The organism is Chryseomicrobium aureum, from assembly GCF_043182735.1.
Lineage (GTDB): Bacteria > Bacillota > Bacilli > Bacillales_A > Planococcaceae > Chryseomicrobium > Chryseomicrobium aureum.
The window spans coordinates 396,433-454,103 of record NZ_CP171117.1 but is presented as its reverse complement, the minus strand read 5'-3'; the positions used below and the strand labels follow the sequence as shown (position 1 = coordinate 454,103).

The 57,671-nt window shown below is 42.0% G+C and carries 60 protein-coding genes and 1 other annotated feature (2 of these 61 only partly in view); of the genes, 25 read left to right on the top strand and 35 right to left on the bottom strand.

Annotated elements, in window-relative coordinates; translation table 11 throughout:
* Together ACF3OH_RS02530 and ACF3OH_RS02525 are read left to right on the top strand one after the other, a co-directional pair.
* Positions 1-924 carry the 3' portion of an acetamidase/formamidase family protein gene (locus ACF3OH_RS02530; protein ID WP_392455659.1) on the top strand. Its footprint begins 378 nt before the window's first position, so the window shows 924 of its 1,302 coding nt (coding positions 379-1,302); the start codon falls outside the window, past its left edge; the stop codon is at positions 922-924.
* Positions 925-1,106: 182 nt separating this feature from the next.
* A complete protein-coding gene (locus tag ACF3OH_RS02525) occupies positions 1,107-2,231 on the top strand; it encodes an IS4 family transposase (RefSeq protein WP_392454494.1) in 1,125 nt (374 codons plus the stop codon).
* 94 nt (positions 2,232-2,325) lie between these two features.
* Here ACF3OH_RS02525 and ACF3OH_RS02520 read toward each other — a convergent pair whose 3' ends face one another.
* Both ACF3OH_RS02520 and ACF3OH_RS02515 read right to left on the bottom strand, forming a co-directional pair.
* Positions 2,326-2,631, bottom strand: coding sequence for a Txe/YoeB family addiction module toxin (locus tag ACF3OH_RS02520; protein ID WP_392455658.1), 306 nt, complete (start codon positions 2,629-2,631; stop codon positions 2,326-2,328).
* A complete protein-coding gene (locus ACF3OH_RS02515) occupies positions 2,628-2,921 on the bottom strand; it encodes a type II toxin-antitoxin system Phd/YefM family antitoxin (RefSeq protein WP_392455656.1) in 294 nt (97 codons plus the stop codon). Before ACF3OH_RS02515 ends, ACF3OH_RS02520 begins: the two co-directional genes overlap by 4 nt.
* A 503-nt stretch (positions 2,922-3,424) precedes the next feature.
* Between ACF3OH_RS02515 and ACF3OH_RS02510 the strand changes: the two genes are divergently transcribed.
* Positions 3,425-3,802 (top strand): hypothetical protein, encoded by a 378-nt coding sequence (locus tag ACF3OH_RS02510; protein ID WP_392455655.1) that lies wholly within the window; start codon positions 3,425-3,427, stop codon positions 3,800-3,802.
* Positions 3,803-3,942: 140 nt separating this feature from the next.
* On the opposite strand, the gene ACF3OH_RS02505 is transcribed toward ACF3OH_RS02510, so the two are convergent.
* From ACF3OH_RS02505 to ACF3OH_RS02480, 6 genes are all read right to left on the bottom strand, one after another.
* Positions 3,943-4,365, bottom strand: a complete 423-nt coding sequence (locus ACF3OH_RS02505; RefSeq protein WP_392455654.1) for a GNAT family N-acetyltransferase — start codon at positions 4,363-4,365, stop codon at positions 3,943-3,945.
* 12 nt (positions 4,366-4,377) lie between these two features.
* A complete protein-coding gene (locus ACF3OH_RS02500; protein ID WP_392455653.1) occupies positions 4,378-4,611 on the bottom strand; it encodes a hypothetical protein in 234 nt (77 codons plus the stop codon).
* Positions 4,612-5,091, bottom strand: coding sequence for a hypothetical protein (locus ACF3OH_RS02495; protein ID WP_392455652.1), 480 nt, complete (start codon positions 5,089-5,091; stop codon positions 4,612-4,614).
* Positions 5,088-5,474, bottom strand: coding sequence for a hypothetical protein (locus ACF3OH_RS02490; RefSeq protein WP_392455650.1), 387 nt, complete (start codon positions 5,472-5,474; stop codon positions 5,088-5,090). The genes ACF3OH_RS02495 and ACF3OH_RS02490 overlap by 4 nt, the downstream gene beginning before the upstream one ends.
* Before the next feature lie 103 nt (positions 5,475-5,577).
* Positions 5,578-6,546 carry a DUF1835 domain-containing protein gene (locus ACF3OH_RS02485; RefSeq protein WP_392455649.1) on the bottom strand — a complete coding sequence of 323 codons (969 nt, stop codon included), beginning with the start codon at positions 6,544-6,546 and terminating at the stop codon, positions 5,578-5,580.
* Between the two features lie 11 nt (positions 6,547-6,557).
* Positions 6,558-7,265: a DNA alkylation repair protein gene (locus ACF3OH_RS02480; protein ID WP_392455648.1), complete on the bottom strand. Its 708-nt coding sequence runs from the start codon at positions 7,263-7,265 to the stop codon at positions 6,558-6,560.
* Positions 7,266-7,424: 159 nt separating this feature from the next.
* Between ACF3OH_RS02480 and ACF3OH_RS02475 the strand changes: the two genes are divergently transcribed.
* Both ACF3OH_RS02475 and ACF3OH_RS02470 read left to right on the top strand, forming a co-directional pair.
* Positions 7,425-8,342, top strand: a complete 918-nt coding sequence (locus ACF3OH_RS02475; protein ID WP_392455647.1) for a carbon-nitrogen hydrolase family protein — start codon at positions 7,425-7,427, stop codon at positions 8,340-8,342.
* Between the two features lie 30 nt (positions 8,343-8,372).
* Positions 8,373-9,041, top strand: coding sequence for a GNAT family N-acetyltransferase (locus ACF3OH_RS02470; protein WP_392455646.1), 669 nt, complete (start codon positions 8,373-8,375; stop codon positions 9,039-9,041).
* Positions 9,042-9,440: 399 nt separating this feature from the next.
* Here ACF3OH_RS02470 and ACF3OH_RS02465 read toward each other — a convergent pair whose 3' ends face one another.
* Positions 9,441-10,046, bottom strand: coding sequence for a flavin reductase family protein (locus ACF3OH_RS02465; RefSeq protein WP_392455645.1), 606 nt, complete (start codon positions 10,044-10,046; stop codon positions 9,441-9,443).
* 20 nt (positions 10,047-10,066) lie between these two features.
* The gene (locus tag ACF3OH_RS02460; protein WP_392455643.1) at positions 10,067-10,999 is read right to left on the bottom strand and encodes a ring-cleaving dioxygenase; all 933 of its coding nucleotides are present in this window, start codon (positions 10,997-10,999) and stop codon (positions 10,067-10,069) included.
* A 142-nt stretch (positions 11,000-11,141) separates the two neighbouring features.
* Here ACF3OH_RS02460 and ACF3OH_RS02455 point away from each other — a divergent pair, with 142 nt between their 5' ends.
* A complete protein-coding gene (locus ACF3OH_RS02455; RefSeq protein WP_204590198.1) occupies positions 11,142-11,774 on the top strand; it encodes a pentapeptide repeat-containing protein in 633 nt (210 codons plus the stop codon).
* Positions 11,775-11,815: 41 nt separating this feature from the next.
* Here the strand turns inward: ACF3OH_RS02455 and ACF3OH_RS02450 are convergent, their stop codons facing one another.
* From ACF3OH_RS02450 to metG, 4 genes are all read right to left on the bottom strand, one after another.
* Positions 11,816-12,463, bottom strand: a complete 648-nt coding sequence (locus ACF3OH_RS02450) for an NAD(P)H-binding protein (protein WP_392455641.1) — start codon at positions 12,461-12,463, stop codon at positions 11,816-11,818.
* Between the two features lie 291 nt (positions 12,464-12,754).
* Positions 12,755-13,195, bottom strand: a complete 441-nt coding sequence (locus ACF3OH_RS02445; protein WP_392455640.1) for a disulfide oxidoreductase — start codon at positions 13,193-13,195, stop codon at positions 12,755-12,757.
* The gene (locus ACF3OH_RS02440) at positions 13,188-13,880 is read right to left on the bottom strand and encodes a DsbA family protein (RefSeq protein ID WP_392455638.1); all 693 of its coding nucleotides are present in this window, start codon (positions 13,878-13,880) and stop codon (positions 13,188-13,190) included. Before ACF3OH_RS02440 ends, ACF3OH_RS02445 begins: the two co-directional genes overlap by 8 nt.
* 353 nt (positions 13,881-14,233) lie before the next feature.
* Complete coding sequence (gene metG / locus ACF3OH_RS02435; protein ID WP_392455636.1) at positions 14,234-15,859, bottom strand: methionine--tRNA ligase; 1,626 nt, start codon at positions 15,857-15,859, stop codon at positions 14,234-14,236.
* A 47-nt stretch (positions 15,860-15,906) separates the two neighbouring features.
* Positions 15,907-16,144: a binding site (T-box leader), on the bottom strand.
* Positions 16,145-16,245: 101 nt separating this feature from the next.
* Between metG and ACF3OH_RS02430 the strand changes: the two genes are divergently transcribed.
* Entirely contained in the window at positions 16,246-16,731 is a 486-nt protein-coding gene (locus ACF3OH_RS02430; RefSeq protein WP_392455635.1) for a hypothetical protein, read from the top strand.
* 64 nt (positions 16,732-16,795) lie between these two features.
* Here the strand turns inward: ACF3OH_RS02430 and ACF3OH_RS02425 are convergent, their stop codons facing one another.
* The 8 genes from ACF3OH_RS02425 to ACF3OH_RS02390 form a co-directional block, all read right to left on the bottom strand.
* Positions 16,796-17,239 (bottom strand): hypothetical protein, encoded by a 444-nt coding sequence (locus ACF3OH_RS02425; RefSeq protein WP_392455634.1) that lies wholly within the window; start codon positions 17,237-17,239, stop codon positions 16,796-16,798.
* 24 nt (positions 17,240-17,263) lie between these two features.
* Positions 17,264-17,719 (bottom strand): GNAT family N-acetyltransferase, encoded by a 456-nt coding sequence (locus ACF3OH_RS02420; RefSeq protein ID WP_392455632.1) that lies wholly within the window; start codon positions 17,717-17,719, stop codon positions 17,264-17,266.
* The gene (locus ACF3OH_RS02415; RefSeq protein ID WP_204591913.1) at positions 17,703-18,572 is read right to left on the bottom strand and encodes a hypothetical protein; all 870 of its coding nucleotides are present in this window, start codon (positions 18,570-18,572) and stop codon (positions 17,703-17,705) included. The genes ACF3OH_RS02420 and ACF3OH_RS02415 overlap by 17 nt, the downstream gene beginning before the upstream one ends.
* Before the next feature lies 1 nt (position 18,573).
* Positions 18,574-18,810 (bottom strand): hypothetical protein, encoded by a 237-nt coding sequence (locus tag ACF3OH_RS02410; RefSeq protein ID WP_392455631.1) that lies wholly within the window; start codon positions 18,808-18,810, stop codon positions 18,574-18,576.
* 188 nt (positions 18,811-18,998) lie between these two features.
* A complete protein-coding gene (locus tag ACF3OH_RS02405; protein ID WP_392455629.1) occupies positions 18,999-19,139 on the bottom strand; it encodes a hypothetical protein in 141 nt (46 codons plus the stop codon).
* Positions 19,140-19,406: 267 nt separating this feature from the next.
* The gene (locus ACF3OH_RS02400) at positions 19,407-19,793 is read right to left on the bottom strand and encodes a DUF805 domain-containing protein (protein WP_392455628.1); all 387 of its coding nucleotides are present in this window, start codon (positions 19,791-19,793) and stop codon (positions 19,407-19,409) included.
* Positions 19,794-20,475: 682 nt separating this feature from the next.
* Positions 20,476-20,844, bottom strand: coding sequence for a type II toxin-antitoxin system PemK/MazF family toxin (locus tag ACF3OH_RS02395; RefSeq protein ID WP_204591923.1), 369 nt, complete (start codon positions 20,842-20,844; stop codon positions 20,476-20,478).
* A gap of 83 nt (positions 20,845-20,927) precedes the next feature.
* Complete coding sequence (locus ACF3OH_RS02390; protein ID WP_204591925.1) at positions 20,928-21,209, bottom strand: hypothetical protein; 282 nt, start codon at positions 21,207-21,209, stop codon at positions 20,928-20,930.
* Between the two features lie 346 nt (positions 21,210-21,555).
* Between ACF3OH_RS02390 and ACF3OH_RS02385 the strand changes: the two genes are divergently transcribed.
* On the top strand, positions 21,556-21,834 hold the full coding sequence (locus ACF3OH_RS02385) for a DUF1905 domain-containing protein (RefSeq protein WP_392455626.1): 279 nt from the start codon (positions 21,556-21,558) through the stop codon (positions 21,832-21,834).
* 549 nt (positions 21,835-22,383) lie between these two features.
* Positions 22,384-22,740 carry a hypothetical protein gene (locus ACF3OH_RS02380; protein ID WP_392455624.1) on the top strand — a complete coding sequence of 119 codons (357 nt, stop codon included), beginning with the start codon at positions 22,384-22,386 and terminating at the stop codon, positions 22,738-22,740.
* Between the two features lie 366 nt (positions 22,741-23,106).
* Here ACF3OH_RS02380 and ACF3OH_RS02375 read toward each other — a convergent pair whose 3' ends face one another.
* Together ACF3OH_RS02375 and copZ are read right to left on the bottom strand one after the other, a co-directional pair.
* Complete coding sequence (locus ACF3OH_RS02375) at positions 23,107-25,227, bottom strand: heavy metal translocating P-type ATPase (protein WP_392455622.1); 2,121 nt, start codon at positions 25,225-25,227, stop codon at positions 23,107-23,109.
* A 133-nt stretch (positions 25,228-25,360) separates the two neighbouring features.
* Positions 25,361-25,564, bottom strand: coding sequence for a copper chaperone CopZ (copZ, locus tag ACF3OH_RS02370; RefSeq protein ID WP_094942858.1), 204 nt, complete (start codon positions 25,562-25,564; stop codon positions 25,361-25,363).
* Between the two features lie 345 nt (positions 25,565-25,909).
* On the opposite strand from copZ, the gene ACF3OH_RS02365 reads away from it, so the two are divergent.
* Positions 25,910-26,242 (top strand): four-helix bundle copper-binding protein, encoded by a 333-nt coding sequence (locus ACF3OH_RS02365; protein ID WP_203331975.1) that lies wholly within the window; start codon positions 25,910-25,912, stop codon positions 26,240-26,242.
* A gap of 59 nt (positions 26,243-26,301) precedes the next feature.
* On the opposite strand, the gene ACF3OH_RS02360 is transcribed toward ACF3OH_RS02365, so the two are convergent.
* The 3 genes from ACF3OH_RS02360 to ACF3OH_RS02350 form a co-directional block, all read right to left on the bottom strand.
* Entirely contained in the window at positions 26,302-26,979 is a 678-nt protein-coding gene (locus ACF3OH_RS02360; protein ID WP_342526638.1) for a response regulator transcription factor, read from the bottom strand.
* Positions 26,957-28,360, bottom strand: coding sequence for an ATP-binding protein (locus tag ACF3OH_RS02355; RefSeq protein ID WP_392455620.1), 1,404 nt, complete (start codon positions 28,358-28,360; stop codon positions 26,957-26,959). The genes ACF3OH_RS02360 and ACF3OH_RS02355 overlap by 23 nt, the downstream gene beginning before the upstream one ends.
* Positions 28,361-28,459: 99 nt before the next feature.
* On the bottom strand, positions 28,460-29,368 hold the full coding sequence (locus ACF3OH_RS02350) for a F510_1955 family glycosylhydrolase (protein ID WP_392455618.1): 909 nt from the start codon (positions 29,366-29,368) through the stop codon (positions 28,460-28,462).
* Between the two features lie 471 nt (positions 29,369-29,839).
* Here ACF3OH_RS02350 and ACF3OH_RS02345 point away from each other — a divergent pair, with 471 nt between their 5' ends.
* The 9 genes from ACF3OH_RS02345 (at position 29,840) to tatC (ending at position 41,806) form a co-directional block, all read left to right on the top strand.
* On the top strand, positions 29,840-30,454 hold the full coding sequence (locus tag ACF3OH_RS02345) for a CadD family cadmium resistance transporter (RefSeq protein ID WP_154750252.1): 615 nt from the start codon (positions 29,840-29,842) through the stop codon (positions 30,452-30,454).
* A gap of 95 nt (positions 30,455-30,549) precedes the next feature.
* A complete protein-coding gene (locus ACF3OH_RS02340; RefSeq protein ID WP_029595499.1) occupies positions 30,550-30,915 on the top strand; it encodes a metalloregulator ArsR/SmtB family transcription factor in 366 nt (121 codons plus the stop codon).
* On the top strand, positions 30,908-33,322 hold the full coding sequence (locus ACF3OH_RS02335) for a heavy metal translocating P-type ATPase (RefSeq protein ID WP_392455616.1): 2,415 nt from the start codon (positions 30,908-30,910) through the stop codon (positions 33,320-33,322). The genes ACF3OH_RS02340 and ACF3OH_RS02335 overlap by 8 nt, the downstream gene beginning before the upstream one ends.
* 177 nt (positions 33,323-33,499) lie before the next feature.
* Positions 33,500-34,162: a class I SAM-dependent methyltransferase gene (locus tag ACF3OH_RS02330; protein ID WP_392455614.1), complete on the top strand. Its 663-nt coding sequence runs from the start codon at positions 33,500-33,502 to the stop codon at positions 34,160-34,162.
* Positions 34,163-34,797: 635 nt separating this feature from the next.
* A complete protein-coding gene (locus ACF3OH_RS02325) occupies positions 34,798-35,922 on the top strand; it encodes an IS4 family transposase (protein ID WP_392454494.1) in 1,125 nt (374 codons plus the stop codon).
* A 187-nt stretch (positions 35,923-36,109) separates the two neighbouring features.
* A complete protein-coding gene (locus ACF3OH_RS02320) occupies positions 36,110-38,689 on the top strand; it encodes a DEAD/DEAH box helicase family protein (protein ID WP_392455613.1) in 2,580 nt (859 codons plus the stop codon).
* A 583-nt stretch (positions 38,690-39,272) separates the two neighbouring features.
* Positions 39,273-40,706 carry an alkaline phosphatase PhoX gene (locus tag ACF3OH_RS02315; RefSeq protein ID WP_392455612.1) on the top strand — a complete coding sequence of 478 codons (1,434 nt, stop codon included), beginning with the start codon at positions 39,273-39,275 and terminating at the stop codon, positions 40,704-40,706.
* A 90-nt stretch (positions 40,707-40,796) separates the two neighbouring features.
* The gene (locus tag ACF3OH_RS02310; protein ID WP_392455611.1) at positions 40,797-40,997 is read left to right on the top strand and encodes a twin-arginine translocase TatA/TatE family subunit; all 201 of its coding nucleotides are present in this window, start codon (positions 40,797-40,799) and stop codon (positions 40,995-40,997) included.
* A 68-nt stretch (positions 40,998-41,065) separates the two neighbouring features.
* Complete coding sequence (gene tatC, locus ACF3OH_RS02305; RefSeq protein ID WP_392455609.1) at positions 41,066-41,806, top strand: twin-arginine translocase subunit TatC; 741 nt, start codon at positions 41,066-41,068, stop codon at positions 41,804-41,806.
* Between the two features lie 315 nt (positions 41,807-42,121).
* Here tatC and ACF3OH_RS02300 read toward each other — a convergent pair whose 3' ends face one another.
* The gene (locus ACF3OH_RS02300; protein ID WP_392455608.1) at positions 42,122-43,021 is read right to left on the bottom strand and encodes a hypothetical protein; all 900 of its coding nucleotides are present in this window, start codon (positions 43,019-43,021) and stop codon (positions 42,122-42,124) included.
* 302 nt (positions 43,022-43,323) lie between these two features.
* On the opposite strand from ACF3OH_RS02300, the gene ACF3OH_RS02295 reads away from it, so the two are divergent.
* From ACF3OH_RS02295 to ACF3OH_RS02275, 5 genes are all read left to right on the top strand, one after another.
* On the top strand, positions 43,324-43,917 hold the full coding sequence (locus tag ACF3OH_RS02295; protein WP_392455607.1) for a type IV toxin-antitoxin system AbiEi family antitoxin domain-containing protein: 594 nt from the start codon (positions 43,324-43,326) through the stop codon (positions 43,915-43,917).
* Complete coding sequence (locus ACF3OH_RS02290; RefSeq protein ID WP_392455605.1) at positions 43,914-44,750, top strand: nucleotidyl transferase AbiEii/AbiGii toxin family protein; 837 nt, start codon at positions 43,914-43,916, stop codon at positions 44,748-44,750. The genes ACF3OH_RS02295 and ACF3OH_RS02290 overlap by 4 nt, the downstream gene beginning before the upstream one ends.
* A gap of 108 nt (positions 44,751-44,858) precedes the next feature.
* Entirely contained in the window at positions 44,859-45,071 is a 213-nt protein-coding gene (relB, locus tag ACF3OH_RS02285) for a type II toxin-antitoxin system RelB family antitoxin (RefSeq protein WP_392455604.1), read from the top strand.
* Positions 45,072-45,125: 54 nt separating this feature from the next.
* The gene (locus tag ACF3OH_RS02280; RefSeq protein ID WP_392456675.1) at positions 45,126-45,341 is read left to right on the top strand and encodes a type II toxin-antitoxin system RelE/ParE family toxin; all 216 of its coding nucleotides are present in this window, start codon (positions 45,126-45,128) and stop codon (positions 45,339-45,341) included.
* A 213-nt stretch (positions 45,342-45,554) separates the two neighbouring features.
* Positions 45,555-45,833: an AbrB/MazE/SpoVT family DNA-binding domain-containing protein gene (locus tag ACF3OH_RS02275; RefSeq protein WP_392455603.1), complete on the top strand. Its 279-nt coding sequence runs from the start codon at positions 45,555-45,557 to the stop codon at positions 45,831-45,833.
* A gap of 204 nt (positions 45,834-46,037) precedes the next feature.
* On the opposite strand, the gene ACF3OH_RS02270 is transcribed toward ACF3OH_RS02275, so the two are convergent.
* Both ACF3OH_RS02270 and ACF3OH_RS02265 read right to left on the bottom strand, forming a co-directional pair.
* On the bottom strand, positions 46,038-46,289 hold the full coding sequence (locus ACF3OH_RS02270; protein ID WP_392455602.1) for an AbrB/MazE/SpoVT family DNA-binding domain-containing protein: 252 nt from the start codon (positions 46,287-46,289) through the stop codon (positions 46,038-46,040).
* Positions 46,290-46,772: 483 nt separating this feature from the next.
* The gene (locus ACF3OH_RS02265) at positions 46,773-48,518 is read right to left on the bottom strand and encodes a mechanosensitive ion channel (protein WP_392455600.1); all 1,746 of its coding nucleotides are present in this window, start codon (positions 48,516-48,518) and stop codon (positions 46,773-46,775) included.
* Positions 48,519-49,079: 561 nt separating this feature from the next.
* Here ACF3OH_RS02265 and ACF3OH_RS02260 point away from each other — a divergent pair.
* Positions 49,080-49,925 carry a DUF2382 domain-containing protein gene (locus ACF3OH_RS02260; RefSeq protein ID WP_342526654.1) on the top strand — a complete coding sequence of 282 codons (846 nt, stop codon included), beginning with the start codon at positions 49,080-49,082 and terminating at the stop codon, positions 49,923-49,925.
* 283 nt (positions 49,926-50,208) lie between these two features.
* On the opposite strand, the gene ACF3OH_RS02255 is transcribed toward ACF3OH_RS02260, so the two are convergent.
* The 5 genes from ACF3OH_RS02255 to ACF3OH_RS02235 all read right to left on the bottom strand — a co-directional run.
* Complete coding sequence (locus ACF3OH_RS02255) at positions 50,209-50,553, bottom strand: hypothetical protein (RefSeq protein WP_392455599.1); 345 nt, start codon at positions 50,551-50,553, stop codon at positions 50,209-50,211.
* Entirely contained in the window at positions 50,550-53,726 is a 3,177-nt protein-coding gene (locus ACF3OH_RS02250; RefSeq protein WP_392455598.1) for a type I restriction endonuclease subunit R, read from the bottom strand. The genes ACF3OH_RS02255 and ACF3OH_RS02250 overlap by 4 nt, the downstream gene beginning before the upstream one ends.
* A gap of 23 nt (positions 53,727-53,749) precedes the next feature.
* Positions 53,750-54,994 carry a restriction endonuclease subunit S gene (locus ACF3OH_RS02245; RefSeq protein WP_392455597.1) on the bottom strand — a complete coding sequence of 415 codons (1,245 nt, stop codon included), beginning with the start codon at positions 54,992-54,994 and terminating at the stop codon, positions 53,750-53,752.
* The gene (locus ACF3OH_RS02240) at positions 54,984-56,576 is read right to left on the bottom strand and encodes a type I restriction-modification system subunit M (protein WP_392455596.1); all 1,593 of its coding nucleotides are present in this window, start codon (positions 56,574-56,576) and stop codon (positions 54,984-54,986) included. Before ACF3OH_RS02240 ends, ACF3OH_RS02245 begins: the two co-directional genes overlap by 11 nt.
* Before the next feature lie 411 nt (positions 56,577-56,987).
* Positions 56,988-57,671, bottom strand: partial view of an SIR2 family protein gene (locus ACF3OH_RS02235; protein WP_392455595.1) — the 3' portion only. 669 nt of this gene lie beyond the right edge of the window; only the last 684 of its 1,353 coding nucleotides appear in the window; the start codon falls outside the window, past its right edge; the stop codon is at positions 56,988-56,990.

Here is a 57,671-nt window from a genome sequence, read left to right as displayed (position 1 = left end):
GCTATCCGTTGTGCGAATTGTGATGCAGATGTTACACCATTCGTCTTCACAAACGGGTATACAATCGGCTTCAGTGAACACGGGGACGTGGGTGTCACAGTATCAAAAGAAGCGGCGGAGACCATTGCGCACGATGGTCGTCACTACATGCAGACTCCGGAAAATTCTGTGCAGAATCCGATTGTCACATTCGCGCCTCACGATCTAGTGGGTGTCGTTGCGCGCATGCGTCCTTTCCTCGGACAGCTTGGAACTACTCCGTCTCGCCCTATGCCAGACTCTCATAATGCTGGTGACTTTGGGTCATTCCTAGTCGGTGCGCCACATGACTACAAGGTAACAGAAGATGAATTGAAAGAACATCGCACTGATGGACACATGGATATCAGTCGCGTTCGTGCGGGTGCCACATTGATCTGTCCGGTCAAGGTTCCCGGTGGCGGAATTTATCTTGGGGATATGCACGCGATGCAAGGAGACGGAGAGATTGCAGGACACACGGCAGACGTCTCAGGAATCGTTCACCTTCAAGTACATGTCATCAAAAACGCTAACTTGGACGGTCCAATCCTGCTTCCAAACGAAGAAGACCTTCCGTATACAGCTAAACCATTTACAGAACAGGAACGCAAGAATGCAGAAGCAATAGCTAAACAATGGAACATCGAGAAACTGGAAGAATCGCTTCCGATCTCAATAGTGGGGTCAGGTTCGAACCTAAACCTAGCGACTGAAAATGGTCTAGAGCGAGCTGCAGAATTATTCGGCGTGACAGTTCCAGAAATCATGAACCGCACGACCATCACAGGTTCAATCGAGATCGGGCGTCACCCAGGTGTTGTCACGATTACATTCTTAGCACCAATCGAGTACCTGAAAAAAGCCGGTCTGTTTGACGCAGTGTCCACACATTACCGCTATTAAAAGAAGCGCTGGGGGATTCCCCGGCGCTTTAATAATGATATTTCACTTCACTAGTGTCGCATTAAAATGAGTAGGTCTTGTCCGATAAGCGGAATTGTCTGTAAATTTATTTAAACGTAAAAAAATCCTCTATAATGGATTCGGGTAGTAAACCATCCAAATCCAAAATAAAGGACAATCGCATGGATAAGTTTACACGGAAAACATCATTTGAACAATGGCTCTCGCCAATTTCTTCTGGAAAAATTGAAGGACTGGTCGAGGCCCATCAGTTAAATCACTATACAAAGAAGCTACATTTCGAATCGTTTCTCAAACTGCTTGTATTCGCACAGCTCAATGAGACAGAGAGCCTCCGGGCTCTAAGCGACACGCTGTTCTCAGACGACCTTCAACGAGCAACGGCTCTAGAGTCGATCAGCTTCTCGCAACTAGGACGTCGATTGAGCGAGATTCCCACGCATGTGTTTCAGGTACTCTTCCTCGACTTGGTCACGAAAATCCATAAGATGAGTCATTTTGAAATTCGCCAAAAGGCGACGACGCCTCTAAAGATCATTGATTCGACCACATTGCCACTGAATCTGAATCGTCATCGATGGGCAGAGTTCAGAAAGACCAAGTCAGGCGTCAAGCTCCATCTGCGGCTGGTATTCTTAGAAAAAGGTTGTTCATATCCCGACAAGGCAGTGCTCACTAACGCAAAGGAGCACGACCGTGGCCAGTTAGAAGTCCTCGTCGATGATAGAGAATGCATGTACGTCTTTGATCGTGGTTATCTGGACTATGAACGGTTCGACCGCATGACAGATGAAGGGTTCTTCTTCGTATCACGTCTACGGAAGAACGCTGTCACACGTGTGATACAACCGTTAGAGTGTCTAGAGGCTTCCGAGGTCTTGTCTGATGAGATGATCTTGATCGGTACGGCGCAAAATCGAGCAGAGAATGTGTTTCGACGCATCAAAGTCTTGGATTCCAAGGGGAATCCATTGGAACTAATCACCAATCGCTTTGATATAGACGCAGACGAGCTAGCGGAACTCTATAGGTCACGGTGGGCCATCGAACTGTTCTTCAAGTGGATGAAACAGCACCTGAACATCAAAAAGTTCTACGGACAGAGCGAACAGGCTGTGCATAACCAGGTGTATATCGCCATGATCGTCTATTGCCTCCATGTTCTCGCACAGCTTGAGACGAACAGTCCAAGGAGTTACCTACAGATCAGTCGATGGCTACGAGCGGCACCTTGGAAATCCGCCTACATCTGGCTACGAAAGATCAAAGGGGGATCAATCCCGTAAGGGTGAATAGCTTCTAACTGCAAATGCCACAGTTTATAGTAAAAAAATGGATGTTAACTACCTTTTTCGGTATGTCTGTTCGTTTTTAATTTTTTCAACGAATAAAAGAAAACTGAATTTTCTCAACTAATTTATGCGACACTAGTGATTTCACTTGAATAATTTGAATTTTATCGTTCATCACGATATAAACAAGGCGATTGGTGTCATCAATTCTTCGTGACCAAGCTCCTGTCAGGTGAAACTTCAGTGGCTCTGGCTTCCCAATTCCATCAAAAGGGTCTCTCAGGATTGCATCAATGAGTTTATTGATTCGTTTCAGTGTCTTTTTATCTTCTGTTTGCCACGAAACATATTCTTCCCAAGCGTTAGATGTAAACTCCAGGTTAAACTTTTTCATCTCTCTTCTTCAAACTGCTGCTTCTGTTTTTCCCACTCTTCTGGCGTAAGAACTTTTGTGCTTTGATTTTTTGCTTGTTCTAAGGATTCGTGGAGTGCATTTCGGTTTGCATCTGATTCCAATAAATAGAGTGTTTCTTGCCATGAATTGTATTCAGCTTCTGAAATCATCACGACGTTACGTTTTTTAGGACGCGTGATAATCACTGTCTCATTGTAATCAATCACATCGTCCGTGATTGCTTTTAGATTTTCTCGAAAATCACTGACAGTATAAGCATGGATAGCCATTTCAATTCCTCCATTCCTTTTTCTTTAGTATATGCAGGAATTATTATTTTGTACAATTTTTTGTACGTTTTATCCTATTTATTTTCTTTACTATTGATACCTGTCCTCCAGCGACGAATGTTCCGATTTCAGCGACGAAAATTCATGATCCAGCGACGAAAATCATCATTCTAGCGACGAATAGCCCTCACCCGTGTCCTTCAGCGACGATTCCTCCGATTCTAGCGACGCAAATTCATGATCCAGCGACGCAAATCGCCATTTTAGCGACGAATAGTCCTCATCCCCGCGCCTTAGCGACGATTCCTCCGATTCTAGCGACGCAAATTCATGATCCAGCGACGAAAATCGCCAGTAGAGCGACGAATAGTCCTCATCCCCGCGCCTTAGCGACGATTCCACCGATTCTAGCGACGAAAATTCATGATCCAGCGACGCAAATCATCATCCTAGCGACGAATAGTCCTCACCCCCGCGCCTTAGCGACGATTGTTCCGATTCTAGTGACGAAAATTCATGATCCAGCGACGAAAATCACCATTCTAGCGACGAATAGTCCTCATCCCCACGCCTTAGCGACGATTCCACCGATTCTAGCGACGAAAATTCATGATCCAGCGACGAAAATCGCCATTTTAGCGACGAATAGCCCTCACCCGTGTCCTTTAGCGACGATTCCTCCGATTCTAGCGACGAAAACTCATAATCCAGCGACGCAAATCATCATTCTAGCGACGAATAGTCCTCATCCCAGCGCCTTAGCGACGATTGTTCCGATTCTAGCGACGAAAACTCATAATCTAGCGACGAAAATCGCCAGTAGAGCGACGAAGCAATTACCCACAAGCAAATCTCAGCACTTGATCTTTGAAATGCACTGAGCAAAAGTACAAAAAACCTTGGATTTGTTTTCTACACACAAAAAACACCCCAAAATGAGGTGTCAAACAAACTTGGCCATCAGCACATCATCGAGATAGGTGCCATCCGCCAACTTATATTCTTTTAGCTTCCTGCCTTCTTACACAAAACCGAGTTGCTTGTAGAGCGCAATTGCTCGGGTATTCGATGCGAAAGTAAATAGCAAAATCTTCTCAATCACTGGGTGAGCACGAGCCCAGTCAATCAGTCCCTGGACCAACTGCTTCCCATAACCTTGACCGCGAGCTTCTTGCTTGATCATTACACCAAACTTCCCAGTGTGCCTCACTTTTATTCGACCTTCCGTTTGAAAAACCAACCAACCGACAACTTCACCGTCTTCCTCCGCGACAAACAGCACTTCACTCGGATGCTCTTGTTTTGCTTGAATCCACTCGCGTTGCCCCTCAACCGTCTGGTGAAATTCATCTATAGTAGATACAAAATAAATCTCTTCTGTTAAAACTTCTTTTTGGATAGCTACCATAGCTTCCGCATCATCTGGGACTGCTAAACGTATCATTGAATTGACTCCTTATAGATAATTAAAAATTATATCACCTAGAACAATGAATGATGCAATTGCTAACAATGTATTAAGTGACATTAGGAATCTATTTCCTTTTTCCCACTCTTCCACAGCGGTTATTGTCCACAATAATGGCATAGCAATCATCAATGTTGTAAAAAAGAAATCATTTTTTGTTATGATGTATGCGACTCCACTCACTACACCCACTAACCCAAAAAGAAACGTAATCCCTCTCATTTATTCCACTCCACTTTCTTCAGCCACCCTCTGTATCTCCTCACTCTCTCCAGAATAAGGATCCACTTTAAACTGACCCCCTAATTTTGTATGTACAAGATAATAATTGATTCCGGAAGATTGTTCGATTTCTACTGTTACGAAATCTCCTTCGACATTGTGAACTTTCTCCACTATTTCTCTAACTTCCAAATGCGTATACTCCGGCTGAATAATCGGAAACACAAGAAGACTAGCCGCGACTCCGACGGAAATTGCAATGTAAACTGGTCGCATCCTATCAAAGTTGTCACTCATCCAAGCAATGAAGAATGCAAACAAAAGCATTACAGCAAGCGCAATAGGAAGCGTTTGAAAGTTTTGCACGGGTTCTAACAAACTGTGTCCGGCTAATGCACTGTCAAAGAAGACACCTACTGATGCAAGCAATCCAATAAATCCGCCGAACATACCAAGTGCCGCTCTGCGCTCTTCTGTCATGTCGCTTCCAAACCGGAATGCTTTTGATAGAAACGAGTTTTTTGAAGTAGATAATCAAGTAGAGCAAAGAGGGCAGCATAAATCAATCCGGCCATGAAAAATAGTAGGAATCCCATTCCTTGAACAACGAATAAACCAAACAATCCGCTAATCATACCCCCGACAATACCATGTAATACAAGGGATAAAACGGGGTTTGTAAGTTTTTTCTGTAACAACCAGGAGAATGGAATGCCAATTAGAAAAACAAAAGGCACTGCAAATGCTGAAACCACAAGCCCAACCGTGAAAAAGTTTGTCCGCCACTCACTAAAAATAAACGGTACTAAGAAATAGCCAATTACTACGGTCAGAGCAGCAACCTCAAGTTTCCGATTCAACATAGGCCCTCTTCCTCTCTGTTTATACCTCTTACTCCTTCATACGAATTTGTTTGTCGGAAGTTTCATATACTACCAGTTTATTCAAAAATAAAAGAGGAGTCGATTATTTTTTTACTCGCACACTATAAAGTAACATTTGCCTTGGCATCCCCTCGATTTCAACCACACCATCCAACGCTAATTGAAGCAGTCGATATTCGATAAAGGCATCTCCCACTTGATACGCCACTTTCCCATAGACTTCGCCGACGATACGCGCAGCTTTAATAAATTCACCCGATTCACTTTGTTCCTGAATAGTTTTTAAAATATAGTCATCAAAAATAGTCTCTTTGTGAAACTGAAGGATTCCTTCTTCTAAAACACGAACCATTTTTGAAGTCATGGAGATTTCAGGCCATCGTTTTAAAATCTCTTCTCTCTCTTTTTCATCCAGGGGCTCGATTGCATCATCATTCAAAATCTCTCTTACTTGCTCAATCGACATCTCACTCGTATGGATCGAGTCGGTCACACGGCTTTCCGAATCAAACAGTTTCCGATAAATTTCAGAGGAATGGACCATTTTCAATGGATTTGACTTTCCAGCAAGTAATGTAACAGCCAGTTGAGCACCTATATATTCGCCTGCATGTTCTCCAGACCAAAGATAGACAGGAAGATGATCCGGAAGATTTTTCATCTTTGAAATTAATGTCTCCCAAGTCGACGCATAGTTCCAAAAGTAATGTTCATCTTCAAGGCGTAGGCGTAGCCATTCTTTTCTCTGCTCCCACCCTTGTCGATTTTCTAAATGGTGAAGAGGTCCCACACTTAAATTACTTGGAAAGACTAAAATTTGTGCGTCCGGAAAGGCATGTTTCAATGTTGCAGCCGCGCTCTCACCCGTCACAACATGCACATGTGTAACGTCTTGAATCTTTGCGCTTCTCTGTTGGGTCGTTACAAGGATTTCTTCAAACTGGTCTATAGGAAGGCTTTCCTCTTCATAGCTCTTTAAGAGCATTTGAAACAAGGCTTCTTTTGCTTGTTCTTCATTTAAGCGTTGAATATTCTCAATTGCTTCTTTCATAGTTCCACTCCTCAGCACCTTACATACCTCCGTTTAAAGCCAAGCTTCCCACGCGTCATCCACTTCTCGATTGTCGCTGTGGCATCCAATACAGCGGGTTTTTTCCCTGGTCGCTCCAATTCAATCTGCCCGATTTCCCGTGACACCTCGAGGGCCTTTTCGTGAAGCGGGACGAAAGAAATGGCAACTGTGTACACAAAGTTGTTCATAGAAGACTGCGCGCGTGGAGGTGCGGAATGAATTGTCATCTTCACGACATCTAACAATCGACTAATCTTCTCGACATCGAATTCTTCGTCTTTTCGGTTGCCGAGTAGACAGCAATACGTACTCCATCCAGCAGAGCGCTTCAACTCCTCGCCACTTTCAATCCAAGTATCCGCGACTTCTTGAGCGATTGACGCTTCTGATAAAGTAACGGCCACTACATAATCGGACAACATGTAAAAATATGCGGTCTCCATCCACCGGTCAAAATCCTCTGCAGTCATCGCGTCTGGATCTGCAATGACACCTGCAAAATACATCGCATCGTAATTTCCTGTTGCGTACAATTCTTCAGCAAGCGGTTGATTACGTTTGATAAGTTTCTTCATCGGTTTCATTGCCCCCGTTGCGACGCCGAAAAGAGGTTCTCTCGCGCCGTTACCCAAATATAACTTTTTTGTTCGTTCCGTTCCGAGACTTTCTAGTTCATTCATCACTTGTGCAAAGTTCATGCCGTCTCCTCCTTTAGTTCGTGTTTTATTCAGCATACCGAAATAGACAAAAAAAGTCTTAGAAAGTTCAAGCTTTTTTGATTTACTTCTTACTAGAATGTGGTATTCTTTTCTCATTGCGCTCATCGAGCAAACACTTTGAGTTAGGGGGTCTTCACCTTGAAACTACGCGTTTCTGCTGTTCAATATCATCTTCACACCATCCAAAACTTTCAACAGTTCGCCGATCAAGTGACACACTACGTCAAGACGGCAGCTGAGTTCAATACAGAGTTTATTTTATTCCCGGAATTCGTCACGACCCAGTTGCTGTCAATTTCTGAAACTGGCCAAGGCCAACCGATTCAAAACCTGACACTTTATACAGACGCGTATCGTGAACTATTCTCACAACTTGCGATGGAGCACGGCGTCTACATTATCGGTGGAACGCATGTTATGCAAAAAGGCGATCACCTCTACAACGTCGCTCATTTGTTTTCTCCCGATGGGCATATCGGAGAGCAAGCAAAGCTTCATTTAACACCAACCGAAGTGTCCGAATGGGGTATCACACCAGGAGATTCGCTTCGTATTTTTGAAACGCCTAAAGGAAAAATCGCAGTCATTACGTGTTATGACATCGAGTTTCCGGAAGTTGTACGAATGGCACGAGGGATGGGAGCAGACGTCATCTTCTCACCTTCCTGCACAGATGACCGCCACGGATTTAACCGCGTGCGCTACACAAGTCACGCTCGTACAATCGAAAATCAGGTGTATGTGGTCACAACAGGTACAGTCGGTTCTCTTCCGACAGTCGACTTTATGCGTGGAAACTTTGGAGAAGCAGCAGTTATCACACCAAATGATGTCCCGTTCCCACAAGACGGCATCCTTGTGAAAGGCGAAATCAACAACGATATGGTCATCACAGCGGACCTTGATCTTTCACTTCTCTATGAAGTACGCGAACATGGTTCTGTAACTACATGGCGCGACCGTCGTTTTGATTTGTACCCTGACCTGGGGAAAGTCGAGACAGAGACGTTGCCGACACCGGAATGGGTAACTGCCAACCGCAACGTGCGCGTATAATATGTTCACTAAAAAAAGGAGCGATTTGAGATGGAGTATGTACAAATCATGGGTATAAATGATCCGTTGTTTCCGAAAATGCACAAGTTGATGCAGGATGTGTTTCCTGCAGAAGAAGTACTTGAATATAGTTTATGGGAAGGTCCCCTACAAGACCCGACGATTCGTATGTTTGTAGCTGTTGAAGACGGCGAAGTAGTGGGCGCGACGGAATATCGTTTCTATCCGGACCGCAAATTATCCATGACAGATTTCACATTGATTGGAAAAGAGGGGCTTGGCGTTGGTCCGTTCCTAGCGAAGAAACGTCATGAAGATTTGATGCATTTATCGTTTGAAAATGGCATCGAGTTAATTGGCGTGTTTGCGGAGATTTATGACCCGTACCGTGCGGAGCGTCATGATTTTGGTGGACTGCAGGCGATGAATCCGTTTGTTCGTCGTGAAGTTTTGGCGCATCTTGGATTTAAGAAATTAGACTTCACATACGTACATCCTTCATGGACGAATGAAGGCGACGCAGTGACCGAACTGGATTTCTGCTTCCTTCCTTTTGCAGACCTTGAGTCCATTCCAGGAGCAGAAATTGCAGATTTCTTGAAGATGTATTATGCCATCTTGTCTGAAAAGCCAAAAGCTTGGCAGGATATGATTACTCACTTGGAAGCAGCTGGTGAAGTGAAGTTACTAGCTTTATAGTTGTTAATCAAAAGAACCCCAAGATTCTCTCACTCGAGAAATCCTGGGGTTTTATTTTTATAGAAATAGCGCGATGAAATTGAAAATTCCGGTATTGCTCGTTTACGCGGACACTGAATTCGGTTTTGCGGACATTGAACCTACCTTTCTCGGACATTGAATTCATGTTTGCGGACATTGCTCGTTTACGCGGACACTGAATTCGGTTTTGCGGACATTGAACCTACCTTTCTCGGACATTGAATTCATGTTTGCGGACATTGCCCGTTTACGCGGACATTAAATTCGGTTTTGCGGACATTGAACCTACCTTTCTCGGACATTGAATTCATGTTTGCGGACACTAGAAAAACCCCCACCCCTCATCTGCCTGTTGACAGTGAAAAGTTGGGGCTTTTATTATTTCGGACGATCCATTGAAAAGATTTCACCAATCTCTGCATAGCTGGTTCCGGCTAAGCGACTTACCGCATTCAAAGCTCTCGGATCGATACGTCCATTGCTATAAATCTCTTCATCTATATGAAAACGGACGACACGACCAATCAGTAAATCGCTACCGGCATCGCCTTCATGGAATGGAATGGCTTCGACAAGTCGACATTCCATACGCACTTTTGCTTCTCGGATTCCTGGAACAGCAACCACTTCACTAGCTACTGGAGTGAGTCCTGCACGAATTAACTCACTCTCATCTGGCGCCAAACTAGCAGCCGTTTCATTGATTTTTTCAACATTGTCCCGGTCGACGATATGGACCACAAACTCTTTTGTCCTGTAGATATTGCGTGCCGTATCCTTGTGACCCGAAGCAGGTCGCTGTATAGAAAGAGAAACCATCGGCGGGTTAGACGAAACAATGGAAAAATAACTGAATGGCGCGCCATTGATGACACCATTTCCAGAGTCCGTCGTGACAAAAGCAATCGGTCGAGGAATGATACTGCCAATCAATAACTTGTAATTTTCACGTTCTGTCTGCGCGTTTGGATCAAAAGAAAGCATCGCACTACCTCCTAGTTGGACTATTTGGGTACAGAAATCGGAATCAAGCGGTCTTCGATTCGAGAACGGTACTGCTCATACTGAGCCGGCAACATTAACTGTTCACCCATTGTTTCCAAAGACTCATCATACCCAAAGCCTGGTGGATCTGTTGCAATTTCAAATAAAATTTCTCCCGCTTCCCGGAAATAGATAGCATTGAAATAATTCCGGTCTTTGATATCCGTCACTTGCTCGCCTTTGTCATAGACATACGCCTGCCACTCTTTGTGATCCGCGTCGTCTTCAGCACGCCACGCAATGTGATGAACAGTCCCAACTCCCATTGTACCGACAACACCCGTCACTAGTTTCAAATCAACAGTATTGCCAATATCAGCTGACGATGTAAAGCGTCGGTAATCCCCTTCTTCTGCGACTTTTTCTAGCCCCATCACTTCGGTCAACGTGCGTTCAGTCGCTTCTGGATTTGTCGAATACAATCTCGCACCTGCAAATCCTTTGATAGCTACGTCCGGAGTTACATCACCGATTGTCCATTCGTTATCAGCACCCGCTGCTCTTTCAACTAGTTCTAGGTGAAGGCCATGTGGGTCATCGAATTGCACAACATTTTCACCAAATCGCACTGCTTTTTTAAATGGAATCGCTTCAGATGCCAATCGATTCACCCAAAACGGAAGACTACCGACTGGAACAGCATAGCTCGTTACGCCAACTTGCCCGTCTCCAATCGTCCCTTGGTAAGCATTCACCCACGGGAAGAAAGTTATGATTGTTCCCGGACGGCCGCCTTTGTCTCCAAAGTACAGGTGATACGTTCCCGGATCATCGAAATTGACTGTCTTTTTCACGAGACGCAGCCCGAGTACGCGTCCATAAAAATCTACATTTTCCTGTGGATGGCCGACGATTGCTGTAATGTGATGAATACCTGCTGTTTGTTTTTTCATGCGGTTTCTTCCTTTCCTGTTCTTGTAAGTTTAGTATACGCTCCATTTATCTTGAATTCAAGATAATTGTTTTGATTCGAAATTTCTCTTTCGGAGTAAATATGCTACGCTAAATAAAAATAGGAAACGAGATGATAACTAGATGATCCAGCCTCCGCGCTTTGCGAATTCCCTTCTTGAAACTAAGCTTGCTGCAATCCCTCTTCATGAAGACCCTGAGGTTTTCAATGCTGCTTTATCAGACGAAGTAATGCAAGAAACGACCTACAAAAGCTTACATATTGAAAATAGTATGTTCACCAACTGTGCATTTACAGAGAGTGAATTTTTACAAGCAGACTGGCAAGATGTACGTTTTGAGAACTGTGATTTTTCCAACGTCACGCTCACTAAATGCACGTTAACACGCGTGGAATTTCTCAATTGCCGAATGACGGGTGTCGAGTTTGGAGAGTCGCATCTGCACGATGTGCGGTTCGGGACGTGCGTGATGGATTATGCCCTATTTGGGTCTGGAAAACTTCGCACTAGCAGGTTTGAGTCGTGTAAGCTCGACTTCGCCCACTTCTATTCCACACTGCTTGAGACTGTAGCATTCGCAGACTGTTCATTAGAAGAAGTGACATTTGAGCAGACCTCTTTAGCAGGAATTGACTTGAGCTCGAATCACTTCACCCAGCTCAAAGTGGGTCTTGAAGAAATAAAGGGAAGTCATGTCTCGCCGATGCAAGCATTACAGTTTGCGACTTTATTTGGCCTTGTTATAAAAGAATGAAAAAAAGCCCCACAGAAGCATTCTCTGTGGGGTATTGCTATCTAAACTTGATGTGGCGTTCGTACATCTTCGCCGGACCATACCGTGATTCCTGTAGTGTTGTCTTTGGCAGCACGAATCATTGTCGCAGCAAGTTCATCTGTTGGAAGTGGTCTCTGACTTTTCGCAAGACCTAGTTTATTCACTAGTTGAATGGCCTTCAAACCAAACTTTTCACCTACCCGGTCGCTCTCTTTTCGGTCGAGTATAGGTGGTTGCAAAATCGTGATGGCATCAAACGGCAATTTCTTGACCGCTTCTTCAAGCTGCCCTTTCATACGGGAATAAAACACGCGGGAGTTCGAATCCGCACCCGTCGAGGAAACCAAAACGTAACGAGGGACGCCGTTCGCACTCGCAGCATCGGCAAATTGGTACTGGTAGTCATAATCGACTTTCCATTGCTTGTCTTGGCTCCCCGCTGCTTTAATAGTCGTTCCCAAGCAGGAGAATAGCACATCTCCCTTCACGAGTTGATGCCAATGCTGTGGTCGGTCGAAGTCAATCGTGTGGGCATGGAGTTTGTCATGGCGAAGTCCAAGGTCTCTTCGCACGAACAAGCTGACTTGTTCCATTTCGGAATCCGCCAAAAGCTGTTCGACTAAATCTTTCCCTGTGGCACCTGTCGCACCAATCACTAACGCATGCATCGTAATTCCCCCCACTTGAACAATTTTCTTAAGTATACGCCATTCTGCACCCATTGACCTCTTTGACGCGTCTTTTTTACCAGAAATTGCGTGGCTGCGTACGAAAGGTCTATGGAAAGGTGCAACACCCATCGATACCTACCGTGAAATCATGGGCGTGCCACTTCCGGTCGTCTGGCAAACCTTATGTCCCGAACATTCGCGCAGCACAAGACAACGGCTTAACGAGTATCGGTGTGCGCTTTATAAATCAAAAAGCTGATGACCACTAGTGAGTCAACAGCTTTTTTGTTACGCTTTTTTTAATTTGAAATGCAATACAAATAATAGGATTGTAATCAATGTGAACGCTGTTAATGCGAGGAACGGAATCGTCACAAACCCGAACCAGTTGATGTATTGAACGTTACACGGTACACCTTGCACACAAGGCTTGATGTTTGCAAATCCAGGCACTTTTTGTACGAGGTAGTGGTATAGCGAAATGCCTCCACCGATTAAAGTCAGCGGCAATACGTACAAACGCATCCGCACATCATTTGTGAACGCTGCAATCCCCAGCACTATCGTCAGTGGATACATGAAGATTCGTTGGATCCAACACAATTCACACGGTACAAATCCTCGGATATTGCTGAAGTATAAACTACCAAGCGTTGCCACTAATGCCACAAGCCAAGCAAAATAAAGCGCATAATTTTCAATGAATCCCTCGCGCGTCGATTTAGTCATTGTTCGTCTGCCCTTGTTCGATCAGCATCGCAATCATCTCATAATCAAACGGATCTTCAAGGAACACACCGTTGACGTAAATGGTCGGCGTGAACGGTACACCAAATTCCTTCACAAGTTCATTGTCACGTGTAACTTCCTGCACGATAGCAGATTCCTCAGATGCCATGTCGGTGCGCATCTTATCGATGTCGACTCCAGGAGCTGTCGCTTCAGCGATTTCCGCCATCTTATCAATCGTCACCCATGGCTCGTCATGTTGTTGCGAAGCAGGTTGTGCATCGTACACAGCTTTATTGAATGCCCAGAAGTTTTCAGGGTCTTGTTCGAAAACAGATTCAGAAGCTAGAGAAGCAATGACTGATTCTTCTCCGTGGAAAAGAACATTAATGTAGCTCAAGTTTGCTTTCCCAGTCTCAATGTAATCCTCGACCAGTTTCGGGTAGATCGTCTCTCCCCACTGCTTACAAGATGGACATTTGTAATCGCCAAACTCTACGATTTCAACTGGTGCATCCGCATCCCCAAGCATCGGTTGCCCTTCTGTAGGTGGGTAGACTCGTTCTGTTTCTTGCGGCACTTCAGTTGCCGTTGTACCGGTATCTCTGTTCATATAAAGGACGATGCCCACGATGACGACTGCTAGAGCCAGTGTGGCGAGCATGATTTTTTGATTTGTTTTCATGGAATTTCCTCCTTACAGGTGGTGCACTTAGTTTATCATAGGGTAGCCGGGTATGCGGTTACAATTATGTGACGAGTTTCGTGGAGTGTTTAACGCCCGAAAGTGGTGCATTAGCGACCGAGTCGGACCACTTAAAGACCGTAGTGGTTCCATTAACGCCCGACTTGACCCCATTAACGCCCCAAGTGATGTTATGGAAACTAATCGGCGCATAAAAAAGCCCCGGCAAGCCTCCTCAAACAAAGGACGCCAACCGGAACGCGCAAGTTTCTACTCAAGTGTCAATTTATACAATTTGTCATCGTTATCACTAGGGTTGCCTCGGCTGTAGTGAGATAACCCCAGGATTTGTATTATCGATTTAATTTTTCGATTTCTTGTGAAATAGCTTCTATGTCAATTCGTTCATACAGAGGCTGTACTTCTACTAATTGGATTGGCAAGTTCTCCACTGGTTCCCAGCTATCATAAACGTCACCTGTCATTCGCTCAACTTGATGAGAACCAAACGGGATGAACGGCTTTACCAACTGCGCTATGTTTTGAATAGCATAGACACATGTAGCAAGAGTTTCTTTTGCCCTTTCCTCATTATCATTTACAGAAATCCAAGGTTTCTGCTCATCGAAATAACGATTCATCTCTCGTATGAATTCAAACAATACTTCTAATGATTGTTTCAGTTCGGCTGCTTCAATCAGTTTCCCTGCTTCTTCGTAAAGTAACCTAATCCTAGTCATTACCGCAGGATCCACTTCACTTTCCGGAACCTTACCTTCGTAAGATTTCTCTATAAACTTGAATGTTCGATTTATTAAATTGCCATATGCCCCAAGAAGTTCACTATTGTGGCTATAAATAAATTCTCTCCATGAAAAATCCGTATCTCGATTTTCCGGTGCATTCATAGTCAAGAAATAACGAAGGCTATCCGGATGATAGCGTTCTAGAACGTCGGGTACCCATACGGCCCAGTTTTGGCTCGTTGAAATCTTTCTTTTCTCAAGCGTCATATATTCATTTGAAACAATGGCTGTCGGTCTCGCTTTTAGTTCAGCGCCACTAAGAATAGCGGGCCAAATAATCGAGTGAAACGGAATATTGTCTTTCCCGTGCACATAATAGCTCCTCACGCCGGCTTCCCACCACTTGTCATGGGAAACTCCTCTCTCTTCAGCCCATTTTCGACTTGCCGTATAGTAACCTGCGACGGCTTCTATCCATACGTAGATTTTCTTCCCTTCAAACCCTTCGACGGGAACTGGAACACCGTTTGGCAAATCTCTTGTGACAGCTCGGTCATGAACGCCTTCACTTAAATAGCGGGCCGTTAACTTTAAAGCATTATCACGCCAACCGCCTTTTCTTTCACTCTTCTTGACGAGATTTTCTAGCTCTTTTTGAAATTGGCTAAAGGCGAAATAGAAATGACTTGTCTCTCGTATTTCTGGTGGATTGCCACAAATTTTGCACTGCTTTTCAAGTAAGTCTAGTGGATCCAAAATAGTGGAACACATTTCGCACTGGTCACCACGCGCCTTCGCTCCGCAAACAGGACAAATTCCTTCAACAAACCGGTCGGGAAGAAATTGATTGTCAAATGCGCAATAAGCTTGATCAATCGTCATAGTATATAAATGGTCATTGTTTAGAAGTTTGAGAAAGAGCTCTTGCACATACTGATGATGTTTGGAATCGTCTGTTCGTGTGTAGATGTCGTAAGTAAACCCAAGTTTTCTAAACGTTTCATCAAACTCTTGATGGTACCGATCAGCAATATCCTTTACAGATTTCCCTTCTTGATTGGCTCGAATCGAAATGGGTGTGCCGTTGCAATCGCTTCCCGATACATAAAGTACTTCTTCCCCTTTTTGACGATGGTACCTGGCTAAACTATCTCCCGGCAACAGTGCAGCAATATGGCCGACGTGCAATGAACCATTCGCATAAGGCCAAGCCCCTCCAATAAATACTGGCATAGTACTTCCTCCTTTTGGGCACAAAAAAAGCCCTCATCGATTGACTCGATTAGGACGAACATGTCGTGGTACCACCTAAATTCGCATAAGACTCACATCTTATGCCTCTGCCAGTACGTGTGCATACTGCTGCTGTTGTAACGAGTGCACGTCTCGGCGCAGCCTACTAAACGGTTCGGTGCGCAGCTCAAAGGCCATTTTCATTTCAGGACATCTGCTTCATTTCCACCATCAGAAGCTCTCTATAAGAATTGCTGAACTTACTTTCCTTCTCATCGCTATTTTTTAAGTTGTGATTAGAATAGCACTTATTCCCAAATTGCACAATATTGGAATTGAGTTATGCTACACTTTTCATAAAGATATTTATAAACGGAGACAATCAAATGAAAACACAAACTACTGTACCCGCATTAACTTTAAAGCGAAGAAACAAACCGGATAAAGAGTTTCTTTTATTCCCTTCAAACGAAACACTTTACTTACTGCCGAAACTTGCCGGGTCTTATGTTATAGATACAGTTACAGGAGACTCTTTACTACTGGGTGGATTATTTTATGGCCTTTCTAAATATCTGATGAAAAAAGATAAAGAAAAGCTAACGGACTACATGGCAGCCTTCCGTGAAGGAAATACTGACTATTTCAACATACAGAAAAAAGCCATCTCTATTCCTTTTAGAGAGATTGAAAAAATCACGATTTCTATGAAAAATCCATATAGTAAGGAATTGTGGTATGACAGCAAGTTGACTATACATAGTACCAGTGCTGAAACGTACGACTTTTATGTGGGTTCTGATGAACAACTTTCTGAAGTGGAATCGTTTTGTGCCATTTACCTTTCGGAAGTTCCAATAGAAAAGAAGTGAGATAGCTCTAGCTTTTGTTTCAATAAAACAAGATAAGACTTATGAGATAACCCCTGGGGTTGTCTCATAAGTCTCCATTTGTTTCGAGCAGTTTCATTATATAGGAGTCTAGCTCATCTGACTTCAGTTCATAATATAAATTGGTATCCTGAATATGTAGTTTTTCAGAGCCCGTATCAATTAAAGTAGCGCCTTTGTCATTTTTCAGACTGATTCTATACTTAAAAGTAGAGCCGATATAATTATTAAAATAACTCCTATTCAACTGTTGAATCGATATTATTTCTTGAACATGAATTACTTCATCTTCCATTAACTCATACGTATAGTAGTCATTTGCCGACAAATACTCAATCGACACTAACTCAATAGAGGTGAATGAGTTAATCTCCCTTTGTGCTAATACTTCTTCAAATGATTTATCTTGATTCGCATAGAGAATAATAGCCATAATTATCACACATACAATCCCTAAAACCCAACTTAACTTGCCTTTTATTAATCTCACTACACCTCTCCCCTCCATAACTCATCACCGATGGCCATCTTTCCTTGCCTGAATATATCCATAGTATGTACATGTTCCGTGCGAATGAAGATCCTTCACTTCAAAGCCGCATTGCTCGTAAAATGTGAAATTGTTTGACGACGTATGCGCGAACCAATCGCCATGCAGAAGTTTTTCAATACAGAGCCCAACTAACTTCTTACCAATTCCTTTTCCCCGATAATCGCTATGAACGACTAAATCCAAGATGTTCGCGACCATCACTTGATCAGAAATCACACGGATCATTCCAATCATTTTATCGGAGTCCCACACGGTAAACGCCCATGTCGCATTCTCAAAAATCAGCGCGTATTTTTCTTTTTGCCATTCCGGTAGTGGTTTCGCCCAGCCTGCGTCCAGGAAAAGTTCTTCTACACGGTTTGCATCTATCCCATTTGTGCCTTCACGAATGACGTGTCCATTAAAGTATTGGTACATTTTGTTCCCCCTTAGTGATTAGTGCTAACTCATCGCGTAACATTTCTTTATAATCCGACCGTCTCCAAAGCGTAACCGCCTCTAGTTCACCTAATTTATCGACCAAGTTCTCTACAATTCGGTACCCGAGGTAATAGGCAAACCGCGTTGCACCAAATCGAGTTCCACCATTGATTGAAAACCACTCACGAAACAAATCACTTTGATCCAAATTCTTTAAATCTTCAATGAGAGCAGTTGCAAGTTCTTTCTCGTTAGCTTTTGCAAAAGCTAGCCAGTCTTCTCCTTGCTGGTCATATGTGAAGTAGATAGATTCCGGGATATCTACGACTTGCATGGAATGATACGTTGCGACCCCTTCTTGAAGTAAGGTGGTATACGGGCTCATCCAGTCAAGTTTGGCCCATTCCATCCCAAGTTGATCTGTGCGTGCATTATGCAGGGCATGACCCAACTCGTGTGCAATAATTGCATCCAGTGTGACATCTTCTGGTGAAAGTTTTTCTAAACAAAATGTGATGTCCGGAAAGATTTGCTTATGTGTAAATGCGTTGGACCCAAATGCGCCGACAATCATGTGGACATCTTGATCAAGAGTCACCGGATATAAAGATTCATACTTCTGCACAATCTTTAAAATTCGGCTCTCCATCTTGTCACTGTTCTCTTGAATTGCTGGCAAGAGTTCTTGATAGCGTATAAGAGCTAATTTCTTCTTTTCTTCTGGACGATAACAGTGATACGCAAAATATTCTTTAAAGTGCGGAGCAAACTTAGAATAATAGCCATCTAAAAACTCAGTAGTGGGTTCATAGTTACTCAGAAAATAGGAAACTGTGTTATAGATTTTCATTCTAGTCCCCCACAACCCGATTTCGCTTTTCCTTGCGCTGTTGTTGCTTCTTAAAATAATCATCGAACCCCATGAACATTCCGAGTCCCACTAGCACAACGCCACTAAGTTTTGTTCCGATCATCTGAACCGTCGAATGCGCTTCGTTGTTCAAAGCAATCAGTACAAATCCAATTAGTATTAGTAGTGTTCCGAACATCATTAAAAACGCCTTGAATGCACCTTTCATCATTTTCATATTGTTTAACCCCTTCCCCTAATCAATCATTCTCTATATATCCTAAATTCTAGAAGTAATTCTAATCAGTATACTTCTGTATCCATTTTCTGTATACCAAATTCATGCTATTTCTCATTATTTCCCAACGATAGGAAAAGCCCAGCTCTATTTTAGTAGAGAGGGCTTTGATATGTATGATCGTTCTTCTAAAACTTATAATCTTTCGCTTTCGTCATAGGAATTTCATTGCGCTTTGAAAAACGAACAAGTGCGGCCTCTAGACCTTGTGGAAAGAAGTCGAACAAGCGAATAGTAATTCCTTGCTTTCGCTTCAATACTGCTCCCATCTTCACAAATCCGAACCTTCGAAAATGAATTTCGGTTAAGTCTTCGGGAGTAATTTGTTTCCGGTAAAGAGGAAGTTTGTAAAGAAAGACTCCAAATTGAAGTGTGCTTTCAGATACATGCAATTCATATGTAATAAACAATGATAGAACAAGGAAAGCTATAAAAAAGTATGGATAATACAGAATGCCTTCATTGAGAGAAATCGCCAAATTCGGTATGCCAATCAATACGATGAAACTAATAAAAGCTGTTTGGGTGGAGTAGCTTTATAGGTCATGAGTTGCCTCTTCTAAAGTATCTTTAGGATTCGGCCCGAAGCGATTTGGAAAGCTTTCACCGTCGTAGCAGAACATCATCAATAAAAGAAGTGGACCAAGAATCGGTAAAAGAATAATCAGTACCCACCAGCCGCTGTATCCGAGATCATGCATTCTTCTGACACTGACTGAAATGTTTGGAAGGAAGATTAGTAGACTTAATATCCCAGATAAAAGACCGATGTTAGGGTTTAGCATCCACCCGTTTAGAATATCTATTGTAGATGTTGCAATTCCAATCAATAGGGCAATTAACGTAAACATCCAATATTCTTTTTGTCTGGCTCTTCCTTTAAATACAAATGCTTTTTTCATTACAATCAAAAACCATTTCATTGCGCGTCACCTATCTTTCTAGTTTAAGTATAAGAGAAATATAGGTGGGTGTATATTTAAATTTTGGGATAAATAGTTATTTTTTGAGTTAATCGGTTAATCACCATAACTCGTGGTTGACAGTAGAATGATTTAATAATTTAAGTGAATAGAAAAAAGCGAAAACTCCTATCGTAATTGTTGTCTAGACAACATACGCTTTATTTTCGTGAAGTTTATAAAAAACGCTCAAAATAATTTAGTGTCCAGTCCTTAAGAATAGCCCTATTTGACGCTTCTCTTTCTTCATTTCTTTGATGACATCCAACAAAAATCCGGGAGTTGGTGGACACCTTCATCCATCAACTCCCGGATCTTCTTTACTCTTCTTTATATACTGACTCAACTTACTTATTAACAATTTTCCTACTACAACTGGAAGCGGCTCCCAAAAGGTACCTGGACCCCACACAACATCAACGCTATTTATGATTATCCACTTTCAAACGCAGGAATGCGGGTTCATTTTGAATATCCGATGAATAGTCTTGAATGTCTGAATTGTTTTTGGGACAGGTACCTTTTTTAAACCGGCAACTATTTTTGTAAATAAAACAATTCGTAAAAGTACATTTAAACGAACAAAAAATGAATTTCAGTATTCAAAAAGACCAATCATAATGATTGGCCTTCCTTCCTTTCTTTACCCTATAAAAGTAATGGCATCTATAATAGCCTTGCATTCTTCAATCAACTCTTGATCGGCCTCGTCTGTTAATCTTGCAGCTCGGGCCAATGGATCAATTGCTTTTATCTTTTCGCACAATACATATCCAGTTGTCTGATTGTGTGCTGCGCTATTCTTGTTATTCTTAGTTCTTCCATTTACCGGTACATGAGTTGGGTATCCTTTATTCGTATTAGTAATTGGCAAAACCCAAATTAAATCGGTCTCTTTATGTACATTTTCTTCTGAAACTACGATGGCTGGACGATAACCTTGCTGTTCGTGTCCTTTTGCTGGGGACATGTCGACCTTTATAATGTCACCAACTTTAAAAAACCTTGTCATCACTATTCCTCCAATTAAATAGTGCCTGTACTATTCCATTAAGGATTAAGTACAGACACATAATCTTTAAGCCTATTAACTGATCACCAGTCTTCTTTTCCAACTGGTTCTACTTCATCCCAAAGTGATTCAGGTTCAGGCTTTCCGCCATTGTAACCAACAAATAACTTTTGAAACGGCGTTAACTTGCTTTTTCGAACCAACGAAATTCGATTGGGTTCAATCTCTACATCAAATACAGCATCATCAGTTGCATTGAATCCGGCTTCCTCGAGGATATCTCTTGTAAGTCGAACTGCTTTACTGTTACCCCAATTCTGAAGTTTAGCCTCTCGGTGACTAACTTTTTGCTTAACTTGCGGCATGTGAATCAACTCCTCAGAGTGCTATTTATATACTTAGTATATACAACGTATCTACATTCTGCAAGCAAAAGCTCCTTTAAGATTCTTTCTATAATGGAACTCGATTAAAAAAGGCCAGCCTTTGCAAAAGACTTTTCTAATCAATCCAGCTATTTATTTTACTTCTGATAATCCAGCAATATGTAAACTGTTTAAGCATGCATGTTGTGCTCTCGTTGGAACGTGAAAGTCTACTGAAACTTCTGCTTTATGCTCATCTTATTGGATACTATTTAAGGGTAAGCAGCGACAGTTACTGCTAATCCTTGATTATTGGTAAACTTAATGAGAAACGAGGTGACTTATTATGATCAAAATAATTGATAATCAGAAACTCGAATTGCAGTACAAAAAAGGATTTGGAGCGTGGACGTATCATATTAGACTTCCTGGCACGGCCAGTATTCAAGGGAAATGGGGATACCTAAAGGTGTCTGGTACAATTGATGACTTTGAAATAAAAAGCATTAATTTGGCTCCAAGAAAAAATGAAGACAAGATTATTTCAATCAATCAAGAAGTTAGAGACGCAGTTGGCAAAAGTGGTGGCGATATGGTAATGGTCACTTTATATCTGCATGATTAGCCTACTAAGAAGATAAGCAAATCGAATTCCCAGGTTAGACAAAAGGTTTTCTCAAAGTTCCTTATTTAGGAGCTCTGACCATTCATCATATGGTTTTTTGCTACTTATAGAGTTTTATGAATTAATATAACTACTTCGTGACATCGATTATTTAGGTGTCACTTCAAGAGATAACATGAACCAATTTCAAGCTATATTTTGTACCGGAGTTTTAAAAAACCAGTAGCCTTCTATAAGGATTACTGGTTTTATAATTATATATTTCATTTAGAAAGACTTCCGATAAGGGGTCATATGTAAACTAATCACCTCTATATCTTTCATAACTCAGTTTCATATTTGACTGAACCTCAAACTGGCATCTTCTGTTATAGTATTCTATGTTTATACTAATATAATAGATATTTTAGAAGCGAATGAAATGAGGTATGAAAGCATGGAGCATATATTAGTGATTGAAGATGACGAAAAAATCCAAGAATTTTTGACAAGTGCTTTATTAGAGATTAATGCTGATTTCCGTATCCATTTTGTAACGATTTGAAGAAAATGAAGTGGTTTTACTCAGATATACTACAGTTAAACCTCATATGGGATGATGAAGGTTCGATTGCATTTAAGATTGGTGAACACCAATTAAGTATAGATTACAATGAAGATTTTAATCCACCATCAAAAAAGTTTGCCATTCAACCAGGTTGGCAAGGTGGAACAGAACCTAGGATAGGTTGGTCTTTAGAGTGTAATAGAGAAGATTTTAATGACATTGTCCATTCCATAGTAAGTAATCAAATACCAAGATATTTTATTGAGCCAAAATGGAAAGGGTATTGGAGTTTTCCTGTTTTAGATCCAATGAATCATACGATAGAAATTACTTGTACAGAAAAGGATCTTCACCTATAAATCTTTAAGTGAAACAAGCTGTTTAACTTATTTACATTTTTCATAAACGGGTGCTTTAGTTGAATAAAACATTATTATTTAATAGAACTTCCAGAAAAATGGAAGTTCTAATTTTTTACCTTATATCACCAATAAACATTAACATAGCCATGTATTAAAAGAATCTAATAAGAAAAGAGAAGAAGCTTTTTTGACTTCTTCTCTTCCTATAATTTCTTCTATGTTAACTATATTTAACTATCCAAAGTCTTAAAACCTTTGTTTGACTTTAATCTCATTTAAAACGATACCTCAAAAGTTAAAGAATTCAACTTTTGGGAGGCAGCACTTCTCGTGTACGACTTTTAAACACGGGGTTTGACAGGTCTAATTCTTTAGCTTTAATGTCATCGCATTAATAGCCACGATAACGGTGGATACGGACATCAGAACTGCTCCTACTGCAGGAACCAACGTAATTCCAATGAAAGCTAGACCCCCCGCAGCTATGGGAATGGCGATAAAGTTGTATCCGGCTCCCCACACGAGGTTCTGTTTCATTTTACCGGTTGTTTTGTTGGCCAATTCGATAAAGGATTCAATATCTCCTGGATCCGACTGAGTCAAAATCACATCAGCGGAATCAATGGCGACTTGCGTTCCCGCACCGACTGCAATACCCACGTCTGCTATTGCAAGGGATGGTGCATCGTTTACGCCGTCGCCGACCATAATGACCGTTTGTCCATTATTTTTCAGTGATTCCACTAAATCATATTTATCTTGCGGCGATTGATTGGCTCTGTATTCAATGCCCAGTTTCTCTGCTACTCCTTGGGCAGCCGTTTCATTGTCGCCTGTAGCCATAATCGGTTTTATATTGTAATGCTTCAATGCCTGTATCAGCGTTCCGCTCGTTTCTTTCAATTCATCGCCTAATGCGACCGTACCAATCGGATCCCCGTCCTCAACCAGTATACTTAATGTTGCCCCTTTGGGAACATCCACCGCTACATCTCTTCCAAGTGCCTTTTGGCTGATCAATTCGTATTTGCGGCCATTGGCGTTTCCTTCTATACCCGCACCCGACACAACATCAATCGAATCAAAGTGGACAGGCTGAATCCCTTGTTTCTCAGCGTATTGGACTATTGACTGGGCGATTGGGTGGCTGGATCCGCCTTCAATCCCTGCCATTAACGCCGCGATTTCGGCTTCGGTATGTTGACCATCCAGTGTTTCCATGTTCAAAACTTTAAATTCGCCAGTAGTCAACGTACCCGTTTTATCCAGTATCATTACATCAGCCTTACTTGCTAACTCCAATGCTTCGCGGTCTTTCACCAACAGCCCGCGGCTTGCACCTAAACTGGTGCTTCGTGCAATAACCAGCGGAATGGCAAGGCCGAGAGCGTGTGGACATGCAATGACTAATGTCGTAACCGTAAAAAGAATAGCGGTTTGAATGTCAGCAATGTACAGCCAAACGACAAAAGCGATGAAAGCCACCGCAATGGCGATATAAAACAGCCAGCCGGCTACTTTTTGAGCAAGATTTTCAGCTCTTGAAGGTTGATCCTGCGCTTGGCTTATCAGGGTTTGAACTTGAGAAATGAACGATTGGTCGCCGGTTTCCTGTACTTCAAGATATAAGATGCCTGCACCGTTCGTGGAACCGCCGATTACTTTGTCTCCGGCTCCTTTTTCAATGGGTTTAGATTCCCCCGTCAGCAAAGCTTCATTGATCCGGGAGGTGCCTCTTTTGATGATGCCATCGGCAGGGACATTTTCTCCGGCCTGAACCCGTACAAGGTCTCCGACTTTCAGCTCATTTACGGGACGCGTCTCAATGGCATCGTCTTCCAATACCACATGTGCATCTTTCGGCACCAATTCAGCGAGCGATTTTTGCGCGTCTCCTGCCTCTCCGACAGCCTTCATTTCGATCCAATGTCCAAGGAGCATGATCAACAGCAAGGAAGCAAATTCAAAGAAAAAGTCCATGATGTGTTCGCCAGTCACATAGCGTGCCAGCACCGCATAAATGCTATACAGATAGGAAACGGACAACCCTAAAGAAATAAGGGCCATCATACCCGGCGCTTTTTGCCTGAATTCTTCTATAGCCCCCTGAAAGAAAGGTTTCCCCCCATAAACCAATAAGATGGTTGCTAATCCTGCGACCACAATATCCGAGTATGGAAAAGTGAATTGAAAGGGAAGCCGAATGTCCATCATCGGCGACAATAACAGAATGATGATGCCAACCGGCAGCGACTTCAAGAAAATCTCTTTAAAATTACCGTGGTGATGATGGTCGTGATCATGCCCGCTGTGATCGGAATGGTCATGATGTTCATGGTTCTGGGAGGGATTGCTGTGGTCTTGAATGCCCTCTTTTACTTGAGCTTCATGATAGACATGCCCAACATGTTTGGAATGGTCCATTTTACTGTGATCTGCTTGTTCGTCGTGATGGTGGTGATGGTCTTTTTCACTTTTAGCCATTCAGTACGCCTCCTTCAAAATAGTGCTTCTTTATTCCAATTACCCTTATGACATTCTTAACAGCCACAAAGCCCCCAATATACTACCGCGGCGTATATTTCTTTTAAAAGTAAAGAGTGCTGTGAAAGCACTCTTATACGACGGCATATCCTTGTTCTTCAATCGCTTCCTGAATTTCGTTTAATGATGTCTTGCCAGCGTCATAATCCACTGCCACTTCACCTTTTTTTAGATCAACTGCCACAGATGAAACCCCTTCGAGTTCACCGACGCCAGTTTCAACCGAGTTTACACAGTGGCTGCAGGACATGCCTTGTACTTTTAATGTTTCAATCATTCTTATTCCTCCTAGAGTAGTATTTCCATAAACTTAACATACCTCATGAGGGTATATCAAGTTCTCAGTTTCATTTTTACTTTGTCTTTGTTTTCTGGACGCCCAAGGAATTTACTGTGACCAAAAAGAAAAAACCACCCTATTGATTTGATATTCGATTACTTTTCTATAAACGGCCGACAATGGGCTATCACCAGATATACTTTTTGTTTTTTTCGGAAGGAGTTTGCTGTTTCGCCAATAAATTTGTGCAGTTTCTATGGAGTTTCGGTATTTCCGTTTAGTCTGGAAAGTAGAGGGAATATTAGAAACGGAAGCAAAAATATAAAAAATGGAGGTTTTAGCATGGCTCATGAACAACATCAGGAATTGATTCAGGCATTGCACGATTGTGCGGCGGAATGTAACCATTGTTTTGATGCTTGTCTGCAGGAAGAAGATGTGAAGATGATGGCCCAATGTATTCGATTAGACCGTGAATGTGCAGACATTTGCGCATTTCTGGAACATGCAATTACCCGCAATTCGCCGTTCGTTTCCGAACTGGCAGCCGTTTGCGCAACCATTTGTGAAGCATGTGCAGATGAATGCGAGAAGCACGCCGACCATCACGACCATTGCAAACGCTGTGCGGAAGCTTGCCGCAGATGTGCAGAAGCTTGCCGTAACGTTGCGTAATTTACCCGAAAAGGCTCATTGGAGATATTTTCCGATGAGCCTTTTATCTTTATCTAGTATTATTCCATTTCATTGATCCATTTGTAGCCAATCCCCCACACGGTGATAAAATGGTCATTGATTGGAAATCCAGATTGCCGAATTTTTTCCCGCACATTCCGTACATGCGAATCAATGGTCCTTCCTTCCGTCTCCGAATCAAATCCCCAGATCAACTGGATCAGCTGTTCCCTTGTGAACACTTTATTGGCATTTTTCATCAGATGGCCCACCATCAGAAATTCTTTTGGCGTCAATTTGATGAAATGTTTGCCGTATGTGAGTTCAAACCGGTCCTCATCCCATAACAATCCATCGACTTCAATAGTGCTTTTCGGGGTTCTTCTGCGCAACAACGCGCTCATCCGGGCCAGTAATTCTTCTTCATTAAACGGCTTCGTGATGTAATCATCTGCACCCAGGTTCAGCCCTTTAATGATATCCTTCTGCTGTTCCCGTGCCGTCAGCATGATAATCGGCACATCCGAAAACTTCCGGATTTCCCGGCACAGCTCCCAGCCGTCCATATCCGGCATCATGATATCCAACAAGATAATATCGAAATTTTCTGTTTCCAGACAGGCGAGGGCTTCATGGGCTCCCAGTGCTTTTTTACAGAGGTACTGATGCGGCTTCAAATGCAAAGCCACTAAATCCAGCATTCGTTTTTCATCATCAACCAATAGCACTTTCTGCAAGCGAATCCCCCCTTTTCAATTCGATCCGGACGGTTGTCCCTTGTCCGTACTCACTTTGAAGCGTCATGAGGCCACCGTGTGATTCGACGATCTCTTTCGCAATTGCCAATCCGAGACCGCTTCCTCCGTACTGTCTGGATCTGGATTTATCGACCCGATACAATCTTTCAAAGACAAAAGGAAGATCTTTTTCCGGTATGCCCTCTCCTTCATCACGGATGCTTATGGTAATGGTATCTTTATCTTGGACTCCCTGTAATACCACTTGTGTTCCTTCAGGAGAATGTTTGCGGGCGTTGTCCAAGACATTCAGCAATACCTGCTGAAAACGTTCGGGATCAATGAAGGCGACAATCTCATGTTCACAATGGACAGCAAATGAAATCTGTTTCTCGTCAAAAGCTGGCCGAACCAAGGCAACGACGGATGCAAAAAGCATCTCCAGTGAAAATTCCTCTTTTTGAATGGCGAACTGGTTATGATCCATCTGAGCCAGCTCAAACAGCTGCCGGATCAATTCCGTCAAATGGGCCGTCTCTTCCCGGATGATGCCAATGTATTCCTTTTTCTCTTCCTCGGATGCATTCGGCCGGCTCGCGATATCGGCATATCCTTTGATATAGGTCAACGGCGTCCGCAACTCGTGCGAAATACTCGCCAAAAATTCATTCCGCTCATTTTTTAAACGTTCCAAGTCACTGGATAGGGCAGTGATGGCGTTCGCCAGCTCTCCCAACTCATCGTTTCGGCCAATATTCAGGCTGACCTCGTGGTGCCCTTCGCTTAACTGTTCCGTCGCTTCTTTCATCCGAATCAACGGCAACGTAATCAATCGGGATAGCAGAAAAATTGTGATGACGGTCAACCCGACAGCAATCAGGCCAACAATCAGGAATTGGTTTCGCAAATGACTGACCATCCCTTTGATATGATTGGTTTCCGCAAACATGAACACGTGGCCTCTATGTTCTCCTTCAATGGTGATTGGGCTGTCCGTCGCAATAAACTCTTTTTTGTCCCATCGCTCTTCCACGACCTTCCCTCCCTGCAGAACCTCATCAAAATCGGTGTGTTCCAGCACTTCCCTCATTTCGGGTTCAATTGAATCGGAGTGGGTCAATTCGTTGCCATCTGCATCCGTAATGATCACGATGAAATCGGAAGCCGACTCCATCAAGGCCACATGGTTCAATGTTGCCGGTTCAAAACTGTCTTCCAACACTTCGCTGTGGGTATTCCCTCTTGCGAGCAGATTCGTCATGACTTCATCCACCCGTTCATTGACGAAGGTAACGTACAAGGTCAGAAACAAAACCGATTCAATGATGATAATAAACACAAAAAACAGCAAACCTATTTTCAATGCAAGCCTGTTTAACATGGCGTCCCTCTTTAAGTCGATTGGTTAGCAGCAATCAAGACAAAGACTGCTGCCGAAAGCTGTTGGATTCGGTTCGTCTTTCAAACGGCTAGCTGGTTTCTACTTGGTTTTTCCCTCTTCCAGCAGCGTTTCCCAGGTCTGTGATCCGTCTTCCGACAAGTAAGCATTGCCCTGGAGTGAGTAGATCGCCAGTTCCCTTTCATCAGTCGGATTTTGTGCAATAAAAGCGATGGCATCTTGCGGAAGATCCGGTATGTTCACCGTCTTCAGTTCTTCATTTTCCATAGTATACTTCACCAAAGCCGCCGCTGTCCCGTAGCTTCCGAAATACAACTGGTCTTCGGTGAAATGCACCGCTGTGCCTGTTTCATTTTCCGATGTAATCGCCTCAAAATTTTCGCCGCCATCACGTGAGAAATACACACCTGTAGAAGTAGCTGCAGCAACGAAGTTCGAATCTGTCGGATGAAGGGCGAGCGCCATCACTTCTCCTTCTAATCCTGAAGCTTTGACCGGCTCCCACGATTCTCCTATATCGTTACTTTTGTAGAACCCTGCTTCGAGCAAGGAGTTTTTTGCTGGATTGAGCAGGAAAATATCATGGCTGGTGTACCCTACAGCCATCGCATGAAAGTCCGTTTCTCCTTGAAATGCAATCTCTTCCAAGGTTTCTCCGCCATCTGTACTCCGCTGAATCCCAAGCGGATTGGGCAAATCCGAATCTGCGCTCGGGTGTCCCGAAGAATAAAAGCCTTCATCTACAGCGTTAAAGCCCATATAATCGAAAAAATTATCCGCTGTTTCAAACCATTCGCCATCGCGATAAATTTTTGGACCGCTGTGTGATGCAAAATACAAATCGTTCCCACCTCCTGCATAGCCCATACCGTGGACGTGTCTCAGTTCTCCTTCAAACGGAACTTCAAATGAATCCGCTGTATCGTTGCTGCATCCTGCCAGCAAAAGCAAAGCCGACAGTACCGCTATGCCCATTCTCTTTTTTTTCATGTAGATGCCCTCCGAATATGTCAATTTTCTATACTTTCCATAAGTATCAACCTCTTATAGCTTAACGAAAAAGTTTCGACTTTTTGTGCAGATATCTTGATTTCAAACAGGTAATTCATACCCTTTACTAATTGCCCTAAAAGAACAGACCTTCCAAATCCCTCTTTCCTATCATGATTTATCAATCAACTACTCCACATTGTTCTTCTATACCATTTTCAGCTTTTCTAAAGATAGAATGCTTAACAAGACATGCAGGCATTGGCCATACTAAATTTCAATTTGCCTTCCCACTTGTCGCTCCCTGTTCATTCTAACAAGCATGCCCAAACATTAAAACAATCATTTGAATATATAATTGACAATCTAGCGAAATCATTGTACACTCGCATCAATCAAACGTTCGTTTGAATGTATAACTATCAGAGGGTATCACTTCACACTAGGATATCCGTAAAGGAGATGAGGGTGCTGTTAACCACGATTTTTACCGCGGTTGCCGCTTATGTGGCGACCAGCATTGATTACGTCATTATTTTGCTGATCCTGTTTTCACAAACGATGAAAAAAGGCCAGTTAAAATCCATTGTCATCGGACAATACCTAGGAACAGCCATCTTGGTGGGCGTCAGCCTGTTGGCTGCGTACGGCCTGACGCTTGTGCCGTCCCACTGGGTGGGCTTGCTAGGGCTCATTCCGATTTACCTGGGCATCCGGGTCTGGAAGCGAGAAGAAGACGAGGACGACGAAGAGAATCTCCTGTCCCGTTTGTCTTCCGGAAACCCCAATCGCTTGTTTGTCACCATTACAGTCATTACCCTGGCGGCTGGCGGCGACAACATTGGCGTCTACATACCCTACTTTTCAACCTTGAATCCAAGTGAAACAGTGGTGATGCTGGTTGTCTTTGCCATCCTGGTCGCCGTCTTGTGTTACCTCAGTTACCGGTTGGCAGCCGTTAAAACGATTTCTGAAACGATAGAGAAATGGGAACGGTGGATTGTGCCGATTGTCTTCATCGGGCTCGGCATCTTGATTATGGCGGAGAATGGGACTTTCCGTTTCCTTTGGGGATTGGTGAGTTGAAGTGATTCTTTGCACTCTTTGTTTTATATAGAAGAAAATCACTTACTTGAAAAAACGAACGAGTAAACAGAAGTGAGAAAAAGGAGTGAATGAAAATGGCAAAAGAGATTTGTGATGTGGTCTGTGTAGATGAAGAAAAGGTGGAACGAGTCCAGCAGCAACTGTCTGAACAAAATCCATTGGAAGTGGCGAAGATCTTCAAGGCGTTGTCGGACGATACGCGTATCAAGATCGCCTACGCCTTATCGCTGGAGGACAAACTGTGTGTGTGTGACGTTGCGAATATCATCGGTTCATCTACCGCAACCGCCTCCTACCACCTGCGACTACTGAATAATATGGGGTTGGCGAAATACAGCAAGGAAGGCAAGTTGGTCTACTACTCACTGGATGACGCGCATGTGAAACACTTGGTGCAAGTGGCCTTCATCCATCAGAAGGAGGTTGTTTCCGTTGGTTGAAAAAACGAAGGAAACAGAAGACAAAACGGTCTACCGGGTTGAGGGCTTTTCGTGTGCGAATTGCGCCGGGAAATTCGAGAAGAACGTCAAACAGATTCCCGGTGTCCAGGATGCCAAAGTGAACTTTGGGGCTTCGAAAATTGCGGTCTACGGCGAGGCGACGGTCGAGGAACTGGAAAAAGCCGGCGCTTTCGAGAATTTGAAGGTCGCACCGGAAAAACCGAAACGCCAGGCGGCTCCTGAAGAGACCGTCGAAGACAAAAATGTCTTCCGGGTCGAAGGCTTTACATGCGCGAACTGCGCCCGGAAGTTTGAGAACAACGTCAAGCAGATCCCCGGTGTCCAGGATGCCAAAGTGAACTTCGGGGCTTCAAAAATTTCCGTTTACGGGGCTGCGACCATCGACGAATTGGAGAAAGCCGGTGCGTTTGAAAACTTGAAGGTGGCGCCTGAAATTACAGGACGTCCAGCTATCACGAATACCGGAACCGAAAAAGCGCCAGCTCGAACAGAGAAGAAAGTGCCGTTCTACCAAAAGCACAGCACCTTGCTCTACTCCACCCTGCTGATCGTGTTCGGCTACATTTCCCAGTTCGTCAATGGCGAAGACAACCTGATGACGTCGCTCCTGTTTGTGGCGGCGATTGTCATTGGCGGGTACTCGCTCTTCAAAGTCGGCTTCCAGAACCTGATTCGCCTGGATTTCGACATGAAGACCCTCATGACCGTTGCGGTCATCGGGGCAGCCTTTATCGGGGAATGGGCGGAAGCGGCCATCGTGGTCATCCTCTTTGCGATCAGTGAAGCACTGGAACGCTATTCCATGGACCGGGCGAGACAATCCATCCGTTCGTTGATGGACATCGCTCCGAAAGAGGCACTGGTCCGGCGGAATGGCCAAGAACAGTTAATTTCGGTAGACGACATTGTGGTGGGCGACACCATGATTGTCAGACCGGGACAGAAGATTGCGATGGACGGCACGGTGACCAACGGGTATTCGGCGGTCAATCAGGCGGCCATCACCGGGGAATCCGTGCCGGTCGCCAAAACGGTGAATGATGATGTCTTCGCCGGTACGCTGAACGAAGAAGGTTTGCTGGAAGTCCAAATCACCAAACTGGTCGAAGACACGACCATTGCGAAAATCATTCACCTAGTCGAAGAAGCGCAGGGCGAACGCGCCCCTTCCCAGGCATTTGTCGATAAGTTTGCGAAGTACTACACACCGATCATCATGGCGGTTGCCGCACTTGTCGCCATTGTCCCGCCCCTTCTGTTCGATGCTAGCTGGGAAACCTGGGTCTATCAAGGACTGGCTGTGCTCGTAGTAGGCTGTCCGTGTGCATTGGTCATTTCGACGCCGATTTCAATCGTGTCCGCCATCGGGAATGCCGCGAAAAAAGGCGTGCTGATCAAAGGCGGCGTGTACTTGGAGGAAATGGGTGCGCTGAAGGCCATCGCATTTGACAAGACCGGCACCCTGACCAAAGGGGTTCCCGTCGTAACGGATTTTGAAGTCATGAACAAGCAAGTAAACGAAAAAGAGCTGCTTTCCATCGTGACTGCGCTGGAGTACCGCTCGCAGCATCCCCTTGCCTCCGCCATCATGAAAAAAGCGGACGCAGAGAACATTTCATATTCTTCGGTATTGGTCGAGGACTTCTCTTCCATTACCGGAAAAGGGATTAAGGGAACCGTAGAAGGGATCACGTACTACATCGGTAGCCCGATTCTGTTCAACGAGTTAGGCGCGGCGAGCCCCAATGCGAACTTGGAACAGACCGTAACGGCCCTGCAAAACCAGGGCAAGACCGCGATGATCATCGGGACGGAACAACACATTTTGGCGGTCATCGCCGTGGCCGATGAAGTCCGGGACTCCAGCAAGGAAGTCATCCAGAAGCTGCACGACATGGGCATCAAGAAGACGATCATGCTGACGGGTGACAACAAAGCGACCGGTCAGGCCATCGGCCGAGAGGTCGGCGTCACCGAAATCCAGGCCGAGCTGATGCCGGAGGACAAATTGAATGTCATCAAACGCTTACGGGCCGAGTACGGCAAGGTGGCGATGATTGGAGACGGCGTGAACGACGCGCCGGCACTCGCCGCTTCTACGGTCGGGATTGCCATGGGCGGAGCCGGAACGGATACCGCTTTGGAAACGGCGGATGTCGCTTTGATGGGCGACGATTTGAGCAAGCTGCCATTCACGGTGAAATTGAGCCGGAAATCCCTGAATATCATCAAAGCGAACATTACGTTCGCCATCGGCATCAAAGTGATTGCGCTGCTATTGGTCATTCCGGGTTGGCTGACCCTGTGGATCGCCATCATGTCGGATATGGGCGCTACCCTTCTGGTTGCACTCAACAGCTTGCGGCTGATGCGCGTTAAAGAGTAACGAAAAGAGCTTTCCAGCCAACTGGAAAGCTCTTTTCTGAAATACATAGTAGGGCACTACGAATCTGAAGCATTCTCTTACTAATTCTCAAGATATAGGGTATGGATTTTAGGAGAGGTACCCTTTGCTAGTATCGGTTCGCCTCTTTTGAAATAAAATGGAAAGGACGCGAACTTCATGAAGGCAAATAAGACTAAAGCGTATATACCGGCACTCAAATACCATTGGATGACCCGATTCTATTACCCGTTAATTCAGTGGGGAATGCAGGAAAAAAAGTTAAAAATGCACCTGGTCCACCAAGCAGCTCTCCAACCTGATGAAGTGGTGATGGATCTGGCTTGCGGCACAGGGACACTCGCTCTTTTTCTTCAACATTCACAAGCCGGAGTGCATGTGATTGGGGTCGATGCTGACCCCGAAATATTAGCCATCGCAAAAAAGAAGAGAAAAGAAAATCAAGTCGATCATATCCGATTCGAGGAAGGATTTTCTGATCGGCTCCCTTTTTCTAATCATCTGTTCCATCATGTCTTTACCAGTTTATTTATTCATCATTTGTCGTTGGAGAAGAAGAAGGAAACATTTGAGGAAGTTCACCGGACACTCAAGTCAGGCGGCCAGTTTCATATCCTCGATTTCGATAATCCACAAAATGGCTTGATGCGTGTGGCCTTCCTCCCTGTCCAATTCCTGGACGGATTTGAAACCACTTCACCACATGTCAAAGGCATAATTCCGAATCTCTTGAAAGAAACCGGATTCGCTGCAATTGAGGAGACAGGGAAGTTCTCAACCATCGTTGGAACGTTACGAGCATACAGGGCTTTTAAGCCATAAATTTTTTTGATATTCAGCTACCTTCTTTCACCTACCGTATAAACATCTTCTATAGATATGTATTTCCCTTAAAATCACCTTGTAGTTTTGTTGAATAAAGCTTAAAAAGGATACTAGAAAGCCGGTCGTAAAAGCTCACTTTTATAGACAAAGAGGGAGAGCAAAGGCTAATCAAAGCGCATCTTCTCTCCCCCTGCTATTTATCCAGCTTCCGATAATCTGATGATATGTAAACTAAGTTTCATCAGGGCTGAAAATTACTCACCCGACACACCTTCTAATATGAATTTAAGATTTAGAGAAATCTTGCGAACTCTCTCTTATCATTCTCGCTATTCTTCGGTAATGTCTTCATAAGTTTCCAATTCCGCTTTTTGCACCTTTTCAATGATGAAATCACATAGTTCCTTCCGATCCAACGTTTTAATAAAATAAACCTATTTTTCATTCAGCTCATAGTACGTTTTTTAAAACAAGACTATGTTAAAGAATATTGTTTCTCACTAGTGTCGCATTAAAATGAGTAGGTCTTGTCCGATAAGCGGAATTGTCTGTAAATTTATTTAAACGTAAAAAAATCCTCTATAATGGATTCGGGTAGTAAACCATCCAAATCCAAAATAAAGGACAATCGCATGGATAAGTTTACACGGAAAACATCATTTGAACAATGGCTCTCGCCAATTTCTTCTGGAAAAATTGAAGGACTGGTCGAGGCCCATCAGTTAAATCACTATACAAAGAAGCTACATTTCGAATCGTTTCTCAAACTGCTTGTATTCGCACAGCTCAATGAGACAGAGAGCCTCCGGGCTCTAAGCGACACGCTGTTCTCAGACGACCTTCAACGAGCAACGGCTCTAGAGTCGATCAGCTTCTCGCAACTAGGACGTCGATTGAGCGAGATTCCCACGCATGTGTTTCAGGTACTCTTCCTCGACTTGGTCACGAAAATCCATAAGATGAGTCATTTTGAAATTCGCCAAAAGGCGACGACGCCTCTAAAGATCATTGATTCGACCACATTGCCACTGAATCTGAATCGTCATCGATGGGCAGAGTTCAGAAAGACCAAGTCAGGCGTCAAGCTCCATCTGCGGCTGGTATTCTTAGAAAAAGGTTGTTCATATCCCGACAAGGCAGTGCTCACTAACGCAAAGGAGCACGACCGTGGCCAGTTAGAAGTCCTCGTCGATGATAGAGAATGCATGTACGTCTTTGATCGTGGTTATCTGGACTATGAACGGTTCGACCGCATGACAGATGAAGGGTTCTTCTTCGTATCACGTCTACGGAAGAACGCTGTCACACGTGTGATACAACCGTTAGAGTGTCTAGAGGCTTCCGAGGTCTTGTCTGATGAGATGATCTTGATCGGTACGGCGCAAAATCGAGCAGAGAATGTGTTTCGACGCATCAAAGTCTTGGATTCCAAGGGGAATCCATTGGAACTAATCACCAATCGCTTTGATATAGACGCAGACGAGCTAGCGGAACTCTATAGGTCACGGTGGGCCATCGAACTGTTCTTCAAGTGGATGAAACAGCACCTGAACATCAAAAAGTTCTACGGACAGAGCGAACAGGCTGTGCATAACCAGGTGTATATCGCCATGATCGTCTATTGCCTCCATGTTCTCGCACAGCTTGAGACGAACAGTCCAAGGAGTTACCTACAGATCAGTCGATGGCTACGAGCGGCACCTTGGAAATCCGCCTACATCTGGCTACGAAAGATCAAAGGGGGATCAATCCCGTAAGGGTGAATAGCTTCTAACTGCAAATGCCACAGTTTATAGTAAAAAAATGGATGTTAACTACCTTTTTCGGTATGTCTGTTCGTTTTTAATTTTTTCAACGAATAAAAGAAAACTGAATTTTCTCAACTAATTTATGCGACACTAGTGAATCGTTTTACAAAGGAAATCTTTCAGAAGGAGAAAAATTATGAGCACTGAGATTCTACATGCTCGTATAGATAGGCGTTTTAATGATATCTTCGAAACACCGCCTGAGGTGCCAGCTTATATCTATGAAAACTTTAACCATAACTTACGTCCTTATCAAGAAGAAGCATTACGCTATTTTATTTATACTCAACAGTCAGATGTAGCGGATGTTTCTTTTAACCACTTACTATTTCATATGGCCACTGGCTCGGGAAAGACTTTGGTCCTTGCAGCAACCTTGCTCTATTTATTTAAAGAAAAAGGACATCAGAACTTTATCTTTTTTGTTAATAGTGATGCCATTATTAAAAAGACACTTGATAATTTAACGAATATCAGGTCTCCTAAGTATCTCTTTAATACAGAAGGGATTGTTATTGACGGCAATCCAGTGACCATTCAAGTCGTAGAGGCATTTCCAGTATTTCCAGCAAACAACACAATTTATTTGAAACTGACTACCATTCAAAAACTTCATATGGACTTGACGAGTCCAAGGGAGAACGGTCTAACTTATGAAGCATTAAATGATATAAACCTAGTATTACTTGCCGATGAGGCTCATCATATCAATGCCTTAACAAGAAACGATAAGAAAAAGCTTAATAACAAAGAATTGGAAGAGAAAACATGGGAGAACACAGTCTCTACTCTTCTAAGTAGAAATAGAGCCAATCGCCTGATTGAATATACGGCAACCATTGATTTAAACAATGGTGCCTTATTTCAAAAATATCGCGATAAAATTGTCTTCCAATACGATTTAAAGCGCTTCATGGAGGACGGTTATTCAAAAAACGTAGTTCTTCTTCTAGCCAATGAAGATGACAATCATAAAATGCTAAATGGATTACTACTCAGCCAATACCGGAAATATATAGCACAAGATTACGGTGTAGCATTAAAGCCTATTATTCTATTCAAATCAAATAAAATCTCCACCTCTTTAGAAGCAAACAATACTTTCTTATCATTAATAGATGAGATAACAGTTGAAAAATTACAAGCTATCATCAATCGCGGGGTCATAGTCTATCAAAACGCTCAAAGCATTTGGTATAAAATGTTTACCTACTATCAACAAAAAAATCTAAATCAAGTTGTTCGTGACTTGAAATGGGAATTCACACAAGAAACAACCCTCAATGCCAATGAGGCTGGGTTCTTATCTGAAGAGAACGCTTTGCTTCTAAATACTTTAGAGAATCTAGATAATCCGGTCCGCACCATATTTGCAGTTGCTAAGTTAAACGAGGGGTGGGACGTTCTAAATCTATTCGATATTATCCGTATTAGCGAAGGAACATCTAATAGCAAAACAACTACAGACAGCGAAGCACAGCTTATTGGCCGTGGCGCACGTTATTTTCCATTTATTCACGAGGATCAACATTCTTATGTTCGTCGGTTCGACTTCTCAGGAAGTGACTTGAAGATAATTGAGACGCTCCATTATCATACAATCAACGAGAATGCTTATATCAAGAACTTAGAAAAATCTTTGGAGGCTGCCAATATTCAGGTTCATGAGGATCAATATGACCGCCTAGAAGCAAAAATAAAGTCAAAAGTTAGAAAAACGGATTTCTTCAAAAACGGAAAGATTTATATTAACAAGCTAGTGCCGACATCTGCTTTAGATTACATTTCATTTAAAGACTACAATGTTTCTCAGATTTACGATATGCAATATGATACAGCTATCGAACAACAATTTTTGTCTGGACGCACTACAACATCTGGTACAAATCGTTCCGAGATTCAGTTACCGATTTCCAAAGAGATATTGCAGAAAGCCCTCCAACGTAATATATTCTATCGTTTCCATAACTTAAAATTCTATGTACCAAGTATCACGAGCATGAAGCAATTCATTGAAGATGCTAATTTCTTAGGAAACATAAAGATTAATTTATCCGTCCCTCTAGGAATGACAGCGGAAGAACTGTCTCCAAAGGAGCGTTTATCGATTGTAGAAAGATTTTTAACTTATGCAGAGAAGAAAATTCGAACCAATTACAAAAAAGAACGGGGCACTCCTGTTTTTGAAGGATTCGCAATTTCTGAACTTATTGATGATTATGTAATAGAAATGAACAAAGTCAATCAGCGAGTCAATGTGACACAAATCGTCCGGACTCAGAACATGCGAGACCATGATTGGTATATCTATGATCAAGCAATTGTAAATGGACTGGAAAGTAGTCTGATTAACTTTATCAACGAATATTTAGAAGCCTTAAGGGAAAAGTATGAAGAAGTATATTTAATTCGGAATGAACGAAAAGTTAAAATCGTTGAAATTGATGGTTCTCGTGGATTCATGCCAGACTTTCTTCTTTATCTGAAAGATAGCGACTACACTTATCAGGTCTTTATCGAACCTAAAGGAGATAATCTTCGTGAGCATGATGAATGGAAACAAGAATTTTTAACATCACTACTAGAACGTGATGATATTGAAATTTTAAGCGAGAACGCTGACGTGAAATTGCTAGGTTTAAAATTTTACTCAAGTGATACAAACCTTAAATATGAGTTTAGAGAAGATTTCGCTCAAAAACTCTTAACTGATTAAGTAGTAACATAGACCATTAGTTTCGAAAGCAGAGATATATTGTTCTCTGCTTTTTCCAATTACACAAGAATTAATTTAGACAATCCTCTAATGCTGGTAGCTTTTAAAAATCATAAAAAGGAAATTAAGTTATAAGGATGAAGTTTTCTAACTCACATGCAAAGTAACGCTTGAATAAGGTGCAAAATATCACTTTAAGTGACAGAAGAAGGTTTTCACCTTCTTCTCAACCTCATCAAAAACCCTCGTTTTTGAAAGGGTTAATATAGTTCCATTTGTCAATATAAGATAAAACTTAAAATTTAGAACTATATACTTCTTCTTTACGATTCACATAATAACCGTCTCTATTCGCTATTGGAACGTGACCCGTATTCACAAATCTCCAATTGCCTTGGAGTCTTAGTTTTAAGTTCTATACAAACGAAACAACTTGAGACCGATAGAATGTGAAACCAGCTTGCCTAATTACATTTCCTAACAATTTTTTACGTAATCTTTATAAAACTCGGGTTTTCCCTTAATAATTTCCATTTAATCTATTACTAGATTCAAAAATACATAGATTAAGGAGAGATAAGGTATGACAGATCAGAATTCTCAAAACGGTTTGAACAGAAGAGATTTTTTAAAAGCGGGTGGAATGGGTGCACTTGCCCTTACTATTGGTTCGACTGGTGTAATAGGACTTGGTTCAAAGACACTTGCGGATTCGAATGTTAATCCAACCAGCGGATTTGGCGGGTACGGCCCTTTAGTACCGGATCCGAAAGGCATTCTTGATCTTCCAAAAGGTTTTCACTATAAAATTATTTCCAAAGAAGGCGACCTGATGGCCGATGGAACCAAGATTCCTGGAGCCTTTGATGGAATGGCAGCTTTTGAAGGAACTGATAATACAACCATTCTTGTTCGTAATCATGAATTATCGGGAGGTCCGGCATTTGGAAGCAATCCTTATGATGCGAATGCCAATGGGGGTACAACCGCTCTGGTTGTAGGTCCAAATCGCGATGTTATGAAAGAATATGTTACATCTTCGGGAACCATCCGAAATTGTGCTGGAGGAGCAACCCCTTGGGGCACTTGGTTGACTTGTGAAGAAACACGTACCGAAACACACGGATATGTATTTGAAGTGGATCCACAGCAGCCGGAAAACGAGTTGTCCAAAACGCCAATCAAGGAAATGGGGCGCTTCTCTCACGAGGCTTGTGCCATCGATCCTTCGACAGGATACGTATACTTAACCGAGGATTCAAGCCCAAGTTACCTTTACCGTTTTATTCCAAATGACTTGAGCCAAAAACCGGGTTCGTTACAAAAAGGCGGCAAACTATATGCAGCGGCAATTGAAGCGGTAACTGATCCATCAGCAAGTACATTTAAAACAGGACAAACATTTAATATTGTTTGGAAGGAACTGGATCCTCATTTATGCCGCGAGGACGCTAAGGCACAAAACTGCATCGAATTCAGCAGACTGGAGGGTGCGTTCTTTCAAGAGGGGGTATTCTGGTTCGATGACACCTCGGCCGGGGACAAAAAACTTGGACGCATTTATCGTTATGTTCCTCATACGAATACATTGGAGCTTTTCTATGAGGGAAATGATGCAAGAGAAATGGAATATCCGGATAATATCTGTTGTACTCCATGGGGGGACCTTTGGTATGCAGAGGATGGTTCCGGCCAAGACCGCATTATGGGAATTACCCCGGAAGGCAAAGTTTATCCTTTTGCCGCTAATCGCCTAAGTGACTCTGAATTGTGTGGCCCAACCTTCTCGCCAGATGGGAACACACTTTTTGTCAATATTCAAAGCCCAGGCAAAACCTTTGCTATTTGGGGACCGTTCCAACGCAGAAACTCTGCACGCGCAAGGGAAATGTCTTATGCTGCTCCTGCGAACCTTGCACCACAAGTTTCAGAGAAAGTGACCAAGGCTGCCGAAGCGCAAGGCATGTCCGTTCTGGAAGCAGCAGCATTTGAGAGACATGGGGTAAAAATGATGTAAATTGTTTTACGGGATACCATAAAAAAGATGTAGGCTAACACTTTGTCTGGTTTACATCTTTTTTCATTATAAACAATGGAGGTTATTTAAATGATACAGAATATAGGAATACCCGGTTTAATTCTTTTGCTTGTCATTGCATTGATTATTTTTGGCCCATCCAAGCTGCCTGAAATTGGCCGTGCATTTGGAACCACTTTAAAAGAGTTTAAAAAATCAACACGCGAGTTGGTATCAGATGATGAGCCAAACAAAGACAAAGACGAAACACAAAAAGGTAAAGCAGTTTAAATAAATAATGGATCTTAGAAGATGTAAGTAACTTCCTTGCTTTCATCTTCTTTTTTAGAGGTGATGTAATGGATATACAAAAGATGGATCTTGTGGACCACTTAAGTGAATTGCGAAAACGACTGATTATTATCGTTGGAAGTTTTATATTATTAGTAACTTTGGCTTTGATCTATGTACAGAATATTTATCTTTGGTTAATCCAGGATTTATCAATAAAATTAGCAGTTCTGGGTCCAAGTGATATTCTGTGGGTTTATTTAATGCTTGCAGCTGTGATTGCATTAGCAGGTACGATACCGATTGCTGCCCATCAGATTTGGCTGTTTGTTCGGCCTGCATTATCTGAAAAAGAGAAAAAAGTGACATTAGCCTATATACCAGCACTATTTTTTCTTTTTATTGGTGGTATTTCTTTTGGTTATTTTGTCATTTTCCCGATAGTGTTTCAATTCTTATTATCGCTGTCAGAAGGCATGTTTATGGAATTTTTCACGACAGAGAAATACTTTCGTTTTTTAATTCATATGGTACTGCCCTTCGGTTTTCTATTTGAACTTCCTGTTATTATTATGTTTTTAACAAGTCTTGGGGTGCTGAATCCTTACCGTTTGCAAAAAGCCAGAAAGTATTCTTATTTTATTTTGATTGCAACAGCTGTGCTGATTACGCCTCCAGATTTACTTTCAGACATACTTGTTATTATCCCACTACTATTTTTATATGAATGCAGTGTTCTATTATCAAAGGTAGTTTACCGTCGGAAACAGAAATCAGACCTACTGGTAGAGTACGATTCAATTAAGTAGAAGATTTTTAAACATTATTAAACATGATATATGGTTTTCGCTTCTGACAAAACTTGAACTGAAACCATTTAGTTCGTAAAGTAGAATCTGCTACTTGATTCGACCACCTTATTTTATCCGAATCGTTTAGAATTACTTTTCCCTGAGAAACGATTTATGGCTCTTCCCCCTGCCTTCACAATTCAGGACTTGCTTCCAGTAAAGTAACCCTGTATCGGACGCATGCTAAAAACCTCCAGCTTTTCTTATGCTGGAGGCTTTGTTTTACATATTTAATTTACGAACCAGATAGCACGCTGTAAGCTAGTGTCTGAATTATTCCACCACAGTTTCGTCTGTAGAAACTTCATCTTCCACAGGATTGTCTGTATCTTCGACTTCTTCCTCAATCTCTTCTATTGGTGTCACTTCATCCAATGCTTCTTGAAGAGACTCCACTTCCTCACGGGCTGCTTCGATTTCCTCTTCAATTGCTTTTACTACTTCAGAGTCGGGATCAAGTTGGTTGTTAGTCAAGCCGTCTACTTCATTTTCCAGGCCATCTAATTGATTATCCAACGAATTGAGGGTGCCTTCTGTTGAATTGATTTCTCCTTTTGTAAGGACGCCTGCTTCAATGACGGCAGAGACTGTTTGAATTTCCAAGTTGATCGTTGTCACGGACTGCTCAATGCCAACGACTAATTCAGCCGTGTTTTCATCGCCAGTTTCTTCAGCTGTTCCTTCTTCGTTCTCTTCACTGTCCGTTTCTTCATCGGCCTCTTCTTCGTCATCGGATTCTTCGACCGGAAGAAGTGTTTGGTGTACCGACTGAAGACGCGCAACTTCCTCTTCCACTGCGTCGATGGCTACTTCAACTTCCAATGCTTCCGGAGACTGCGGATCAAGTTGATTATTCGTCAAGCCGGACAGTTGGTTTTCAACGCCATTCAGTTGGTTATTCGCTGAATTCAAGTCACCTGCGGCTGAATTGAGCTCCCCTTTTGTCAGAGAACCGCTTTCCAGTGTGATGGCAAGTCCCTGTACCTCTTGTGTAATGGAGGTCAATTTCTGATCAATCTGTTCAAGCTTTTCCAACGTATTTTCATCCAGAAGCGAAACTTCTTCATTTACTTGTTCCGGCGCTTCTTGGGCCAGCGTTGCTCCGCCAGCCATCCCTAATGTCAAGCTTAGCGACAGCGCAGATGTGCTTAACCACATAACTTTTTTGCTCATTCTGTAGTTCCTCCTCTTAAAAAATATTGTCTTCCTCCCTTATGCATTTCCCTTTTAAAACCATTTAAATATAAAAATATGTATAAAATTTCTAAATTTTTCACCAGTTAGTTCCTTTCTGATGTTTTGTTTTAGTCTCTTTGCTTATTCTTTAGAAAATGCATGGGGTTCTACCTGTTGAAATTTTGGAAGAAGAGAGCCAGGACAAGGTTCCCTTTGCTGTGAATGAAACACTTTCTTTTGCATTTATACTTAATTAAGATATAATAGACGTATAAACGCAAAAGAAAATGGTGAGAACTATGTCGTATACAACACACCTCCTGAAACTGATTACCAAACAGAATGGGCTCGTCCTGACTCGTGATGCGGAAGCCGCTGGCATTCCACGTCATTATTTAACGTTGTTGGCTCGCGAAGGCGTGATTGAACGCGTCAGCCACGGAATCTACGTGACCCCTGAGGCATACGAAGATGACCTGTATATGCTGCAGGCGCGGAGCCCGCAATTGATCTTTTCTCATGAAACGGCTCTTTACTTGCACGATTTGACGGACCGGGACCCCATCACGTATTCCGTTACGGCACCAACGGGCTATCACAACCGGCTTCTTACGGAGATCGGCTTACAGGTATATACGGTGAAAAAACAATGGCATGAGCTGGGCGTAACCGAAACCACTACGGTGCATGGCCGGCCGATCCGTCTTTACAACCCAGAACGGACGCTTTGTGACATGTTTAGGCAGCGGAACAACGTGGATCCGGATCTATTGAATGACAGCATGAAGCGATACTTAGCGAGGAAGGATAAAAATATCCCGCAGCTGCTGCGCTATGCCGAACAATTCCGGGTCTCCTCCCCGATCCGAAAGTATGTGGAGATTCTGCTGTGAAAAGCTCGAGACAAGTGAAAGACCTCATTAAAAACATATCCAAACACCGAGGAATAAATGCGCAGCTGCTTCTCCGGAATTACATGTTCGAACGGTTGCTTGAACGGATTGCCCATTCGAACTTCAGTCAGCATTTTGTTCTAAAAGGCGGGGTTCTCGTCGCTTCAATCATCGGGGTTGATTTGCGGTCCACAATGGACATGGATGCCACGATTCAGGGATACCCCATGACCCAGGAAGCAATTGAAAAAGCGTTCTTGGATATAGTGGCCATCCCCCTCGCAGATGGCATCACCTTACGTTTGATAAAGGTTGAACAGATCCGCGATGAAGCGGAATACACGGGATTCCGTTTATCCATTTTGGCACAGCTGGACCAAGTCCGTCTGCCGCTAAAGGTGGACCTGACGACTGGAGACAAAATCACCCCGAAAGAAATTCAGTATCATTATCAGCTCTTACTGGAAGAGCGCAAGATCAACATACTCGCCTATACGATTGAAACGGTACTTGCAGAAAAACTTGAAACGATGATTACGCGAGGGACAGCCAATACCCGACTTCGTGATTTTTACGATGTCTATGCCTTGCTCGAAACCCAAGAAGAAAACCTACAGGTCGATCAACTGCAAAAAGCGCTCCTCTCTACTGCACATCACCGCGGTTCTGATGGGTTGCTGGGAGAGGGAGACGCTATTTTACGAGAAATCTTTCAGAGCGATACTATGGAAGAGTTATGGCATCGGTATCAGAAGCAATATCCATACGCTGCCGATATTAGCTGGAAAGCTATCGAGAATGCCGTACTGCGGTTGTGGGAAATGAGCCATTGAATGCAAATAAGAAAGAAAGCTGCAAAATAAAGCTAGAGCATATTATTAACAACACCGAAAAAAATTTGTAATACAATGTATTACAAAGAACTGAAGGAGGTTTTATCCATGACCACTATTTCCTTGCGTGTGGATAATCGCGACAGCAAACTTATCCGCGATTATGCCAAATTGAAAAATACATCCGTTTCGAACTTGATGCGAACTGCCATCATCGAGAAGATTGAAGATGAACTGGATGTTGAGAATTTTGACCGGGCCCTTGCCAGCATGGAAAACACCCACTCCTTTGACGATGTCAAAAAAGAATTGGGTTTATAACCGACGATGTATGCTGTTCATTTTTCAGATGCAACGTTGAAGAAATTTTAAAAAATAGACCGGTATCAAGCCTCTCTCCTGATTGGCTGGATCGAAAAAAACTTGCAGGATTCCACTGATCCACGAACACAGGGCAAGGCATTGGTTCCAAACCACAAGGGCAAATGGCGTTGCCGTGTCGGTGATTACCGTATCCTGGCTTTAATCAAAGACGAAAAAATCATTATTACCATTATCGATGTTGGACACCGAAAAGATATCTACGAATAAGAAGACAGGTGCACACTCTTCCAGGGCTGCACTTGTTTTTTCGTATTCTACCGTTTGCATTTTATTGGAATGGCCATCGTGGAAATCTTTATCTCAATTGGTTTCTCCTCTGACTATAACCTCTTCCGTCCGGTTAATAAATTGGACGCGTTGCTTCGCGAATGGGTAGAATGAAAAAGAATACGATGATTACGAAGTTGAAGGAGTCTTATGATGAAAAGTACCGGTATTGTGAGGAAAGTTGATCAGTTAGGCCGCATTGTCACGCCGATTGAGTTGAGAAGATCCCTGGGCGTTTCGGTGGGCGATCCGATGGAAATATTCATTGAAGAAGATAAAATCATTCTCAAAAAATATGAGACAGACCGCACTTGTGCGGTGACTGGGGAAATCCTGGACGAAAACGTTGAATCCACTTACGTGAAAGGCTTGTATTTGAGCCCAAGAGGGGCTGAGATTCTGCTTAAGGAATTGCAGAGCTATACTCAATGATATGTATTCATATACTTCAGAGGATGGATGAAAAATGAATGAAAACCGATTTTTTGAGGACTTGATTATTAGCTTAGAACAAGCCATTGAAAATGCTAGGGACAATCGAGCAACATCAAAATCATAGTTTTACCAAACTATTTTTAAAAAAATTAATTCATTAGAAAAAGACTGCCGGGTTTAGATGCCCTGACAGTCTTTTCGTTATTCACTACCCATATATTTAACGATTTCGGTCATGCCTTCTTTGCTGATCCAAGCTTCCCCAATCCGGATCTCTTCGCTCGTCACCTTTCCGGTCACGGCACAAACATAGCGCTGCTTATGCGGCTCGATGATGATTTGTCGCTCATTATGCATAATGTCGACGGAATCCCCTTCTTTTAACTGAAAGATATCGAGGATCTCTTTCGGAATCACAATCCGGCCCAGTCGATTGATTCGTTTGGTATGCACAGCTCAACCCCCTTTAACCTCTTCTATCCCCTAAATTATTCAAGTAAAGACAATCCTCTATTGCCTTAACCTAAGTCGGGTTTAACCATCGAAACCTTTGGTTAAGAAAATCCGGTCTTGTTATAGCTAATTAGTTAAATGAATATAGAAAAAGACGGCTCAACCTTTATTAATACTAAATCGTCTTTCGAAGATCATTATTAATAATTGTTTTTTAAGTCGATATTATCATCAAATATATTCTTATAATCACAAATAACGATAAGAGAGGTTATCGCTACTTAGAATCTTAAAAATTGAATTGTTCTATTCCTCTCTCATAGTATGAGAATTATTGACAGAATTTCACTCCCACAAAAACCCATAATGATTCATGAGACAATCCAGAACACTTTTTTAAAAACCAGGTAGATATAATAGGAATAAAAAATCAACCTGGCCAGTAGAAGCCAGGTTGATAAAGTGTGCGTCATATGATTTCAATCAGAAGTTCTTTTTATCATCCTCTGTACGGTAATCGTAAGTGGATCCATTATCTGTATTAAAATCATTGGATTGAAGATGATTAAAGCCAGTGTCTTGAGGAACGTCTTGTGCAAGCGTATCATCTGCATGTGCAGAAGTTCCATGCATATAGCGTTCTTCCTCTTGAGTAGATTTCATATCATCCTTCGCATCTTGTTTCATTTGTTCTTTTTGCTGTTCGTAGTTTTCTTTGTCTACTTCAGCCTCATCAATTGATTTTTCCATACGATCTAGATAGCGAGAAGCGTGTTCACGTCCACCTAAACCAAATGCTAAACCAAATGCTAGGGCAACTCCACCAAGGATTAAGATAAACGCCGACTGGATGATTCCAGGTGCAATTCCTAATTGGCTAAGTGCCATAAAGAAAGCAAATCCGAGGATTGCATATTTAGCTACTAAGCGTAAGAAGTGTGGAGAACCTGATGCATCTTTCATCAAGCTACCTACGAGTTTCTCAGCTAAGTTAGCTAGCCAGAAACCTACCGCCAGAATAACTAATGCAGCGACTACCATAGGAAGGTAAGCAAATACTGCACTACCTAGTGATACCATGAAGTCTAGGTTGACAAGTTGTAGTGCTTCCATTACAAACAGAAGAACAATTAATACTTGAACAACTGTTCCGATGATTGAAGCTAAATCAAAGTTAGAAGAATTCGTTTTGTTTAGACCAATTTTTGAAGCTAAATTGTTGATACCAAATCCATTTAATAAGTTGACCACAAAATCTTTCACATATTTCGCTACGTAGATACCTACAAGTACCAATACAATAGCAACGATGATTTGTGGAATCATGGCCATGATGTCATTTAACATTGCAACGGCTGGTTGTGAAATACCATCAAGGTCAAGAATTTCTAAAGCTGTGATCGTAATTGGGATTAAAATCAAGATAAACGCAATCAATCCAGCAATTTTAGAAAGGCTTGTATTTGAAGTCGTATTTGTTGGTGTAGTTGTTGAATTATTTTTCAAATTCATTTTGTCCGTAAATTTGTCAATTCCAACAGCATGTAAGAATTTCTCTACTAGATTGCGAACTAATTTCGCGATGAAATACCCTATAGCAAATACGATAGCTGCAGAGACTAATTTAGGAATGAAATTAATGAAGCTAGATAACATGTCTTCAAATGGACCGCTTAAGCCATCAATTCCTAATGCATTTAATACAGCGGGTAAGAAAAGAAGGAAAATTAAGTAGTAAGAAACGTTGGCAACCGTGTCTGTCCACTTCGTTTTCTGTTCACCAGTAGCTGACATGCCAGTCTTTTGACCAAGTTTGTTGAAATCGACTTTGTTGCCCAGCATTTGGATGCCTTTTTTAACTAAGGTAGCCAGTCCCCAAGCAACTAGTAAGATCAAACCAGCTTTTAAAATGTTTAAGAAAGCGCCTGTCAATGTGTCATACATGTTCGCAAACGGAGCTGCGAATGTGTCGAGGTTAAGTATGTTAAAGAATAGAACGAATGCAAGGATGAGCAAGATGAAAAATACTACCTTACTAATAATCTTTTCGACTGACCATTTAGAGCGTGTGTTACCTAGACGTTCATTGAGGTTTAGTTTACGAAGACCTTTGAAGACTACTTTCTCAACAACTTTTGCGATAATAAATCCGATTAATAATACAAGCAATGCGAGAAGTAGGTCAGGTAGAGATGATAACATGTCTCTTACATAATATTCATTGAACAATAGAGTTCCCTCCTCTGTTTTGTTATAGGAAAAACTGTTTGATTTTCCTATATAGGTTATACCCACTGAACTGTGTAATAAAACTAAATTGAAGCTAACCGAAGAAGAAGTAATTATCTATAATGAAGATTCCTATACCACAGATAAACACGATGTAAAGTCTCACAATCGGAGTTAGGGGAATTAGGAAATTTACTGTCTCTGATCTTTCTTCTAATTATAAGTGGGATTATCGTGAATAACATAAATTGATTAAAAATTATGAGGTCGCAAAAATAGATTACTTATCAAGAGAGAAATAGAGAATTCATAGCAAATCCTCTCTATTATTAGCGTTTGTGATGAGACCTTTAAAATAAGAAGCTACGCTATACATTGAATATAGATAGATATTTTTTCAACTCATTTCTAACAAATACCTACATATAAAATTATGATTGACTATTCAATCATTACAAATATTACAAATTTTACAAATCAATTTAAGTTTATTCTTGTTTCAAAAAAGGTATTTCCTAAATAGAATCAACTTAATTACGAAAAGAACGAGGAGGATGTAAAATGGAAAATCGAGACAACAAGCTATATGGAATCTATGATACGGAAACTGAAATCCAAGCGGAAATGGATCGCTTACGAGCAGAAGGGTATACGGAGGAAGATATGTATATCGTTTCAAACAGAGATAATCAATATTCTATGTACCGTGGCTCTTCTGATTACAACACAAACGAAGAGAGCTCTTGGTGGGATCGTTTCAAAGCCTCTCTAACAGGTGAAGATCTTATTCGAGATCAACATTTTACGAACATGGGATTGTCAGATGAAGAACGCACACGCTATTCGAGCGAACTTGAAGCCGGAAAATATCTATTATATGTAGATAAAGATTACGGAAATCACTTCACTGGAAGTGTGGGTTCATATGATACAGGTAATACATTCGAATCTACTCATGAAGGTACGGAAGAAGAACGCTTAGAACTTCATGAAGAACAACTTCATGTCGATAAACAACGCGTTCAAACTGGTGAAATCGATGTAGAGAAGCATGTCGTAGAAGACACTCAGACTGTAGAAGTCCCTGTTGAGCGCGAAGAAGTCTATATCGAAAGACGTCCAGTCAACCAGGAGTCTTCTGTCCATTCAGAAGGTAACTTCGGTGAAGGGTCGACTCATGCTTACGAAGAAGAAGGACGCATTCACATTCCAGTGACGGAAGAACACGTCGAAGTGACAAAGAAAGATGTTGTCGCTGAAGAGATCGTCATCGGTAAAAAGAAAGTGATGGATACGGAAACCGTTTCTGAAACGGTTCGCCGTGAAGAAGTAGATATTCACGATTCTACAAACCAATTACGTGATACGGATCTAACAGACCGTGACCGTACAGATCGCGATCTATAATAAAGTTATCAAAAGAAGCCAGTTTCCCTGCTGGCTTCTTTTTTGATTTGATAATTAGTTGTTCTCTTCTTTTTGTGACTTTTAAAAAAAATCGTAGTTTAATCATAGTATATAAATATTTCGGTGCTTCCATCATTGGTCCCGGTGTATGCAATTCAAATGTTTCATCTTCTGAATTCAGACCCTCGTATTTGCTGAAGTCTGGCAGTTCGATCGAACGCCGACTTACCTTTTGTTGTCTCTTCTCTTCATCTTCTTCATGCTCTTTTTTGGCAGTCGAGAATCACTGTTTGAACTGCTCTCTATTCTCTTCTTCCTGACTTTGGTTTTTGAGTAGAAAGGATTCCCCCTCAATTTGCAATGCTTCTGAAAATGAAAGACGGGATGTCTCACCTATCAAAAGTCCTCTATATGCGAGTGTCTCATCAACCAGATCTGATACATACCGATGCACCCTGATATAATTGCGCTCATCAATTTGTGAGATATAGAACAAACTCTTCACTTCCATGTCGTCTCTTTGTGATGCGACTCGTGACGCGTAGTTCATGACTTTGAAGAGTTCTTTTTTATCGGTGTAACTTTCAATATCTCTACGCTTTACCCTATCTTCTTTGCTGACATTCATCGTAGTTCTTGATCTAATGGGATTACGATTTCATCTAGGCCCCTTCTCCACTCGCGTTTTAACTGTGGTCCATATTTAAATGGGATAGCGCCCGGATGGATTTCTTTATATTTGCCGAAGTCTTTACTATCGATGATTCCACCGATATTCGGTATTGGGTCGGCTCCTATTTGATACTGTACTGCAGATGCATGAAGTTCGCTTTCACTTACAAACCACGTATTTCTAAACTCTCGGATGGCTTGGTCATAGGCTTGCGTGAAGAACCGACGTTTCAGACTAAAGATGTCTTCAGAAGGATCTACTTCTTTCGCATCGATCGCATTCAATATCTCATTGTATACAGCTTTCACCACATCTGATTTCTTCAATTTCTGAAGTGCTTTCTCAATTTCTAAACGGACGTCCTGATTATTCGCCGAGTAGTCACCCAATAGCTTATCGATATAAGTAGAATCGATATCGTACAGTTTGATAGCATTTCCGGAAAAGAACTCGATTTCTGAGAAATCCGGTACAGTGCCTTCGCCTGGATCCCCGTCAATCGGTGGTTTCTCCTCCACTAAAGATCCCTTAACTGTGTTATAGACGCCAGCTGTCTCTGCAATAACCTGCACTTGCTCTTGCAAAGTTTTTGAGGTGGCGATGTCATCATTGTAATCATCATACGTGACGAGCGCTTCAAATGAATTGTTGAGTTCTTGAAACGCGACCACATAATCGATTCGATCCTCAATCGGCGAATGTTCATTGATATCCGGTGTCTTCTCCAGAATAGCCTTGAACGCTTTGTGTGCTTTCTTGAAGCGCTTCAACGACTCATCATATGTTGGATATACAAGTCCAGTTTCGGTGTTTTCGTTCGAATAGAGTCTCGTTGCGTCCTCCACGTTCTTCTCCATGGTAGCGGGTTTACGGAATGTAACAATGAGTCCTTTCGTTTTTCCAGGAAACGTACGATTCGTTCGAGAGAAGGCCTGGATCAAGTTCGCGTAACTTAAGTTCCGGTCTACAAACAACGTCTGTACAGTTGGTGCATCGAAACCAGTCAGCAATCGATCTACAACAATGACAAGGTCAACTTGTTTGCCGAACTGCTTGAACTCTGCACGCTTTCGAGCCAGTCGATTGTTGATATCCCCGTTATACCGTTCGATATCTTCCAGTGACCACGCCGTTCCGTAATAGCTGTTGTAATCTTTGATGATTTGACGCATCTCATCTTGGTTTTCTTTTGCATGTTCTTCATTTTCTTGAAGCGAATACGTGATAGCAACTCGTGGAAAATCTGGATCGTCGATTGTGCGACCTTTCCGAATCGGTTGACCTGCAAATTCTTTTTCCATCCACTCCGGATCTGAAGTCATTTCTTTGATAGCATGGTAATAGCGTTTTGCCATATCAATAGAACTCGTAGTCAAAATAGCTGACTTCTGTGGTCGACCATTTAAGAAATCGAACTTTGTATAGGCGTTGTCAGGACGTAATATCTTGTGAATCACCTTTTGGATATGGTCATCACTTTCATAGACACTGGTCGCTATGTAGGATTCTTTTTCCACGTCATCCATTTCATCAATCTTTGTGTTCAACTGTTCATCTGTCAGGTCTGCAGACGATTCAGTTGAACGGAGTTGCGTAAAGATATGATTATAAAGAGATGTGGATTCGATTGTGCTCTCATGTTCCACTTGGAAGCCGAGTACCGAACCATCTTCTAAAGCATTCTTGATCGTATAGCTGTGAAGAAGATCTCCGTACTGGTCACGTGTCGTCCGTGCAAGCTGCCCTTTTGCTTGTTTCTTGTTTTCATTGAAAATAGGCGTTCCCGTAAAACCGAACCACGTCGATTTTGGGAAGAACCCTTTGATGACTTCCATTCCTTCAGAACTCAAAGCTCGGTGGCATTCATCCACGATGAACACAATATGCTGGCCCATCAGTTTCTTGAACCGGTTCGTTCCATTCTTTTCTTCTTGTTGCTGTGCATAGCGAAGAGCAGCTTCAAGCTTCTGACGCGTTGTGATGATCACCGTATTGGAGTTGGCATCCGAGAGTAATGTTTCACTCAATTTTCGTGAGCTTTCTGTACCAACAATAAGGCTATTGGATTTGGCTGTTCCTGACGAGATACCTGTATTAAACTCAGACGCAAACTTTGTGAACTCACTCGTCGTCTGGCTGTCCAAATCTTTGCGGTCAATCAACATAATTGTCCGGTCGATGCCACTCTTTCTTGCAAGGAGCTTGGTCGACACAAAACTCGTCAGTGTCTTTCCGGAACCTGTCGCGTGCCAGACAAAACCAGACTCATGTTTATTGGCGGCTGTGAAAAGCGCTTCAATCGCATGAATCTGATACGGATGCAATACCATGAGTACCTTATTGTCTTGGTCTTCACTGACAATCGTATAGTTCGCAATGAGACGGTGGGCATCCGGAATATTCAACACTTGCTTTACAAACTCATATAAATTCTCCACACGTCGATTGTCTGTTGTGCGCCAGCTGAAGATAAACTTCTTGTGCATATCTTTCGGCATCGCATTTGCAAAGTAGCGTGTCGTCTGTTCATTCGAGATGACGAATAGTTGGAGTGTAGAGAAGATGTTGTTACGGAAAACCCCTTCTTCTGCATACTTTTTAATCTGGTTGAATGCTTGGAACACACCATCTTTGGCATAGACCTGTTTCAACTCAATCTGAACGATTGGTAAACCGTTGATCAAAAGCGTCACATCAAAACGACGGTCTCGTCCATCCTCATCTACTTTACTTTTCGCAATTTGATGAACGACTTCGTATGTTGAGATTCCTCCGCCAATGTCTTGGTTCGAATACAGAATCAATGACATCGAGCCTAGTGAAATATCCTCACGCTCGATAGTAATGCGCGCAATCCCGTTCTCACCTTTCAACCACTTTGCTGCATCGAAAGGTGTCTTCGTCTTGGATAATAGTTCTGTCTTGATTGTCTCAAACTCTTTATCTGTAATGGGATGCTCCCCAATCTCAGACAGATTGTTGCGCGTAATCTTATGGCGCAAGTTGTTCCAGAGGTCTTGTTCCGTCTTCAGATCTGGCCGGTAGTTCCACTGGTTATGCCCTTCACCTAAGACTTCAATCAATCGTCGTTCTACTTCAAGCTCGTCATTGTGAGCCAACTTCGTCATGGGATGTCCTCCTCCCTAACTATCTACACAAACATCTTCTGTAAGAATGCTTTTTTCGTTTCTTTCAAGGCATCTAATTCACGCTGATGAAGGGTGATGAGATTGTCGAGTTGCTGGAAAAAGGCACCGATTTTCTTTTGTTCCTCAAGATTAGGCGTGATTTGTGTATGGAATTTTTCAAGTTCTCGCATACCCAAATTTGGCTGAGTACCGCTAGATGCTTTATCTTTTACTTGGTTTTGTACCTTTCTTGTTTGCAATAAGAAATACAAAAAGTACGGATCAGACACTTCACCAACGCGCATGGCTGCTAATGGAGACCAAATATTAAAACGCTCTTTAGTTTCAACGATTGCCGTCTTACCGACAGTTGAACCTGACTTAACCAAGAAGACATCATGATATTGAGGTCTGTACTTTTTAGAGTACAACTCATCAGTCTCTTCAGAAATATATCCACGTTTTCTGTCAAAATCAATCTGATTATCAACGATTGCATCAACTGAGATAAATGGGATTCCACTTTCTTCAAGTTTGGGAGTTTCATGAGGTCCATCAGTAACAGGGTCTGCCAACATTTCACGAAGTTTACGCTGTTCCCAATCGCCAGTAAAACCTGAGAAACGAACTTCCGGCACGGACTCCCCTTCTTTTGGAAACATTTTTTGCAAGAATCCCTTTTTTGTTTGTTTGAGGGTGGTTAGTTCTTGTTCTTGAAAAACGATAGTTGCGTCTAATTGTTTAAAGAAATCAGCTATTTTAGTTTGTTCTTCTTTTTTGGAGAAAGACAAATTGACTTCTTTTAAATCTGAATTGTGCAGATGCACAACAGACTTTCCTTGAGCTCGTTTTATTAATTCTTTTCGCTGTTTACCGTTGGAGATAGACAACGCTAAAAATACTGAATCAATATCATTAGTTGGTCGTATAATATTTAAATCTCCACCCAAAATTATGCCTGGTTCTTTAACAACTGAAGCTCTTGAAATGTCTTCAGAAGTTTCTCCAGAAGATGGGACGATTACTTCATTACCTTTACTTACTACCGATTTTTCTTTTTCTATAGTAAATGTATCTACAGATTGAATAACAGTTTCATATTTTGTATATAATCGCCCATATAATATTATTGGTTCACCCTCATTAGTCAAATCACTTTTTGAATATCCATTACCTTTAGAGAAGTCTGCTAAATCCCCTAGCTTTTGTTGTTTCCAGTATTCGATGAATCCTGGAAATCGAATTTCTGGTGTTTGGTTATTTTTCACGATTAAATACCTCTAATGCACCTTTGATCCATTCTGCATTTTCTTCGTTAAATTGTAGCGAGGAAATCATCTCATATAAGTTAGATTCTAGTTCTGCTTTTTCTTTTCGAATATCTTTGATAGTTGAACCAATTAAAGCCATATCAATGGGCTCTTCTTCTTCAAACGTATTTACATATCGTGGGATATTCAAATTGAAGTCATTCTCTTTGATCTCATCAAATGTAGCAACGTGTGCATATTTCTCAACACTTTCTCGATTCCTATACGTTTCGACAACCTTATCAATATTGTCGTGGGAAAGTTTGTTTTGGTTCTTCCCTTTGATGAAGTCATTGCTTGCATCGATAAAGAGCACGTCACGTGTCTCGCGATCCTTCTTCAAGATGATGACTGTCGTTGGAATTGATGTACCGAAGAACAGGTTTCCTGGTAGGCCAATCACTGCATCGATGCTTCCGTCTTCCAATAGCTTCTTCCGAATGACACCTTCTGCTGCACCGCGGAACAGCACTCCGTGTGGTAAGACGATTGCCATCGTTCCCGAATCTTTCAAGTGGTAATACCCATGTAATAGAAAGGCAAAGTCTGCCTTCGATTTTGGTGCCAGCTTCCCGTAACGGTTGAAACGAGAGTCATCTAAGAACGTATCGTCAGCTGACCATTTCGCTGAATACGGAGGATTCATCAAAACAGAGTCGAATGTATAAGGCTCATCCGTCGGCCAGTCTTTATTCAATGTATCCCCATTACGCAAACGCATGTCTTCTTTGTCGACACCATGAAGAATTAAGTTCATCTTAGCCAAGTTAAACGTCGTCGTGTTCAATTCTTGACCATGGTATTTCACGCTATCTGGATAGTTTATGTAATTTCGAATATTTAACATCAAAGAGCCCGATCCCATTGTTGGGTCAAATACGCTAAATAGTTTCTTCTCTTCTTGACCCATTACAGCAATACGCGCCATCATGTCTGATACTTCATGCGGCGTATAGAATTCTCCTGCCTTCTTTCCGGCTTCAGATGCGAACTGACTGATTAAGAACTCGTAGGCGTCTCCAATAACGTCCCCACCATGCCCCATCAAATCAACATGGTTCAATTTCTTTAAGACTTCTGTGATGGTAATATTGCGTTGTTGGTCATCTGAACCTAACTTTTTCGATTTCAAATCCACATCATCGAATAGACCATTGAATTGATCAAACTCTGACGCCAATTGCACGAATGCTTTGTTTAGGTCGTTGAGTTGGAAGATGTTCTGCTGAGCTTGCGCAGCCAAGACATTGAATAAATATTCTGGTGCGATGACATAACCTAATGTATCGACCAATGTTTCTACTAAATCATCTCTGATTTCTTCATCTGCCATCAGTCCAGCAAATAACTCTGTCTGTTTCTGTTGTGAGTCATATTGTTCGAGTGATTCATCCGCGATAAGCACAACTTTTTCTAGTTGTTTGTCAGATAAATATTTATAAAAAATCAAACCTAATAAGTAGTTTTTGTATTCAGATGCGTCCATTTTGCTGCGCAGGTTGTCTGCCGCACTGAATAGTTTTTGGTTTAAAGTAGACACTCTATTTCCTCATTTCTTTTCTTCGTAATGATTTATGTAAGCTTATTGAATTGTTAATGGCTAGCCATAACTCAAATAGTATTTGCACGGATCTATTCAAATTTAAAAAAGGTAATCTATGTATAGTATAAATCAAGTGAGGGCTAATAACATGGGTGATTTGTTAGAGAAGACTCTACAATATTCTGGTGGAATTAAAAATAGCTCCCAGGGAATATTTCAATTAAGAAGATTGCTTCTTTAGTGAGATATTTCGCAGGAGCCCGTACAAAAAGAAGCAAAGTATAATACGCAAACTTTTCAGAAACAAAGTGCTGAATCAATACCTTATTTTTAAAATATAATTATGCTTATTTAAGAAATAAACTTAACGCATTAACAAGCACCACTCTTACTTTGAAGTAATATCAATCATAAACTTAAAGAATAAGATTCACCATTTTTCACCGATTCCAAAAGATCAATAGTTTGTTGAGAATATTTGTGTATTTTCGATCTACCTGTTGGAATTGCAACATGATAATTGTTATCCGAGTTTTTTATATTTTCTCCCTTATCCTTGAGTATTTGACCTATCAGTTGTTCAGCACCATGCCAGCCGTTATATCCTAATGCTTTCCCCACATCCGTCAATGTATAAGGAAATTGAAAATTGATTTCACTTGGATTATTTAAAAAAGATACTCCGTAAAGGTTTGGAAGAGATTCATCATCCTCCACAGCTTTTCTAATCATTTCAAAATTAACTTCTACACTTCTTCTAGGTATATCACTTCTTACTAACTTATATGTCCTTGCTAGTAATGCTCTTAAAAGTTTAGGATGTACATTTTCAACAGCTTTATTTGCTGACAATGCACTAAAAACCCATGAGAAAGAATTAGTTTCAATATATTTAACTCTAATTTCTCTCCTATTGATAACAAAGATCTTTTCTTTTGCTGGCTGAGCATCCTCAGATAGATTTTTATTATATGAAAGAAAGTAAATATTAGGAATTAATTCACCATTAATTGAAATGATTTCATCTATATCCGATAGTATTGATTGAATATTTTCATCGTTCCCACTATAACCCAAGAAAATAAGAGGATG

What these genes read in the sequence shown, in the direction of transcription:
- ACF3OH_RS02385 (WP_392455626.1), top strand. Translation starts at nt 21,556, where the DNA reads ATGATCAAAATAATTGATAATCAGAAACTCGAATTGCAGTACAAAAAA.
- ACF3OH_RS02520 (WP_392455658.1), bottom strand. Translation starts at nt 2,631, where the DNA reads ATGAAAAAGTTTAACCTGGAGTTTACATCTAACGCTTGGGAAGAATAT.
- ACF3OH_RS02380 (WP_392455624.1), top strand. Translation starts at nt 22,384, where the DNA reads ATGAAGTGGTTTTACTCAGATATACTACAGTTAAACCTCATATGGGAT.
- ACF3OH_RS02490 (WP_392455650.1), bottom strand. Translation starts at nt 5,474, where the DNA reads ATGTTGAATCGGAAACTTGAGGTTGCTGCTCTGACCGTAGTAATTGGC.
- ACF3OH_RS02350 (WP_392455618.1), bottom strand. Translation starts at nt 29,368, where the DNA reads ATGAAAAAAAAGAGAATGGGCATAGCGGTACTGTCGGCTTTGCTTTTG.
- ACF3OH_RS02515 (WP_392455656.1), bottom strand. Translation starts at nt 2,921, where the DNA reads ATGGCTATCCATGCTTATACTGTCAGTGATTTTCGAGAAAATCTAAAA.
- ACF3OH_RS02300 (WP_392455608.1), bottom strand. Translation starts at nt 43,021, where the DNA reads ATGAGCAAAAAAGTTATGTGGTTAAGCACATCTGCGCTGTCGCTAAGC.
- ACF3OH_RS02250 (WP_392455598.1), bottom strand. Translation starts at nt 53,726, where the DNA reads ATGACGAAGTTGGCTCACAATGACGAGCTTGAAGTAGAACGACGATTG.
- metG (WP_392455636.1), bottom strand. Translation starts at nt 15,859, where the DNA reads ATGCCAGTATTTATTGGAGGGGCTTGGCCTTATGCGAATGGTTCATTG.
- ACF3OH_RS02260 (WP_342526654.1), top strand. Translation starts at nt 49,080, where the DNA reads ATGGAAAATCGAGACAACAAGCTATATGGAATCTATGATACGGAAACT.
- ACF3OH_RS02405 (WP_392455629.1), bottom strand. Translation starts at nt 19,139, where the DNA reads ATGGGAGCAGTATTGAAGCGAAAGCAAGGAATTACTATTCGCTTGTTC.
- ACF3OH_RS02375 (WP_392455622.1), bottom strand. Translation starts at nt 25,227, where the DNA reads ATGGCTAAAAGTGAAAAAGACCATCACCACCATCACGACGAACAAGCA.
- ACF3OH_RS02495 (WP_392455652.1), bottom strand. Translation starts at nt 5,091, where the DNA reads ATGACAGAAGAGCGCAGAGCGGCACTTGGTATGTTCGGCGGATTTATT.
- relB (WP_392455604.1), top strand. Translation starts at nt 44,859, where the DNA reads ATGACCACTATTTCCTTGCGTGTGGATAATCGCGACAGCAAACTTATC.
- ACF3OH_RS02330 (WP_392455614.1), top strand. Translation starts at nt 33,500, where the DNA reads ATGAAGGCAAATAAGACTAAAGCGTATATACCGGCACTCAAATACCAT.
- ACF3OH_RS02320 (WP_392455613.1), top strand. Translation starts at nt 36,110, where the DNA reads ATGAGCACTGAGATTCTACATGCTCGTATAGATAGGCGTTTTAATGAT.
- ACF3OH_RS02485 (WP_392455649.1), bottom strand. Translation starts at nt 6,546, where the DNA reads ATGAAAGAAGCAATTGAGAATATTCAACGCTTAAATGAAGAACAAGCA.
- ACF3OH_RS02410 (WP_392455631.1), bottom strand. Translation starts at nt 18,810, where the DNA reads ATGAAAATGATGAAAGGTGCATTCAAGGCGTTTTTAATGATGTTCGGA.
- ACF3OH_RS02415 (WP_204591913.1), bottom strand. Translation starts at nt 18,572, where the DNA reads ATGAAAATCTATAACACAGTTTCCTATTTTCTGAGTAACTATGAACCC.
- copZ (WP_094942858.1), bottom strand. Translation starts at nt 25,564, where the DNA reads ATGATTGAAACATTAAAAGTACAAGGCATGTCCTGCAGCCACTGTGTA.
- ACF3OH_RS02525 (WP_392454494.1), top strand. Translation starts at nt 1,107, where the DNA reads ATGGATAAGTTTACACGGAAAACATCATTTGAACAATGGCTCTCGCCA.
- ACF3OH_RS02445 (WP_392455640.1), bottom strand. Translation starts at nt 13,195, where the DNA reads ATGACTAAATCGACGCGCGAGGGATTCATTGAAAATTATGCGCTTTAT.
- ACF3OH_RS02465 (WP_392455645.1), bottom strand. Translation starts at nt 10,046, where the DNA reads ATGCTTTCTTTTGATCCAAACGCGCAGACAGAACGTGAAAATTACAAG.
- ACF3OH_RS02390 (WP_204591925.1), bottom strand. Translation starts at nt 21,209, where the DNA reads ATGCCGCAAGTTAAGCAAAAAGTTAGTCACCGAGAGGCTAAACTTCAG.
- ACF3OH_RS02460 (WP_392455643.1), bottom strand. Translation starts at nt 10,999, where the DNA reads ATGAAAAAACAAACAGCAGGTATTCATCACATTACAGCAATCGTCGGC.
- ACF3OH_RS02420 (WP_392455632.1), bottom strand. Translation starts at nt 17,719, where the DNA reads ATGTACCAATACTTTAATGGACACGTCATTCGTGAAGGCACAAATGGG.
- ACF3OH_RS02480 (WP_392455648.1), bottom strand. Translation starts at nt 7,265, where the DNA reads ATGAACTTTGCACAAGTGATGAATGAACTAGAAAGTCTCGGAACGGAA.
- ACF3OH_RS02450 (WP_392455641.1), bottom strand. Translation starts at nt 12,463, where the DNA reads ATGCATGCGTTAGTGATTGGTGCGACAGGTGCCACAGGGAAAGATTTA.
- ACF3OH_RS02440 (WP_392455638.1), bottom strand. Translation starts at nt 13,880, where the DNA reads ATGAAAACAAATCAAAAAATCATGCTCGCCACACTGGCTCTAGCAGTC.
- ACF3OH_RS02395 (WP_204591923.1), bottom strand. Translation starts at nt 20,844, where the DNA reads ATGACAAGGTTTTTTAAAGTTGGTGACATTATAAAGGTCGACATGTCC.
- ACF3OH_RS02365 (WP_203331975.1), top strand. Translation starts at nt 25,910, where the DNA reads ATGGCTCATGAACAACATCAGGAATTGATTCAGGCATTGCACGATTGT.
- ACF3OH_RS02295 (WP_392455607.1), top strand. Translation starts at nt 43,324, where the DNA reads ATGTCGTATACAACACACCTCCTGAAACTGATTACCAAACAGAATGGG.
- tatC (WP_392455609.1), top strand. Translation starts at nt 41,066, where the DNA reads ATGGATATACAAAAGATGGATCTTGTGGACCACTTAAGTGAATTGCGA.
- ACF3OH_RS02275 (WP_392455603.1), top strand. Translation starts at nt 45,555, where the DNA reads ATGAAAAGTACCGGTATTGTGAGGAAAGTTGATCAGTTAGGCCGCATT.
- ACF3OH_RS02255 (WP_392455599.1), bottom strand. Translation starts at nt 50,553, where the DNA reads ATGAATGTCAGCAAAGAAGATAGGGTAAAGCGTAGAGATATTGAAAGT.
- ACF3OH_RS02455 (WP_204590198.1), top strand. Translation starts at nt 11,142, where the DNA reads ATGATCCAGCCTCCGCGCTTTGCGAATTCCCTTCTTGAAACTAAGCTT.
- ACF3OH_RS02430 (WP_392455635.1), top strand. Translation starts at nt 16,246, where the DNA reads ATGAAAACACAAACTACTGTACCCGCATTAACTTTAAAGCGAAGAAAC.
- ACF3OH_RS02505 (WP_392455654.1), bottom strand. Translation starts at nt 4,365, where the DNA reads ATGATACGTTTAGCAGTCCCAGATGATGCGGAAGCTATGGTAGCTATC.
- ACF3OH_RS02500 (WP_392455653.1), bottom strand. Translation starts at nt 4,611, where the DNA reads ATGAGAGGGATTACGTTTCTTTTTGGGTTAGTGGGTGTAGTGAGTGGA.
- ACF3OH_RS02315 (WP_392455612.1), top strand. Translation starts at nt 39,273, where the DNA reads ATGACAGATCAGAATTCTCAAAACGGTTTGAACAGAAGAGATTTTTTA.
- ACF3OH_RS02310 (WP_392455611.1), top strand. Translation starts at nt 40,797, where the DNA reads ATGATACAGAATATAGGAATACCCGGTTTAATTCTTTTGCTTGTCATT.
- ACF3OH_RS02470 (WP_392455646.1), top strand. Translation starts at nt 8,373, where the DNA reads ATGGAGTATGTACAAATCATGGGTATAAATGATCCGTTGTTTCCGAAA.
- ACF3OH_RS02340 (WP_029595499.1), top strand. Translation starts at nt 30,550, where the DNA reads ATGGCAAAAGAGATTTGTGATGTGGTCTGTGTAGATGAAGAAAAGGTG.
- ACF3OH_RS02400 (WP_392455628.1), bottom strand. Translation starts at nt 19,793, where the DNA reads ATGAAATGGTTTTTGATTGTAATGAAAAAAGCATTTGTATTTAAAGGA.
- ACF3OH_RS02325 (WP_392454494.1), top strand. Translation starts at nt 34,798, where the DNA reads ATGGATAAGTTTACACGGAAAACATCATTTGAACAATGGCTCTCGCCA.
- ACF3OH_RS02355 (WP_392455620.1), bottom strand. Translation starts at nt 28,360, where the DNA reads ATGTTAAACAGGCTTGCATTGAAAATAGGTTTGCTGTTTTTTGTGTTT.